Genomic DNA, 55,569 nt, shown 5'->3' with positions numbered 1-55,569 from the left:
CCGCACGGTCTTGAGGTTCTTGGGGGAGTTGGCCTTGACCTGCTCGACCCAGGCGTCGAAGCCGGCGGTGAAGTCCATCACGGGGGCGGGGCGGACGTCGGCCTCGTACGGAGCGAACGTGGGCTGGCCGGCGACCATGTGGTCGAAGTCGAAGACGGTCAGCTTGCAGGCGCGCAGCAGGGCCTTGGCGTCGACGTGTAACCCCTGCTCGGCGATCAGGCCGTGGCAGGTGGTGAGGAAGCCGCCGAGCGGCTTGCCGATGCCGAAGTTGTGCCGCTCGTACGGGAAGAAGCCCACGATGCGGCCACCGTCCTGGATGACCGCCACGCGTACGTAGTCGCGCAGTCTGTCCATCGCGACGGCGAACTCGACCGAGAGGAAGGGGTTGTCCAGGCTGGGATCGGCCTTCTGGAGCTCGCGCCATCGGGCGCGTTCTGAGTCACCGAGGTCCCTCGGGCGAACCACGTTGATGTTCACCTTGCGTTGACCCCCTGTTCGGTCTGCATGTTCTTCCCCCGGTAGAGCACACGAAGCACGTACATGAAGCCTCCGAGCACGGCGATCGTCGCGACGCCGGCACGGGGCGACCACGCGTTGAAGAGCAGCATGGCCTGGGCGAGGAGCACGTTGAGCACCAAACTTGCCGCGGCTCCTACTGATAGTGCGGCAAGGGGATCACGATCGCGCAACAGTCCCACGACCGCGGCTCCCGGCACGACCAACAGGAACAGGGAGATCAGGAACGGCCGCAGCGGTGTCTCGATGTCGAACAAGGCGACCACGGCTCCCGCGATGCAGGCCAGTGCCACCAGCCATGCGAGTGCTCTGCGGTGCTTGAGCATTTCCTGTTTCTCTCCTGCTCCTTGCTGGGTAAGTACGCCATTGATCGCATTCATGGGATCAATCCGCGTCCGGACACGTCAATGCCGACGCTTGGCGACGCGCTCCGGTTTACGCGTAGGCGGAGGTTTTCGTGTGACATAGCTCACACCCAACGGTGGTCACCGACGCCGGCGCGGTCCCCAAGCACACCAGAATGCCCTATCTGGCGGGGCATCTTCGAGTCGGGGCCAGAATTATCCCTGTTAATCCCTGTTATTCGTGTTTAAGATCACTCTTTTGCCGTCGTGACGGCGGGGGACGACCCAGCCCTGCTGAAGACGGGACCGTCCTCGGAGGAAAGCCGCCCGCCAGGAGCGGCCCATTCCCGGGCGGCTCGTCAGGGGCGGGCCATCCCCAGTCCGCTCGCCAGGGGCGGGCTGTCCCCGAGCCGCTCGCCAGGGGCCGGTCATCCCCGGGCCGCGCGCCAGGTGCAGGCCATTCCCCGGTCGGCCGTCAGGCGGGCCACCCCCCGGGCCATTCCCGGGCCATTCCCGGGCCGGTCGCCGGGGCGGCCGGCGAGTCCCCAGGTCGGGGGACGCGCGCCTGGGTGGTCGGCCGCGGTCCGGGGAGCCGATGCCCGCGTCACTCCCGCAGGGACTCGGGGGCGGCGTCGGCGGTGGCGGGGGCGGTCGGGGAGTCCGACGGTCCGGGGGTGGGGGACTGGCGGTCGGGGGGCGGCTCCGACGCCTCGGGCCCGGCGCCGTCCCAGGAGAGCGCGCAGGTCGCGCCGCCGCCGTTCGAGGTGAGGGAGACGCGGCCGGCGCCCGGCGCGTCCGGGTCGTCGATCGTCACCACGAGCGCCGCCGAGGCGCCCGCCTTGACCGTCCCGGAGGCGGGGAACACGGTCAGGCCGCCGGAGGCGGCGGCCGTCCAGGAGACGGGCGCGTTCCGGGCGCGCAGCCCGATCTTCGCGGCGCCGTCGATGGCGTCGGGGCAGGTGACGGCGAGCCGCGCCGCGGGCGCGGGCCCGCGGCGGGTGGCGGCGGGGGAGGCGGCCGGCCTGGCGCGGGGCGTGGTCGCGCGAGGGGACGGCCGCCTGGCGGGCGGCGCCGAGGGCGTGGCGGACGGGACGGTCTCGGCCGCGCTCGGCTCCGGAGCGGGCTCGTCGTCCATGAGCGGCTCGGGGGAGGCGCTCACCGGTTCGCCGCCCGGCGCCGCCTCGCGTGAGACGGAGGGCGCGGACGCGGTCCGCGCGTCCGGCGCCCCGGCGCCGGTGACCGCCACGACGGCCCCGGTCGCCGCCAGCACGGACGCCCCCGCCAGCAGCACCGGCGCGATCCGCCGGGGACGCCGCCGGCCGGAGCGGCGCCCGTCCGCGGTGGGGAGCCGCCGTCGGGGGCGGCGCCCGTCCGCGCTGCGGAGCCGCCGGCGCGAGCGGCGTCCGTCGGTCGTGGGGAACCCGGCCCGGTCGAAGCTGTCGCCGCGCTCGACGATGAGCGTCCTGGCCGGGCCGCGTCCCGGGTCGAGGCAGGTCTCGACCACGCGGCGGCGCAGCGCGGCCGGGGGAAACGCCACGGGCACCCGGGCGAGCAGACGGGCGGCGGAGACGCGGCGGTGGCGGCCCTCGGTGCACACCTCGCACCCGGCGATGTGCGCCGACAGCCGCCGCCGCAGCTCCGGCGGGAGCGGCCCCTCCAGGCAGTCGAGCATGGCCGACAGCGCGGGGCAGTGCGCCCGGCCGGTCCTGGCCAGCACGACGGCCGCCGCCGCGTTCTCCAGCCGGTCGCGTGCCCGGCCGAGCCTGGCCGCCGCCTGCCGGGAGGTCAGCCCCAGCACCGGGCCGACCTCCCCCGGGGTCAGGCCGTGCCGCAGCGACAGCTCCAGGATCTCCCGCTCGTTCCCGCCGAGTTCGGCGAGCAGCGCGGCCGGGTCGGGGCCGTCGGCCTCGTCCCCGGGGTCGGGGAAGGGGCCGGGGAAGGGGCCGGGCAAGGGGACGGTGGCGGCGGCCGGCGTCCGGTGCGCGAGCCTGGCCCGCACCTGGGACCGGGTCAGCGCGTACAGCCAGGGGCGCAGCAGTCCGGGCTCCCGCAGCCGGCCGACGTGCGCGTGCGCGGTGACGAGGGCGTCGTGCACGGCGTCGGCGGCGGAGTCCTGGTCGCCGATCAGCCTGTACGCGTAGTCGTGGAGCCGCTCGGCGTACGCGTCGCACAGCGCGGCGGGCGCGCCGCTCGCGCCGCGCCGCAGCGCGTCCGCCAGATCCTCGTCGTCGCTGCGGTCGACGGTCGGCCATCCGGGCACGGATTCCCCTCCCCGCGTGCTGCACTGGCTCTCGGGCCCCACGCGGGAGAGGACGCCGCCTCAGCGGGACGGGTTCACCGTCCCATGCCGAACCGGCATGGAATGTGACAGAAGGGACGAGAGGGTCAGCCGTCGCACTTCGGCGCGCAGAGACGGCGCTCCATGCCCTGCAGGAAGAAGTCGCGGACCTGCAGGATGTTCTTGGCGATGTACGCCTCGCCGCCCGTGGCCTTCGCGAGCGCGTCCATCCGCTGCTTGCCCGCCGCCGCGTCCGGCCCGAACGCGATCAGCAGGATGCTCACCGGCCGCTTCGGGTTGTAGGTCTTCTTCAGGAACTGCAGGAGCTCCGCGTCGCCCACGCCACCGCTCGGGTCGTCGTTGCCGGCGCCGTCGGTGAGGATCAGCAGCGTGTTGATCTTGTCTTCCTGGTACGTCCTGGTCAGCTCGGTGTAGGCGGCCTTGACCGTGTCGTTCAGCCCGGTGTCGCCGGTGGCGTTCGCCTGGAGCGCGGCGAACGTCTTCACCAGCTCCTGCTTGCGCAGCACCCCGTTGACCGACTCCGTGAGCGGGCCGACCGACACGAGCTCCTTCCAGTCCTTGCCCTGGCCGTCCATGTGGGTGGAGAACGACCACAGGCCCATCTCGGAGTCGGCCGGGAACAGGTCGAGGCCCTCGGTCGCGATCTTGTTGATCGCCTGCATGCGGGTCATGTTCGTGCCGGGCACCGGCAGCGCCATCGTCCCCGAGACGTCGAGCAGGGTGAGCAGGCGGGTGCCGAGGTTCAGCCGCGACCAGGTCTGCACCATCCGCGCGACGCTCTTGGCGTCGGGCGGGGTCAGCGCCGCGGGCGCCTTGACGGTGAAGCCCTTGTCCTTCGACAGCACGCTGCCGGCCCTGCCGTCGGGGCTGCGGAAGCCGTAGCCGCGCAGCACCTTCTTCGCCGACTCCGTGCCGATCTCCCGCGCGAAGTCGTTCGCGGCCTTCTGGACGCCCGCGTCCTTGGTGACGACCATGACCGGGTAGTCGAGGCTGAGCGTGCCCTCGTCGGGGTAGAGCGCGACGACGGGGCTGTCGGGCTTCTTGCTGTTGTGGACGTACACGGCCTGCTCGGAGGCGACGCCGACGGGGATCCTGCGGCCCGACTTCACGGTGAGGCTGGCCAGCAGCGCGGCCGGGTCGGACGCGAGCTGCCCCGACAGCTCCTTCAGCGCGCCGACCAGCTCCTTGTCCTTGCCGGCCTCCTTGGCGGCGCCGGCGGCGGCCAGCAGCGCGGCCAGGCCGGCCGAGTTCTTCTGCGGGTCGAGCGCGAGCACCCGGACCTTCTTGCCTGGGCCGTCCGGGTTCGCCACGTTCGCGGCGGCGATCATCGCGGACCAGCTCGGCTTGAGCGCCTGGGCCAGCTTGTCCGCCTCCGACTTGGCGGCGGCCAGCACGACCGGCGACACGGCGATCGACTCGACCGGCTGCGGCAGCGAAGCGCCCCCGGGGCCGGAGCGCGCGGCCGAGACCAGCAGGCTGGAGTCGGCCACCCACAGGTCGGCGTCCGCCTTGCCGGCGGCCAGGCCGTTCGCGGTCCGCGCCGAGCTCTCCTTGGCCACCGTCACCTCGACGCACTTGCTGTCGATCGAGTGCAGGGCCTTGTTGTAGTTGCCCGCGATCTTGCTGAGCGCGGGCTGGATGTCAGGGGACGCCACCACGCGCAGCGGCAGCTTGCCGCTGGAGCAGTCGTGCTCGCGGTTGAAGATGACGAAGGCGGCCACACCGAGGAGGACGGCCAGCGCGACGGCCCCGGCGAGCGGCACGAGCACCCTGCCGCGCCCGGCGGCGCGGCCGGCGCGCTTGCGGGGAGCCGGTGGTGGTTCTTGGGCCGGGTGGCCGCCGTCGAGATCGTCTGTGCGGTGTCGCCCCACGATGTCCTCTTCGGTGTGTTGAGACCTTCCGGAGACCCTAGCGGGAGAAGCTCCGCAATACCTGGGGAACGATACTCGGTGCGGTCAATGTGGCAAAACCACCCTTTTGGTGCTGATATGACGGAGAGTGATCGTCAGTGGCAGCATGCGTGACCGCGCCACGCGCGCACGCCCTCGCGGGCCGCGACCACGGCCAGCGCCACCGCCATGGCCGGATCGACCCACCACCAGCCCAGCGTGTTCAGCCACAACCCGGCCAGCACGCCCGCCGCCATCGCGCCGCACATGAGGTTCTGGGTGCCCTCGCCCGACGTGGCGGCCGAGGCGAGCCGCGCGCCCAGCCGCCGCTTGGCCAGACCCAGCAGAGGCATGCCCACCAGGCTCAGCGACGTCACCACGATGCCCAGCGCCGTCGGCTCGGGACGGTGCCCCACGTCCAGATCGTGCGCGACGTGCACCACCAGGTACGGCGCGAGCAGCCAGAAGCTCACCGCGACCGCCCGCCGCGCCGTGGTCTCCGCGTTCGGCGAGAGCGTGCGCGACCCGGTGAACCGCCACACCACGATCAGGCTCGCCGCCGCCTCCACCAGCGCCGACAGCGCCCAGCCGATCAGCGCCACCGAGTGCGCCGACACCCCGGCGGCCAGACCGAGCGTGCTCTCCGCCGCCAGCCACACCAGCGTGGCCACCGAGAGCGTACGTGCCGCCCGAGCGTCCCGCAGCCACCCCGCTGACGCGGCCGGATGCTCATGAACCCACTGGTCAGGCACCATGATCCCCCGAATCCCCGGCGTCCGGCCGTGACAGCGCTGTGTACCATACCCGTTACCGATCGTGACCTTAGTGGCTTCGGCAAACAATGCCCAACCTTCACCGGATAATGGGCCATGATCGGTGGGGGGAGGGGTCGTGCCGTTCACGCCCAGTCATATGGCCGCTGTGCTGCCGCTGGTGTCCTCGTCACGGGTGCGCAGGTTCGCCGACCCCTGGGCGCTGGCCCTCGGCGCGATGGTGCCCGACCTGCCGATCTTCATGCCGTTCCTGCCCGACTACACCAACTGGCACTCCTGGACGGGCGTCGTCACCATCGACCTGGTCGCCGTGCTGGTGCTCCTGCCGCTGCTGCACGGAGTGTTCCGCGACCCGCTCATCTCGCTGCTGCCGCCGTCGCTGGCGGGCAGGGCGGCGGCGCTGCGGCCGCAACGGCTCAGGGTGCTCCCCATCGTCGTCGGCGGCGTCGCCGGCGCGGCCAGCCACGTCCTGTGGGACTCCTTCACCCACTCCACCGGGCCCGCCCACTGGGGTGAGTGGCTCGGCGTCTCCGTCTTCGGCGTGATCAGGCTCTTCCGCCTCCTCCAGTACACCTCGTCCGTGGTCGGCCTGGCCGCCGTCGTCTGGTGGGCCTGGCGCGGCCTGTCGAGGATGTCCCCGCTGGAGGTGCCCCACCGGCTCGTGATCTCGGCGAAGGCGCGGTGGGGTGTCCTCGCCGCCGGCGCGCTCGGCATGGTCGCCGGGGCCGTGCTCTGGCCCATGGTGGACGAGCCCGTGCCGCACCTCGGGCTGCCCAGCGTGATCACCAAGACGGGCGCGGGCACCGTCGTCGGCCTGTGCCTCGTCCTCACCTGCTACGCGGCCGTCTGGCAGGTCAGGCGGCTCGTGGCAGTATCGGAACGTGCTTGAACACGTCACCGACGCCGCCGACCCCCGCCTGTCCGACTACACCGGCCTGAGGGACGTCGAGCTCCGCAAGAGCCTGGAGGCCGAGCGGGGCCTGTTCCTCGCCGAGGGCGAGAAGGTCATCAGACGGGCGATCGGCGCGGGCCACCCCGTCCGATCGGTGCTGACCACGCGGCGCTGGCTCGACCCGCTCGCCGACGTCCTCGGCGACGCCACCGTGTACGTCGTGAGCGACGAGATCATGTCCGGCATCGCGGGCTTCCAGGTGCACCGGGGCGCGCTGGCGTCGATGGAGCGCCTGCCGCTGCCGTCCGTCGCGACCCTGCTGTCGGGGCGGGCCGAGCGCATCCTCGTGCTGGAGGACCTCGTCGACCACTCCAACGTCGGGGCGATCTTCCGCTGCGCCGCCGCGCTCGGCGTCGGCGCCGTCGTGCTGTCGCCGCGCTGCGCCGACCCGCTCTACCGGCGCGCGGTCAAGGTGTCGATGGGCGCGGTCTTCGCCATCCCGTACGCCCGCATGGACCACTGGTACGACGGCCTCGAGCAGGTGCGCGCGGCCGGGTACCGGCTGCTCGCGCTGACGCCCGACCAGCACGCCACGCCCCTCGACCGGGCGAAGCTGGGGGAGCGGGTGGCGCTGCTCCTGGGCTCTGAGGGCGACGGGCTGTCCTCCCGCTGGCTGCACGAGGCGGACGAACCGGTGTGCATCCCGATGAGCGCGGCGGCGATGCGGGCGGGCGTCGACTCGCTCAACGTCGTGGCCGCCGCCGCCATCGCCTGCCACAGCCTGATGCGCTCCACCGGCTGAGCCGCGACTTGAGCGCTCAGGGCCACTCGGGGCGCTCAGGGCTGATCGGCGTCGCTCAGGGCTGGTCGGGGGCGCTCAGGGCCGGCCGGGGCCGGTCAGGAGTGCTCGCCGAGGCGGTTGCCGAGGCGGTGGGGCAGGGGGCGCCTGACGATCGGGCCCGCGCCGCCGGCCTCCCTGATGTGCCGTTCGACCGCGGCGGCCTGCGAGCCGGTGGTGACCAGGGTCAGCTCCCAGACCGGCTCGCCGTCGCGGGCTTCCTCGCGGGGCCCGCCGCGGGGCCCGTCGCGGGGGCCGGGCGCGGGAGAGATGTCGATCGAGGCGGCGAGGCCGCCCCCGACGATGCGGCGCGCGAGCGCCGCCGCGTTCCCGTGACCCTCCACCGTGGTGCTGACCTCGATGTACGCCTCCATGGCCGTCCTTCGCGCAGGGGAGGTCCCCTACGTTAGCCGGGCCCGCGCCCCCGGGCCAGGGCCCAACCCGAACCGCACTCGGCCCGCCTGCCCACGTCGTGAGGCGGGGCCGGGAAGACGGGTCAGCCGGCCGCGAGCTGCTCGCCGGCGTAGTCGAGGAGCTGCGCGGCGGTCTTGAAGCGGCGCTCGCTCTGGTCGCCGAGGAGCACGCCGACGACGGTCCTGCCGCCCCGCTCGCCGGCGAACAGCAGGCAGTACCCGGCGGCCCTGGTGTAGCCGGTCTTCACACCCAGCACGCCGTCCGAGCGCTGCAGCAGCTTGTTCGAGTTGCGCCAGGTGTGGGCGCGGTGCACCGCCGTCTTGCCGACCCGGTGCGTGACCGTGCCGACGACGGCCTGGAACGTCGGGTTCCGCAGCGCGGCCTGGGCGAGCCTGGCCTGGTCGACGGCCGTCGAGTAGCCGCCCTTGGCGGGCACGGGGAGGCCGTCGGCGTTGGTGTAGCGGGTGTCGGCCAGCCCGAGCGCGCGGGCGGCCCGGTTCATCTTGGCGACGAACGCCTCCTTGCCCGGCCCGTACCTGCGGGCCAGCGCGTTGGCCGCGTCGGCGCCGGACGGCAGCATCAGCCCGTACAACAGGTCCCTGACGGTCAGGCGTTCGCCCTTTTTCAGCCCGGCCGTGGTGGCGTCGTTGCCGGCGGCGTGCCGCACGTCCGACTCGCTGATCGTGATCGTGTCGGTGAGCCGCGCCTCCCGCAGGACGACGTAGGCCGTCATGACCTTCACCAGGCTCGCGACCGGGACGCGGCGCGTCTCCCGCTTGCCGTAGTGGACCGTTCCCCCCGAGTCGACGACGTAAGCCGACCTGGCTCCGACCGCCGGTGCGCCGGGCGCGGCGGCCGCGGGCGAGGAGACGCCGAGGAGCACGGCGAGCCCGGTGAGCATGGCGAGCACGGCGGAGCCGATGAAACCCCCAATTCGCATGCCAGACATGTTGGCAGGAGATCAACGCCGCGTTTGCCGAACTCGACCTTAAGTCGCCGATTCATCGGGGTAAATGCAAGATAGATCTGACATACCGGGGAGAGCGGCGGCCATGACAGCCAGGTTCATCATCAGCCGGGACGAGCGGGGCGGTTTCAGCTTCGCGCTCGTCGCGGCCAACGGCCAGACCCTCGCGGTGGGCGAGGGCTACCCGAGCAAGGCCGCCTGCGTCAACGGCATCGAGACGGTCCGCAGGGCCGCCCCGGACGCGACACTCGACGACCGCACCGCCCCGGACGCGACGCGGGAACCGGTGGGCGAGGCGTCGGGCGGCTAGGACGTCGCGGCGCGCTTCCTGCGGCGGCGTACGAGGTACCAGGCGAGAGCGGCGGCGGCCAGCACGGCGACGCCGGCCGCCGTGACCGGGGAACGCGCCGCCAGCTGCAGGAAGCTCCACACCGCGGCGGTGAGCCCGAACCACCACATCGGCGCCCACGTCAGGCAGCCCGCGGCGGTGGCGACGAGGTACCAGGGGTACGACACGCGCAGCGCGCCCGCCACCCACGGAAGGGTGTGCCGCAGCATGGGCACCCAGAAGCACCCGAAGACGGCCAGCGCCCCCCACTTCTCCAGGACGCGTTCGATCGAGGCGATGCGCTCACGGCCCAGCCGCACGCCGACCCGCGAGTCGTACAGCTTCTCGCCCAGCCTGCGGCCGACCCAGTAGTACACCTGGAACGCCCCGAACAGCGCCAGGATCAGGATCCCCCCGACCAGCCAGTACGGCAGGCCGAGCCAGAAGGGCCGCGTCGGGTCGGGGATGGCGATCGCCGCGCGTCCCATGTGCACCACCCCCGTGAAAGACATTAGGTCAGCCTTACCTCATGCGCACGCCCACATTACCCGCACCCTGCCTGCGATCCTCCTCCGACGGCTGCAAGCGGGGCACAAGCGAAGATCAAGCACCTCCCCGTACACCTGAGGGTGAACGAGAAGGAGTGCCTGATCCATGACGACGAGAAGCGCGGCGGCCCTGGCCAGCGGAACCCTGAACGCGGCCAAGCTGTTCGTGGGGGCTCTCGCCTTCACCAGCGCCTACGCGGGCCTGTCCGCCTACCACACCGCCGGGTCCGCGCCGCGGCCGGTGCGGACGGTGGAGCTGTCGGCCCGCGAGATGCCCCTCGTCACCCCGGCGCGCACCGCCGCCGAGCCCGCGCCCGGCACGATCGCCGTGACCGCCGCCGCCCACGACGGCCCCGGCTGCCGCACCACGCTGCGCGCCCGCGGCGTGATCGTCAGCCCGGAGCCGGGCGGCAGCGTCCTGTACGGCTGGCGGCTCGCCCGCTGGAGCCCGTCGGCCCGGGAGTGGCGCACCTACCTGGTCAGCTACGACGGCTTCGCCGGGGCGAGGCACGTCGCCGCCTGGGAGGCCGACGTCACCGCCAACCCCGGCTCGTACCGCTTCGAGCTGTCGGGCGAGGGCCTCAGGACCGTCACGAGCGCCCGCGTCACGGTGTCGTGCTGACTGACCGCTGCGCCGCCTCCACCCAGCGTGGTACGCCCACCCGCTGCGCTACCTCCAGCGCCTTCAGGTAGTGCTCGCGGGCCGCGTCGGGCTGGCCGAGGCGGATGGCGAGGTCGCCGAGGGTCAGCGCCACCGGCCACAGCGCGACCACGCCGGTGCCCGCGCCCGCCACCCGGTCGGCGAACGGCTTGAGCTTGTCGTAGCAGTCGACCATCCGCTCGCGGTCGTCGAGCAGCATGCCGGCGAGGGCCCGCCACGTCATGACCAGCTCGTACAGGAAGTCGGGCCGGACCGGCGGGCGGGTGGCGGCGACCGCCTTGGCGTCCTTCAGGTGGCCGGCGGAGGCCAGGGCCAGCGCGTACGCGTCGAGGGTCCACTTGGCGCCCCGCAGGTGCGCCCCGGCCAGCAGGTCTACCGTCTCGGCCGCCCGCCCCGCCACCAGGTGCAGGCAGAACGTGGTGATCAGCGGGAGGTCCTGGCGGCCTTCGAGCATGCCGGCGCGGGCGGTCATCCTGGCCGCCTCGCGGTAGGTGCGCTCGGCCCCCTCGTAGTCGCCGGCGATCATCTGGCGCTGCCCGGCGTACCAGACGCACACCGCGGCGGGCGCCGACAGGTCGTACTGCCTGGCCAGCTGCTCGGCGGCGGCCGCGTGCTCGTCGGCGGCGCGGAAGTCGCCGCGGGCCGCCGCGCACTCCAGCAGCACCAGGTGGGCCAGCGCCTGGGTGGCCATCTGGCCGGACCGCTGCGCGACCTCCAGCAGCTCGCGCCCGATGCTCTCGCGGCTGTCGACCGCCGGGATGTCGTACGACTGGCGCAGCCGGCCGCTCAGCGCCGCCGCGATCAGGGTCGGGTCGCCGCTCTGCCTGGCGAGCTCCAGCGCCTCCAGCGACGCCTGCCGCCCGCGCTCGGGCGACGAGGAGCCCTCCAGCTCCAGCGCCAGGGTGGTGAGCAGGCTGGCGCGCAGCCGCTGCTCGCCCGGCGGCAGCTCCACCAGCGCCCGCTCGGTGACGTCGACGATCTCCCACGCGGTGCGGGTGAAGTCGCGGGCCATGCCCTTGTGCGGCACGGCCAGCGACGCCGCGACCTTGGCGGTGATCTCGAGGTCGCCCAGCGGCAGCGCCATGTCCATGGCCTGGCGGCGCAGCAGCCGCGCGGCGGTCATGTCGCCGCACAGCGCGAGCGCCCTGATCTGCCTCAGCATGAGCCGCAGGCGTTCCTTGGTGTCGCCGCCGGTGCGGTCGAAGGCGGCGATGGCCTGCTCCCACAGGGTGGCCGCCTCGCGGTGCGCGAAGCGCCGCTCGGCCTGCTCGGCGGCGAGCCCCGCGTAGTGGACCGCCTTCTCGGCCGCGTCGGCCAGGAAGTAGTGGTGGGCGAGCGCCGCGACGTCGGACGGGTTGCGCCGCTCGATGACCGCGGCGACGGCGGCGTGCAGCCGGGTGCGGCGCAGCCTGGACGCGTCGGAGTAGATCGTGTCGCGCACCAGGTCGTGGTCGAAGCGCAGCAGCCCGGGGCCGGGCTCGGTGACCAGGCCGGCCAGCAGGGCGGCCTCGACCGCCTCGATCACGGCGTCCTCGTCGACGGCGACCGCGACGAGGACGTCGAGGTCGACGTCGCGCCCGATCACGGCGGCCTGGAGCAGGATCTGCTGCGCGCCCGCGGGCAGCCGCGAGATGCGCCGCCGCAGCACGTCACGCACGCCGGACGGCACCTGCGACAGCACCTCGGCGGCGCTGGCCCGGTCGGCGGCGCCCTCGGAGTCGAGCAGGCGGACGGTCTCCCTGACGAAGAACGGGTTGCCGCCGGTGCGTTCCACGATCGACTCGACGGCGTCCTCGTCGATCTCGCGGACGCAGGTGGCGCGCACCAGTTCGGCGACGGCCTTCGGGTCGAGCCCGGACAGGCCGACGCGTACGGGGCCGAGCCTGGCCAGCGCGGCCAGCACGTCGGACTGGCGGTCGTCGAGCTCGCTCTCCCTGCAGGTGACCACGAGCAGCACCCTGCTGGTGGCGAGCAGGCTGGGCAGCGCGCGCAGCAGGGCGAGGGTCTGGTCGTCGGCCCAGTGGAGGTCTTCGAGCGTGAGCAGCACGGGGGCGCGGCGGGCGACGCCCGCGAGGTAGCCGCCGACGGCCCGGTGCAGGCGGAAGCCGCCCGACACCTCGTCCTCGTCGGGGTCGGGGGCGGCGTCGTCGAGCAGCGGCGCGAGGAGCTGGGCGTACTCGCCGGCCCCGGTCATCGAGGTGAGGGCGCGCAGGATCTCCACCCACGCCCAGCCCGGGGGTGTGGCGCTGGAGTCGGGGCAGGCGCCGGAGGCGGTGATCCAGCCGTCGCCGCCCAGCTTGCCTTCGAGCCGGCGCAGCAGGGTGGTCTTGCCGGCTCCCGCGACGCCGGTGACGATCGCGACCTGGAACCTTCCGGTGCGCGAGGCGGCGGCGGTGAGCCTGCTCAGCTCGGCGTCGCGGCCCACGAACGGCTCGGGCTCCAGCGGCGGCGGCTCGACGGCCGCGGCGGGCCTGGGCGGCCAGGTGTCGGTGGCGGCCGCGGCGCGCGCCTGCCTGGGCGGCGGCGTGAGCTCCAGCTCCGGCGACTGCGCCAGGATGTCGGACTCCAGCTTGCGCAGCGCGGGGCCGGGGTCGATGCCGAGCTCGTCGGCGAGGATCGTCCTGGTCCTGCGCAGGGCCGCCAGCGCGTCGCCCTGCCTGCCGCACCGGTACAGCCCCAGAGCCAGCAGCCGCCAGCCCTCCTCGCGCAGCGGGTGCTCGGTGGTCATCGCCTCCAGGTCGGGCACGGTCTCGGCGTGCAGGCCGAGGCGCAGCCCGCTGTCGGCGTGCCGTTCGCGGGCCACGAGGCGCAGCTCGGTCAGCCTGTTGACCTCGGCCTCCGCCCACGGCTGGTCGGCGAAGTCGGAGTAGGGCGTGCCGCGCCACAGCCCGAGCGCCTTTTCCAGGCGCCCGCGCGCGGACTGCGGGTCGCCCTCCTCCATGTGCTCGCCCGCGGCCTTGACAAGCTGTTCAAAGCGGAGCGCGTCGACCTGCTCGGCGGCGGCGCGCAGCGCGTAGCCGGAGGCGACGGTCACCAGCAGGCGGTTGGGGCCGCCGCGCGGGCGGCCGGGTTCGAGCACGCGCCGCAGCCGCGAGATGTAGACCTGCAGGCCCGACTGCGCCCCCTTGGCCGCGTCGTCGGCCCACAGATCGTAAAGAAGCGTGTCAACAGGAACGACCTGACCTCGGGCCACGAGGAGTCGGGCGAGGACGGCCCGCTGCCGCAAGCCGCCGAGGTCGAGTTCGTCGTCGTGTTCGTACGCCTCGACTGGCCCCAGAACTCGGAACGCCACCATGTCAGCCGCCACGCTATGCGTGCCTAGGAAGCACGCACAAGGTCTTTGTTCTGTTTGGGATCGTCACTGCGGGGCCTTCGAGATCGTGGACGGGGGTTCCGTGGGGGCGTTCCGGCCGTTGCGCCTGCGCAGGAGCGCCCACGCGCCCAGCGCGAGACCGCCGAACGGGATCTCGATAGTGTAAGTCCAGAAGCCGAAAAGCAGTGCGGTGGCGGTGGCCGGCGCCGCCGCCACGCCGAACGCGGTCAGCAGGAGCACCACGCCGCCCTCCATGATCCCGGCCCCGCTCGGCGTGATCAGCGCGCTGGTGAGCACCCGGGAGAGCGCGAAGACGGCGATCGACTGGGCGAGCCCCGGGTAGGCGCCCGTGGCGTGCATGCACACCGCCATGATCGCCCACTGGAGGCCCAGGAAGAACACCATGGCGACCGACAGCTGCGCCCACTTCGTCCTGACCGTCTTGGCGGTGTCGGCGCGCAGGTGGTCGAGCGCCTCGGACGGGCGCACCCTGCGCAGCCGTACCAGCCGGGCGAGCGCGTCGAGGAAGCGGCCGAGCAGCGCCGCCGCGCGGTCCCAGTAGAGCGCCGCGGCGACCACCGCGCACAGGGCCAGGATGGAGATCGCGCCCGTCCAGCCCGCCTTGGCGACGGTGGCGTTGGGCACCTCGCCCGCCATGAGCAGCGCGATGATGCCGACGGCCGGCAGGATGAATCTGAACAAGGTGTTCCAGATGCCGCTGACCAGCGTCATGACGACGATCGCCCGGTTGGCGAAGCCCCAGCCGCGCGTCATGCCGAACGTGAGCGCCACGCCCGCGGCGCCGCCGAACGGCAGCAGGTTGCTGACCGCGCTGCCCGCCGCGTTCAGCGTGAGGGCCTGGAGGTTGTTCAGCCCCGGCAGCGAGCCGGTCAGCACGAACGTGTACGCCAGCAGGCTCAGCAGCCACAGCGCCGTCATCAGCGCGATCGTGCCCGCGCCCAGCGTGCCGAACACCCTGCCGATCTCGTGCCACGAGACCGGCTTGCCGGTGAGCGCGTGCACGATCTGCGGCAGGTAGACGACGAGCGTCACCGCCAGCGCGAGCGACAGCGTGGACAGGACGATCTGGAGCCAGGTGTTCTTCATCGGCACTCAGTCTGCCGGGAGCGGCGGGGTCGGCGGATCATACCCAGGGCTCATTCCGGCCACTGGCCGAAGGGATGAGTCAGGCGGGCGCCGGGCGGCAGGTCGCGGCGCACGTACCACTCGGTGCCGAACACCAGGTGGTACAGCGGGCCGGGGACCTTGAGCATCACGGCGAGCGTGCGGTCGGTGTCGCCGCCGCTGGCCTGCGACGTGTGCGCGGCCATCGAGGCGCGTTTCTGCCTGGTGTACCTGCGCACGTTCACCCGGTGCGTGATCGCCTCACCCGGCGAGTACGCGCTCTCGAACGTCCGCACGTCGAACTCCGGCGGGAACCGGTAGAACCGGCCCGCCAGCTTGAGCAGCCTGACGAGCGGGTCGCGGTTGACCGTCGCCTCCAGGACGATCTCCGTGCCCGCGATCTCGGCCGCCCGCCTGCCGACCCGGTGCACCTGGACGTGGTCGGGGTGCCCGTAGCCGCCGGCCGGGTCGTAGATCGCCAGCAGGTCGGCCCGTTCCTCCTGGAGGATGTCGGCCAGCCGCTTGGCGGCCTCCTCGGTGTCGGCGTCGATGAACGCGTTGTCGGGCCGCTCCTCGGCGACGCCGCCCTTGGGGCTCAGCCCCGAGTCGCCGTAGCCCAGGCACTCGACCCTGGCGCAGCCGAGCACGGCGGCCGACTTGTAGAGCTCCTTGAGCCTGGTCTCGCCGAGCGCCTCTCCGGGCTGGATGTCGGCCAGGCCGCGCTCGCCCGCGGTGGCCACCACGAGCACCACGCGGTGCCCCTCGGCCGCGAGCATCGCCATGGTGCCCGCCGTGAGCAGGGCCTCGTCGTCGGGGTGAGCGTGGAAGAACACAGCGGTACGTGGAGGCACATGCCCAGATTAGTGTGGGAGGGGTGCGGATCTTTCACGTGAGTGACTGTTACCTGCCGCGGCTCGGGGGCATCGAGGTCCAGGTCGCCGACCTCGTACGCACGCAGCGGGAGGCCGGCCACCAGGTCGAGGTGGCCACCGCCACCCGCGGCGAGGCGCTGCGGGGGGTGCACAGGATCGTCGCCAGGATGCCGTTCGACCTGCCGGTCCACCCGTTCGGAGTGGGGCATCTCACGCGGCGCATCGCCGCGTCGCGGCCCGACGTGGTGCACGTCCACACGGGGGCGGTCTCGCCGTTCGCCTGGATGGGGGTGCGCGCCGCCGTGCGGTCAGGGGTGCCGTGCGTGGTGACGGTGCACAGCATGTGGGACCCGGTGACGCGGGCGCTGTACCGGCTGCTGGGGCTGGCGTACCCGTGGCGCTCGTGGGGGCTGGTGGCGACCACGGTGAGCAGCGCCGCCGCCGCGCCCATCCGGGCCGTGGCGGGGCCGGGCGTGCCGGTACGGGTCGTCTCCAACGGTCTCGACCTGTCGGGCTGGACGCCGCCGCCCGGCGCGCCGGGACGGCGCGAGGACGGCGAGGTGCACGTCGTGGCCGTGGGCCGGCTGGCGCCGCGCAAGCAGCCGGTGCGCCTGCTGCGGCTGCTGGCCGCCGCGCGCGCCCGCGTGCCCGCCCGCGTCCCGATGCGGGCCACGATCGTCGGCGACGGGCCGGCCCGCGCCCAGATGGAACGCTTCATCGCCCGCCACGGCATGGCGGGGTGGGTGGAGCTGCCCGGACGCTACAGCCGTGAGGAGATCGCCAAGGTCCTGGAGTCGGCCGACGTGTTCGTCGCGCCGGCGCCGCGCGAGTCGTTCGGCATCGCCGCCCTGGAGGCGCGCGCGGCCGGGCTGCCCGTGGTGGCCAGGGCGCAGAGCGGGGTGGCCGACTTCGTCAGGCACGGCGTCGAGGGGCTGCTCGGCCGGTCGCCGGCCGAGCTCGCCGCGGCGGTGGCGCGGCTCTGCTCCGATGACGACCTGCGCCTGACGATCGCCGCGCACAACCGGGCGACGCCTCCGACCACGGGCTCGTGGCCCGCCGTGCTGGAGGGCTTCGACCGCGCGTACGCGCAGGCGGGCGCGCGCTGAGCCCGGCGGGCGCGCGCTGGGCCAGGCGGGCGCGCGCTGGGCCAGGCGGGCGCGCGCTGGGCCAGGCGGGTGCCAGGCGGGTGCGCGTCACTCGCGGCGGAGCACCACGTAGCCGTCGCGCTCGAAGACCTTGACGTACCCGTCGGCGAGGAGGCGGTCCACCTGGAGACGCTGGTCGTCGAGGGAGCCGAAGGGGAACTCCCAGCGCGCGGTGTCGGCCACCACCCAGGGCGCGCCGTGCGGCGTGCCGCTCCACAGCAGGACGGTGGTCTTGCGGGTCAGCGCGGGCCCGACGGAGTTGACGGCCTCGACGGTGACGCCGGGCGGCACGACGCGCACGGCCGCCGCGGCGGCCGAGACCTTGACCCGGTCGCCCTCGTAGAAGGCCGGATGGTAGAGCTGGTCGAGCGCGAACCTCGGGACGAGCGTCAGCGCCACCACGAACACCCCTGACGCCCAGGCCAGCTTGAGCGAGCGGTCGTCGGCGCGCCTGACGAGGCGCAGCAGCCTGGTCAGGCCGTCCACGCCGGCGCAGAACAGGATCACCACGGTGAAGGCGTTGTACTGGAACTCCGCCTGCCACCACGGGCTCCGGTCGGAGAGCATGCGTTCGAGGACGTGCGGCAGCGCGATGAGCGAGATCGGCGAGAGCAGGCACAGCATCAGCGTCGGCCAGGCCATGAGGAACAGGGTGTCCACCTTGGCCTCCTCGCTGAACGGCAGCAGCAGCGCGGAGAGCGGGTCGCGCAGGATCGCCAGGATCGCGCTCGGCGCGTCGGGGCCGAGGTGGCCGTAGGCCCAGAAGTCCTTGGAGTCGCCGCCCAGGGACGTGATGACCAGGCCGCGGACGACCAGGACGGCCCCCGCTCCCGTCGCCGCGACCAGGACGCCGCGCAGGCGGTCGCCGACGAGCACCAGGCACAGGCCCGCGCCGATCACCATGAGGCCCATGTCCTCCTTGACGAGGAGGAGCCCGAGCATGGCGGCGAGCGCCGCGAGCCTGCGGCCCGCCTGGTAGCGCTCGATCATGGCGGCGGTGAGCACGGGGACGAACATGACCTCGTGCGCGTCGAACCCGGCGGCCTGCGCGACGGGCCACGACAGCGCGTACGCGACGCTGACGAGGTAGGCGGGCGCGACGCCGAGGGCGCGCCTGGTGAACAGCCACAGGAACGGGATCGCGGCGGCGAACAGCAGCGCCTGCGCGACGATGAGCGTCTGGGGCCCGTCGCGGATCCAGTACAGCGGGGCGAGCAGCGCGTACGCGGGCGAGAAATGGTCCGCGAGCTGCGGGTAGTCCATTCCTCGCCCGTGGAACACGCCGAGTACGGGCACGTGGGGCGGGCGGAATCTGGCGTAGTTCCGCACCGCCTGGTCCACGATCACCAGGTCGAACGAGCTGGCCCGGTAGGTCAGCAGCTTGACCACGCCGAGCACGGCGTACGCGGCGGCCGCGAGGACCGCGATGGCGCCGACGCCGGCACGGTGACCGGCCCAGCGGCCGACGCGCCGGCCGACGCTGTGGCCGGCCAGGCGTTCTCTCCAGGTGGGTGTGGCGGCGTCCGCCCCCGGTCGCGTCGCCACGGTGTCGCCCGTCACGGGCAGCAAGACTAGAACGAATCACCACGAATGCGACCACCGCGCCGGCCTGCCCCCCGCAGGCGGTGCGGCGGTCGCGGGACCGTCAGGAGGCGCAGGCGCTGGTGATCTTGGTCGTGAAGCCCTGCATCTTCTGGACGGAGTCCATGGTCGCGGTCGGGTTCTTCGCGTCGATCTTCATGCCTTCGAGCCCGGAGGCGAGGTCGTTGAGCGCGGAGGCGAGCTCGCCGTCGTAGTCGGCCGCGAGCTTCTTGACCTTCTCCGCGGCCTCGGAGCCGGCGGTCTCCAACGCCTTCGGGTCGGTGGCGACGTTGGCGAGCGACTTGTTGAAGTCGGTCATGATGGCCGTCACCTCCTGGCCGACCTTGTTGCAGTCGACCGCGGTGCCGACGGCGCCGCAGGCGGTGGTCAGACCGGCGAGGGTGAGCGCCGCGAACGCGATGGCGAGGCGACGGCGAGGGGGAGTCATGGTTGGTTTGCCCTTCGTTGTTTCAGAGACGAAGCAAGATTATGGATCACTCCTTGACCCTCGCTTGCACGCCGCTAACACCCGGGGCGTCAGACGGGCGTAAGGGCGCCGGATGCCGGTGCTCGGCAGGGCCGGCACGTCCCTCTTGACAGCCTCCTGACCCAGCCGGACGATGACGCAGATAGAGCAACTCGGTGCGTCATACGCAACAAGGGGTGTCGGTTGACCACCACGTCGAGCTTGATCTCCACCCTCCCCGGCCGCTCCTACACCGATCCCGCCGTCTTCGCCGCCGAGCAGGAAAAGATCTTCGAGAGCCTCTGGTTCTGCGCCGTACGCGCCGGAGACCTGCGGGGGCCGGGCGCCTTCAGAACCGTGCAGGTCGGCAGGGAGAGCGTCATCGTGGTCCGCGGACGCGACGGCCTGCTGCGCGCCTTCCTCAACGTGTGCAGGCACCGCGGCGCCCGCCTGTGCTCCGAGGAGAGCGGCGAGGTCAGGAGAACCATCAGGTGCCCCTACCACGCCTGGTCCTACGACCTCGACGGGCGGCTCGCCGCCGCGCCCAACCTCGCCAGGATGCCCGACGTCGACCGCGTCGCGTACGGGCTGGTCCCCGTCCACCTGCGCGAATGGCTCGGGTACGCCTGGGTGTGCCTCGCGGCGGAGCCCCCGTCGTTCGAGGACACCGTGACGTACGCCGCCACCGAGCGCCTGGGCGACCCGGAGGCCGTCGCGCGCTACCGGGTGGACGAACTGGCCCTCGGCCGCCGCGTCGTCTACGACGTCAGGGCCAACTGGAAGCTGATCGTCGAGAACTTCATGGAGTGCTACCACTGCGCCACCATCCACCCGGAGCTGACAGCCGTGCTGCCCGAGTTCGCGGGCGGCTACGCGGCTCAGTACTACGTGGGCCACGGCGCCGAGTTCGCCGACCGGGTGGAGGGCTTCACCGTCGACGGCGGCCCCGGCTTCGGCCGGCTGCCGGACGTGTCGCAGGACCAGGACCGCCGCTACTACGCCATCACCGTCAAGCCGCAGGTGTTCGTCAACCTGGTGCCCGACCACGTCATCCTGCACCGGATGTTCCCGCTCGCCGTGGACCGCACGGTGGTCGAGTGCGACTGGCTCTACCACCCGGACGTGGTCGCGTCGGGCGCGGACGTGTCGCGGTCGGTGGAGCTGTTCCACCGGGTCAACGAGCAGGACTTCGACGCCTGCGAACGCACCCAGCCCGGCATGTCGTCACGCGCGTACCGCGACGGCGGCGTGCTGGTGCCGAGCGAGCACCACATCTCGGCCTTCCACCGGTGGGTGACCGAGCGACTGGCGGTCTAGCGCGTCAGAACGGCAGCAGCCGCCCCGACGGGGTGCGCAGATCGAGGGGGAGCGGGCGGCGCACCGGTCGGGGCCGCTGGACGACCTGGGTTCTCTTCACGCGAAAGAGATACCCAGCTGATTGCCTTGAACTCGTCAATCCGGGGTAGCGTGGCGGGTGATGTCGGCTGATCCCTTCGTGCACCCGGCCCTGTTCTACCGAGGTGACCGGGAGTTCGCCGTTGCCACGGCCGCGTTCGTCCGCGAGGGGCTGGCGGCCGGCGAGCCGGTCGCCGTGGCCGTGCCCCACTGGCACCTGGGGCTGATCGAGTCCGAGCTGGGCGCCGACGCCGGCCGGATCAGCCTGATCGACATGACGCGGGCCGGTCGCAACCCCGGCCGGATCATCCCCGGCGTCCTGCGCGCCTTCGCCGACAGCCACCCGGGCCGGCGCGTCCGCATCGTCGGCGAGCCGATCTGGCCCGCGCGCACGGCCGACGAGTACCCGGCCTGCGCCCAGCACGAAGCCCTGATCAACTACTCGTTCGCCGGCGCCGAGGTCACCATCCTGTGCCCGTACGACGCCGAGGGCCTGGCCCCCGAGGTGCTCGTCGAGGCGGCGCGCACCCACCCGGTGCTGCTCGACGCGTCCGGCGAGCAGGTGAGCGCCGCGTTCGCGCCCGACAAGGTGATCATCGAGCACAACGTGCCGCTCGACGAGCCCGCCGAGTGCCGCTCGCTGCGCTTCGACCGGGCGAACCTCCCCGCCGCCCGCACCCTGGCCGCCGGGCTCGCCGCCGAGCTGGGCTTCGGCCCCGACAGGATCGACGACATCAGGCTCGCCGTGGCCGAGCTGAGCGCCAACAGCCTCGACCACGGCGGCGGCTCCGGCCTGGTCAGGGTCTGGGCGGAGCACGGCCGGCTGGTGTGCGAGGTCAGCGACGCCGGCCACATCGCCGACCCGCTCGCCGGGCGCCGACCCGTCGATCCCCGCGACTCGGGCTCGCGCGGCCTGCTCATCGTCAACCTGCTCAGCGACCTGGTACGCGTCCACACCAGGGAGGGCGCGACCGCCGTCCGCGCCTACTTCGACGTCCCCCGACTCACCTCTCCACCTCCGCCATGCTGAGGTAGCGCTCGCCGCGCACCGCGTCCGCGGGCACGGCCCGCTCCAGCGCGCCGAGCTGCTCGGGCGTGAGCGTGACGTCCGCGGCGGCGACGTTCTCCTCCAGGTACGCGATCCGCTTGGTGCCGGGGATGGGCACGACGTCGTCGCCCTGCGCGAGCAGCCAGGCCAGCGCGAGCTGCGCCGCCGTCAGCCCGGCCGATTCGGCGATCTTCATGACCTCGGCGACGAGCCCGGCGTTGTGCGCGGCGTTCTCACCGACGTTGCGCGGGATGTGCTTGCGGAAGTCGTCGTCGGGCAGCTCCTCCGCGGGCGGCACCGCGCCGGTCAGCAGGCCGCGGCTGATCGGCGAGTACGCGACCAGCGCCGTGCCCGCCTCCCTCGCCGCCGGCAGGATCTCCCTCTCCAGGCCCCGGGTGAACAGGGAGTACTCGCTCTGCAGCGCCGCGATCGGGTGGACGGCGACGGCGCGGCGCAGCGTGTCCGCGCTCACCTCCGACAGGCCGAGGTGCCGGACCTTCCCCTCGCGCACCAGCTCCGCCATGGCGCCCACCGACTCCTCGACCGGCACCTCGGGGTCGCGGCGGTGCATGTAGTAGACGTCGATGTGGTCCACGCCGAGCCGGCGCAGCGAGGCGTCGCAGGCCGCCCTGATGTACTCGGGGCTGTTGTCCACCGAGCGCGTGCCGCCCTCACGCCTGATGCCGAACTTCGTGGCCAGCACCACCTCGTCCCTGCGGCCCCTGATCGCCCGGCCGACCAGCTCCTCGTTGTGGCCCATGCCGTACATGTCGGCGGTATCGAGGAAGGTGACGCCGAGGTCGAGCGCGCGGTGGATCACCGCGATCGACTCCTGCTCGTCACCCCGGCCGTAGAACTCGGACATGCCCATGCAGCCCAGCCCGAGCGCCGACACCACCGGACCGCCGGCACCGAGAACGCGCGTCTTCATTCCATCCCCCTGTAGATGTCGATCTTGTAGTCCAGGACCTTCAGGTCCTGCTGGAGCTCGGCGATCCTGCACCTCACCCGGTCGCGGTGCGCCTCCAGCATCGCGCGGCGCTCCGCGGCCGTGTGGTCGCCCATCCGCCGCAGCTCGGCGTACCTGCACATCTCCGCGATCGGCATGCCGGTCGTGCGCAGCTTGGTGAGGAAGTCCAGCCACTCCAGATCGCGTTCCACGTAGTCGCGGTGCCCGCTGCCGTCGCGTCGCACCGAGTGGATGAGCCCGATACGTTCGTAGTACCGCAGGGTGTGAGCGCTGAGCCCGGAGCGCTCCGCGGCCTCCTGGATCGTCATGCCCCCAGCGTCCCCCTTCGAGCGCACTCCAAGTCAAGTCGGGTCCCGCCCGCCGTAGCGACCCTGAGGGGGCAGGCCCTACCAGGGGGCGTCTCCGCGCAGGTCATCAGGGCTCCCTCAGGGATCGTCCGACCAAGGTCGTAAGGGTCGGTTCAGGGGCGGTTCCGGGCCCGTCTCGGATACTCCGGCCAGGCGCTTTGCACGACCTTTGAGGTCATGAAGGGATTGCTTGTCAGTGGATGCGCGGCCATCGGCGCGGGGGCCGGCACGATGCTCACCCTGCACACCGAGTCCGACCTCGACCCCCTGCACAGCGTCATCAGCGAGTACGCCTTCCAGGCGACCGGGTGGCTGCTGCCCGCCTCGCTGACGCTGTTCGCGGCTGGCGCCGCGCTGGTCGCCGAGGCGGTGCGGCGCGCCGGAGTGAGCCGCTGGGTGGTCGCGCTGCTGCTGGCGTGGGCGGCGAGCATGTTCCTCATCGGGGCCTTCCCCACGGACCGGCCAGGCGTGCCGCTGAGCCTGTCCGGCGGCATCCACAGGTACGCCGCGTTCGCCGCCTTCCTCGTGATGCCCGCCGCCGGGATGCTGCTGGCCAGGGCCCGCATCCGGTACGCCGGAGCCGTGCGGGCGCTCAGCGCCGTCGCGCTCGGCGCGCTGCTGCTCGTCGTGATCCCGTACGTGGTGCGCATGTTCGGCATCCCGCTCACCAACGACGACATCCCGGCCGGCCTGACCCAGCGGATCGTGGTCGTCACCGAGGTGGGCGTGCTCGCCCTGGCCGCGCTGTCGCTGCTGCGCCCCGAGCCGGTGCGCGCCGCGAAGGTCGCCGTCCTGCAGGCGTGAAGGGCCGTACAGGTGGAAAGGAGGAGATGACCTCGATCGTGAAGGAGTGGGCAGGAATGACGATTCTGGTGGCGTACGACGGCTCGGACGACGCGAAGGCCGCGGTCGCGGTGGCGGGCCGGCTGATGAAGGGGCAGCAGGCCGTCGTGCTGACGGTGTGGGAGCGGCTTGCGCTGACGGCCACGAGGGCCTCCGCCGGGCTGATGATGACCATCGACCAGTCGCCGGCCGAGGACCAGGCCATCGGCGACGCGATGAAGGAGCTCGCCGCGCGCGGGGCGGAGCTGGCCAGGGAGGCCGGGCTCGACGCGACGCCCAGGTGCGAGCTGGACTCCGCGGCCGTGTGGTCCACCATCGTGGACGTCGCCGACGAGATCGACGCCGACGTGGTCGTGACCGGCACGCGGGGGCTGGGCGGCGTCCGCTCGCTGCTGCTGGGCAGCACCTCCAACCGGGTGCTCCACCACGCCAAGCGGCCGGTGCTGGTCGTCCCGGCGCCGGAGACGGCCGCGCAGGAACCGCCCGGGGAGTCCTGAGGGCAGGAGCCGCCCGGGGAGTCCTGAGGGCAGGGGGCGGCCGCGGGTCCTGAGGACGGGGCGGGCGTGGGTCCTGAGGACGGGGGCGGGCGGCCGGCGGTTCCCGGGATGCGGCAGAGTGGGGGCCGCCGGGCGCCTGAGAGGCTGTGCCGCGACCGGCCCGCAGCGACGCAGAGGGAGGCCGCGAGTGCCCGGGGAACTGGCGCGCAGGCTCGGCACGGCCGACGCCGTGGTCGTGGGCCTGAGCGCGATGATCGGGGCAGGGGTGTTCGCCGCCTTCGCGCCCGCCGCCGGGGCCGCCGGGCAGTGGCTGCTCGCGGCGCTGGCGATCGCCGCCGTCGTCGCCTACTGCAACGCCACCTCCTCCGCCCGCCTGGCCGCCCTGTACCCCGAGTCGGGCGGCACGTACGTCTACGGCCGGCGACGGCTCGGGCCGCTCTGGGGGTACCTGGCCGGCTGGGGCTTCACCGTCGGCAAGACCGCCTCCTGCGCCGCCATGGCCCTGACCTTCGGCGCGTACGCCGCGCCCTCGCTCGCCCGTCCGCTGGCCGTCGCCGCCGTCGTCGCGCTCACCGCGCTCAACCTGCTCGGCGTGCAGCGCTCGGCCGGGGCCGCGCGCGTCATCGTGGCGTTCGTGCTGGCCGTGCTCGCCGCCGTGATCGTCGCGGGCCTCACCGGCGGGACCGCCGGCCCCTACGGCTGGTTCGCCCACGGGCCGCTGCCCGAGCCGCTCCTGTACGACCCGACGAACGCGTCGGGCGCGGGCGTCTGGGGCGTCCTGCAGGGCGCCGGCCTGCTGTTCTTCGCCTTCGCCGGGTACGCCAGGATCGCCACGCTCGGCGAGGAGGTACGCGACCCGTCCAGGACGATCCCCAGGGCCGTCGGCATCGCGCTGGCGATCACCCTCGTCGTCTACACCCTCGTCGCCGTGGCGGCGCTGCGTGTGCTCGGCCCCGTACGGCTGGCGCTGTCCGAGGCGCCGCTCGCCGACGTCGTCCGAGGGGCGGGGGCCGGGTGGCTGGCGCCCGCCGTCGGGGTGGGGGCGGCCGTCGCCGCGCTCGGCGCGCTGCTGGCGCTGCTGCTCGGCGTCTCCCGCACCGTCCTCGCCATGGCGCGGGAGCGCGACCTGCCGGGCGTGCTCGCCGTCGTGGACCCCGTCCGGCAGGTGCCGCGCCGGGCCGAGCTCGCCGTCGGCGTGGCCGCCGTCGCGCTGCTGCTCGTGGCCGACCTGCGCGGCGCCATCGGGTTCTCCTCCTTCGGCGTGCTCGTCTACTACGCGATCGCCAACGCCTGCGCCCTCACCCTGTCCCGCGAGGAGGGCGCGCCGCCCAGGGCGGTGCCGGCGCTCGGGCTGGCCCTGTGCCTGCTGCTGGCCGCCACGCTGCCGCTGACGTCCGTGCTCTGGGGGCTGGCCGTCTTCGCCGCCGGCCTGGCCCTCTGGACAGTACGCCACCGCCGCCCCCGATGACCGGCGGCCCCGGCCGCCGGCGCGAAGCCATGACGCCGTTTCCCCGGCCGGTCGTTGACGCAGGTCGCCCGAGGGCCTAGGTTGGCCCGGCATACCAGTTGGTACGGAGGCGCGGATGCCCACGGTCAGCACCGTCCTCGGGCCCGTCGACGTCTACGGGCTCGGCCAGACCCTCATGCACGAGCACGTCTTCGTCGTCGCCCCCGAACACCTCGACTACGGCCGGGGCGGCTGGTGGGACGAGGAACACCGGGTCGCCGACGCCATCGCCAAGCTCGGCGCGCTCGCCGCCAAGGGCGTGCGCACCATCGTCGACCCGACCGTGTGGGGCCTCGGCCGCGACATCCCCCGCATCCAGCGCGTCGCCGCCGGCGTGCCCGAGCTCAACATCGTCGTCGCCACCGGCCTGTACGCCTTCGACGAACTGCCCCACCAGTACGAGCACCGCGGCCCCGGCCTGCTGCTCGACATGCCCGACCCGATGGTCGACGACTTCGTGCGCGACCTCACGGAAGGCATCGGCGGCACCGGCGTCAAGGCGGCGTTCCTCAAGTGCGTCGTCGAGGCGAAGGGCCTGACGCCCGGCGTCGAGCGCATCTGCAGGGCCGTCGCCCGCGCGCACGTCCGCACCGGCGCGCCCGTCACCGTCCACACCAACGCCTTCACCCGCAGCGGCACGCTCGCCCTCGACGTGTTCGCCCAGGAGGGCGTGGACCTCACCAAGGTCGTCGTCGGCCACGCCGGAGACAGCAACGACCTCGACCACCTCATGAGCCTGGCCGACACCGGGGCCGTCCTCGGCATGGACCGCTTCGGCCTCGACATCTACAACCCCACCCCGCAGCGGGTCGCCACCATCGCCGCGCTGTGCGAGCGCGGCTACGCCGACCGGATGGTGCTCAGCCACGACACCGCCTGCTTCATGGACTACTTCGGCGGCGCCTGGGACGAGGCCCGCGAACGGATCGCCCCGAACTGGCGTTATGACCACATCCACGACGACGTCCTCGACGCGCTGCGCGAGGCGGGCGTCAGTGACGGGCAGATCGAGCAGATGCTGGTGTTCAACCCGAGACGCTACTTCTCGTAAAGTAAAAGGATTGGGAAAGCCGATGCGGGCAGGTGGAGCTGGGTGACTTCTGAGCAGGCCTTGTCAATCAGTCTCGGACTCCAAGGGCCCTGCGTCATCGTGAGGCTGACCGGCGACTTCGACTACGGGTCGGCCGCGGAGGTGCGCGACCGCGTCACCCAGGCACTCGACCTCACCCAGCCCCCGCTCCTCGTCATCGACATGCAGGCGGTCAGCGTCTGCGACTCCTCCGGCCTGTCGGTGCTCGTCTACCTGCACAAGGCCGTCACCGCCTCGGGCGGCCGGATGCTGCTGTCCGCGCTGAACGGCCGGTGCAAGCACCTGTTCGCCATCACCGCGCTCGACAGGTTCTTCGACATCCGCCCCACGGCCGAGCTCGCCATCGCCGAACTCAGCGAGAACGGGAATCCACCGCCCTTCACGGGGTAGTCGCATGGCATGCCGGCCGAAGAGCCCGACCTGCTCGGCATGTACCTGGAGCAGATCGGAAAGACCCCCTTGCTCTCCGCCGCGGACGAAGTGGACCTCGCGCGGCGGATCGAGGCAGGCCTGTACGCGGCCCACCTCATCGACCACGGAGCGGGCGGGCGCGATCCCGCCGAGCTCCGGGAGCTCGAACGTGACGGGCGCCGGGCCAAGGACCTCCTCATCAGGTCCAACCTCCGGCTCGTCGTGGCCGCCGCCAGGCGGTACGCGTACCGGGGCGTCCCGCTGCTCGACCTCATCCAGGAAGGCAACCTCGGGCTGATCAGGGCCGTGGAGAAGTTCGACTACGCGCGCGGCTACAAGTTCTCCACGTACGGCATGTGGTGGATCCGCCAGGCCGTCGAACGCGGCGTCCACGACACGGGCCGCACGGTGCGGCTGCCCGTCCACGTGGCGGAGGAACTGTCCAGGCTGCTCAGGGTCGAGCGCGCGCTCTCCGCCGACCTGGGCCGCGAGCCCACCGACGCCGAGCTCGCCGAGGCGGCCGAGCGCCCGCCCGCCAAGGTCGCCGACCTGCGGCGGCTCGGGCAGGAGGTCGTGAGCCTCGACCTGCCGGTGGGGGAGCAGGGGGAGGGCAGGATCGGCGACCTGATCGCCGACGAGGACGGCCCCGAGGTGCAGGAGCTCACCGAGCGCCGCGTGCTCTGCGCCGAGGTCCACCAGGTGGTCACGTCGCTGCCGCCGCGCGAGGCGTTCGTCATCAGGCTCAGGTACGGTCTCGCCGGCCAGGAGGCCACGACGTACGGGGAGATCGCCCAGCGTCTCGGCCTGACCAGGGAGCGCATCAGGCAGCTGGAGAAGCAGGCGCTGAAGCGGCTGAGGCAGGGCGGACCGCTGCTGTCGTGGGCGTCGTGACTCTGGATAACCGTTTCGTATCGGATAGAAGCCGACAAATACGGCCCTGTCGGCTTCCTGATATTCGTCGAGGGCAAGGTCGTTTCCCTCAGGGGGAAGCGACGCTCTTCAAGCTGGGGGAACCATGCTCAGAACTCTTGCCGGCGCGCTCTTAGTCGCGGCGACGGCGACCACCCTCGTCGCCGCCCCCGCCTCGGCCGCGACGTCCACGACGTCCACGGCTTCCGCTGCGAGCACCGCCACGACGGCCGGCAAGGCCGCGGTGTCGGCCACCACCGCCGGGCCGCAGCTCATCCGCACCACCATCCGCTTCGGCAGGTGCAAGGACACCTGCCGGATCAACGTGCGGATCAAGAACATCTCGCGGACCACGCTGCGCGACGTCAGCCTCAGCGCCAACCTCAAGGTGAACGGCCGCAAGGTCGGATCGTGCTACAAGTACGTTGGCGGGATGCGCCCCGGGCAGACGCGCTTGGCCGGGTGCACCGTGACCTCCCGCACCCTCGCCCGCATGTGGAGCAACTTCTCCCATCGTCGTATCCGCACCTTCAACACGCACGCGAGTACCGTCGTCCGCTACCGGTACTACCGGTGACCGGCGACCAGGGGCCGACCTCAGGCTCGGCCCCTGGTCTCAGGCGGTGACGAGGAGCGCGAGCCCGATCAGCACCACGACCGGGACGAGCCACATGACGACCTCGGCAGCGAACTCCTTATACATGGTGCAAAACTCCCTAAAACGCCCACCTCGGGGCACGGCCAAACGTCACTGGGCAGCATAGCCGCCCCCAGGAACAAGTCGCTCCACCCGAGTCCCCCGTGTGTCACAGCGGTCACGTGCGAGGGGACAGGGACGGGCCTGCCGCCGGGAACCGGGTCAGGGGTGGTCGGGGGGCTGGTTCCTGGTCATGCGCTTGCGGACGCCGGCCAGTGAGTCGTCCGCCATGAGAGCGGGCAGGAGAGGCGCGTCGGCGTCCACCTGGCGCAGCACCGCCGGATGCCCGCCACGGCAGCGGCTCCAGGCGCGTACGACGTCCGGCATGGCGGCGACCGCCTCGTCCGACAGCACCGCCTCCCTCGGCAGCCACGACGTCAGGAACCGTGAGACGCGCGCCGGGCTCCACCACAGCGGCCGGTCGCCCACGAACTCGGCCAGCCTCCCGAACGCCTCCGCCGCCCCCGGCACGTCCGGAAGGTCGCGGAACGCCGCCACCGCGTCGTCGGCCGCCCCGCGGACCAGCCCGGGAACCGAACGCGCCCGCGCCAGCGCGACCGCGCGCACCGCGTCCAGCGTGCCGGCCGTCACCGCCCCGAGGACCCGCTCGCCCAGCTCGAACGCGTCCAGCACGCGTCCGGCCACCACCCCGGGATCGGCCGGCTCCAGCCCCAGGTCGTCGAGGAACTTCACCTCCTCGACGACGGCGTCGACCGCGAGGCCGCCGTTCGGCTGGTCGACGGCGACGACGAGCAGGTGCGGCTCCTTGCCGTTCTCGTACCGGAAGGACAGGGCCGCGAGGGCCTGCTCGCCGAACGGGTCGGCCGGGCCGTACCAGCCGCCCTCGCACACGACCCGCCCCATGCGCCGCACCCACCCGGGCAGCGTCCCGGCCACCTCTTCGCCGGCCGCGGCGTACGCCTCCTCGGCCCGCCGGGCCAGGCCGGCCTCACCCTCACCTTCGCCCTCTACTCCCTGCCCGGACACCGCGGGGGCGCCAGGCTGGGGGCCCGTCGGCGCGGCCCCCCGCTCGGGGTGGACGGCGGCCAGGGCGGCCAGGGCGAGGCGGGCCTCCGTACCGCCGTTCTCGCGCAGTTCCCGCAGGAACGGCTCCACCTCGTCCGGCTCCAGCCCGGCCGCCAGCCGCGACGCCCACAGTTCGGTACGCAGCGGCGAACACCACCGCAGCAGGTCACGCGCCTGCCGCACCACCGTGCCAACCCCCGATGTGCTCATCCCACGACGGTACCCCGCGCGGGTGGGAGGCGACGGACGCCAGGGTCACCGGCCTACTCGGTGCCGGCGACGCCGACGAGGTTCCCCTCCGGGTCGGTGAACCAGCCGACCACCAGGGCTCCAGGAGTGCCCTCCGGGCCCATCTCGCGTTTGCCGCCCAGGCTCTCGGCCTTCCTGAGCGCGTCCTCCACGTTGGGCACCGCGACGTAGAACAGGACCCTCCCCTCATGGCCCTCGCCTCCGCCGACGCCCCCGTTGATCCCGGCGCCCATCTCGCCGTCGCCCGTGGTGGCGCCGTCGACGAAGCCGTAGTTCCCCGGCTGCGAGACGGCGCGCGTGGCGGCGTCGCCCGTCTGGAACTCCCACCCGAACAGCTCGCCGTAGTAGCCCCTCAGCTTCGCGGGATCCCGTCCGATGACCTCGAAGTGCACGACCGGCTGTCCCATCGCACCCTCCTCCTGAGTGTCGTCCTGCTCCTTTCCCGTACTGACCGGCCCCGCCGCCAGAACTCATCGCCGTAGCGAGCACCATCCGGTCGCCGGTCGCCGGGACGGCCAGGCGTACGGGGCACGGCCGGAGGTACCGGGCGCGGCCGGGCCGCGACCACGCGGCGGCGGGCCCTGCCGCGGCGGGGCGGATTCGCGAGAGCGCCGGCAGAGCGGAAGGCCCGGATCGGATCGTTGACGGGGGATGCGGAAAGCCGAGATCGCTGACGGGGACACGGTGCGCTCCGCGGCCTACAGCACGGCGAGGCCCCCGAGGTGTTCACTTCCTCGGGGGCCGTGGCGACCCCTGCCGGAGCCGGGTCTCGTCCCGTCGCCGGCAGGGGTCGGACCAGGTCGGACTAGTTGTCGCCGGTGAGGCCGGCCTTGCGGAGGGCTTCGGCCATGGCGCCCGTGGGGGCCGGGCGGTCCTGGCGGCGCTGGCCGCCGCGCCCGTCGCCCCGGCTCTCGCCCCGGCTCTCGCCCCGGCCGCCGCGCCCGTCGGCGCCGCTCCGCCCGCCGTTGGAGGCGCCGCGCTGGCCGTTCGCGCCTCCCCGCTGGCCGTTCCCGCCGCCGCGCTGGTCGTCGCCGCGTCCGCCGGTGCGGCCGTCGCCGCGCCCGTCGCCGCGTCCTTCTCCGCGTCCTTCTCCGCGTCCTTCTCCGCGCCCGCCGGTGCGGCCCTCTCCGCGGCGGGCCGCTCCCGGCTGGCCGCCGGCCTCGCCGCGGCCGCCCCTGCGCGGCGGGCGGGAGTCGCCGGAGCCCGCCTCGACGTCGTCGTCGAGGCGCAGGGTCAGGGAGATGCGCTTGCGCGGGATGTCGACGTCGAGCACCTTGACCCGGACGATGTCGCCCGGCTTCACCACGTCGCGAGGGTCCTTGACGAACGTGCGGGACATGGCGGAGACGTGCACCAGGCCGTCCTGGTGGACGCCGACGTCGACGAAGGCGCCGAAGGCGGCGACGTTCGTGACGACGCCCTCCAGGATCATGCCCGCGGCGAGGTCGGAGATCTTCTCCACGCCCTCCTTGAACGCGGCGGTCCTGAAGGCGGGACGCGGGTCGCGGCCCGGCTTCTCCAGCTCGCGCAGGATGTCGGTGACGGTGGGCAGGCCGAACGTGTCGTCGGTGAACTGCTCGGGCCGCAGCGAGCGCAGCACCGCCGTGTTGCCGATCAGCGCCGTGATCTCGCTCTGGACGGAGCCCAGGATGCGGCGCACCACGGGGTACGCCTCGGGGTGCACGCTGGAGGAGTCGAGGGGGTCGTCGCCGTCGGGGATGCGCAGGAAGCCCGCGCACTGCTCGAACGCCTTCGGGCCGAGCCTCGGGACGTCCTTGAGCGCGGCGCGGCTGCGGAACGGGCCGTTGGCGTCGCGGTGCCTGACGATGCTCTCGGCCAGGGTGGAGCCGATGCCGGACACGCGGGTGAGCAGCGGCGCGGACGCGGTGTTGACGTCGACGCCGACGCCGTTGACGCAGTCTTCGACGACGGCGTCGAGGGAGCGGGACAGCTTGGACTCGGCGAGGTCGTGCTGGTACTGGCCGACGCCGATGGACTTCGGGTCGATCTTGACGAGCTCGGCGAGAGGGTCCTGGAGCCTGCGCGCGATGCTGACGGCGCCGCGCAGCGACACGTCGAGGTCGGGCAGCTCCTGCGACGCGTACGGCGAGGCGGAGTAGACCGACGCGCCCGCCTCGGAGACGACGACCTTGGTCAGCGACGGCATGTGCTTGACCAGCTCGCCGGCGAGCTTGTCGGTCTCGCGCGAGGCGGTGCCGTTGCCGATGGCGATCAGCTCGACGCCGTGCTTCTGGGCGAGCGCGCCGAGGACGGCCAGCGACTGGTCCCACTGCCGCTTGGGCTCGTGGGGGTAGATGGTGGCGGTCTCGACGACCTTGCCGGTGCGGTCGACCACGGCGACCTTCACGCCGGTGCGCAGGCCGGGGTCGAGGCCCATGGTGGCGCGGGCGCCCGCGGGGGCGGCCAGCAGCAGGTCGCGCAGGTTGGCGGCGAACACGCGGACGGCTTCGTCCTCGGCGGCCTGCCACAGCCGCATCCGCAGGTCGATGCCGAGGTGGACGAGGATGCGGGTGCGCCAGGCCCACCGGACGGTCTCGCACAGCCACTTGTCGGCGGGGCGGCCCTGGTCGGAGATGCCGAAGCGGGAGGCGACGCGCAGCTCGTACTCGGGGCTGTCGTCGGGCTCCAGCGTGACGCTGAGCACCTCCTCCTTCTCGCCCCGGAAGATCGCCAGGATGCGGTGGGAGGGGAGCTTGGTGAACGGCTCGGTGAACTCGAAGTAGTCGGCGAACTTCGCGCCGGCCTCCTCCTTGCCCTCGCGGACCTTGGAGGCGAGCTGCCCGTGGTTCCACAGCTGCTCGCGCAGCCCGCCGATGAGGTCGGCGTCCTCGGCGAAGCGTTCGACGAGGATGGCGCGCGCGCCTTCGAGCGCCGCGGCGGCGTCGGCCACGCCCTCGGTGACGAAGCCCTCGGCCTCGGCGGCCGGGTCGAGGGCAGGGTCGGCGAGCAGCCGGTCGGCCAGCGGCTCCAGCCCGAGCTCGCGGGCGATCTGCGCCTTGGTGCGCCGCTTCGGCTTGTACGGCAGGTAGATGTCCTCGAGCCTGGCCTTGGTCTCGGCGGCCATGATCTGCGCGCGCAGCTCGTCGTCGAGCTTGCCCTGCGACTCGATCGACTCCAGGATGGCCGCCCTGCGCTCGTCGAGCTCGCGCAGGTAGCGCAGCCGCTCCTCCAGGGTGCGCAGCTGGGCGTCGTCGAGGGTGCCTGTGGCCTCCTTGCGGTATCGCGCGATGAACGGCACGGTGGCGCCGCCGTCGAGCAGCTCGACCGCCGCCCGCACCTGCCCCTCGCGTACGCCGAGCTCTTCCGCGATCCGCTGGTGTATAGAGAGCACTTGCCTGCCTTTCGATGGTCCCGCCGGTCAATTGTGCAGGACGGCGGCGTCGTCCATGACCAGAGTTCGCCCATCGCGGATGCCGCCTGCGCGCAGGCGAGACTAGAGCCCGCCACCGACGTTTCCGTTCCGCCACGCCTGAAGCGAGGCCGCCACCTGGCGTCGGATATAGGCGAAATGTCGGCAATAGGGGCGGATGTCGGACTGGCGGTGCGGCACCGGCATGTGCTTGGTTGAGGCGCCATATGAGGATCGAGGAGAGTGACATCCCCGCCCTCGCCCGGGGATGCGCCGTACTGGGCACCGGAGGCGGGGGAGACGTGCGCACGGGCGCCCTGGCCGCGGCGCGCGCCGTCCGCGAGCACGGCCCCGTCCCGCTGGTCGGCCTGCCCGACCTGGACGACGACACCCTGATCGTCCCGCTGTCGGGCATCGGCGCGCCGACCGTCAGCCACGAGATGATCCACGGCGAGGACGAGCCCCGCCGCATCGCCGCGGAGGTCGAGCGCCTGTTCGGCAGGCCGCCGGGAGCGGTGATGTCGTCGGAGATCGGCGGCTCCAACGGCGTCGCCCCGGTGGCCTGGGCCGCCGCGCTCGGCCTGCCGCTGCTCGACGCCGACGGCATGGGCAGGGCGTTCCCCGAGGTCCAGATGGTCTCGATGTACGTCGCCGGGCTGCCGGCCGACCTCGTCGTCATGTCGGACGTCGCCGGCAACGTCGTGACCATCAGGCCCGTGGACGGGCTGTGGTCCGAGCGTCTGGCGAGGGCGGTGTGCGTGGCGTCGGGGTCGAGCGCGCTCATGGCCGACTACGTCCTGACGGCGGCGTCGGCCCGGGGCGCGGTCGTCGAGGGCACGGTCGGCCGCGCCCTGGCGATCGGCAGGGCCACCGCGGGGGCGTCCGACCCGCTGGAGGCGCTGCGTCAGGAGCTCGGCGCGGTCAGGCTCGTCACCGGCAAGCTGACGGACGTCGAGCGGCGCACCACGGGCGGGTTCGTGCGGGGCACGGCCACGATCGAGGGCACGGGCGCCGACCGGGGCCGCACGCTCACGCTGGAGCTGCAGAACGAGAACCTGGTCGCCACCGAGGACGGCGCGCCGCTCGCCATGGTGCCCGACCTCATCACCGTCGTCGACACGGAGACGGCGGCCGCGATCCAGACCGAGGGCCTGCGGTACGGCCAGCGCGTCACCGTGCTCGCCTGGCCGTGCGACCCGCTCTGGCGCACCGGGAAGGGCCTGGAGACGGCGGGCCCGCGGGCGTTCGGCTACGACCTGGAGTACACGCCCGTCGAGGAACTGGCGGAGGCGCGGCGGCATGGGTGACGTGCGGACCGGCCTGCGGATCGGCATCGACGTCGGCGGCACGAACACCGACGCGGTCGTCCTCGACGCGGAGGGAGGGGTGGCGGCCAAGGCCAAGCGCCCCACCACGGCGGACGTCACGGGCGGCCTGCGCGCCGCGCTGGACGCCGTGCTGGCGGACCTGGAGAACCGGCCGGGCGGGGAGGGCGCGCGCGACCGGGTCTCGCGCGTCATGCTCGGCACCACACACGCGACGAACGCCGTCCTGGAGCGCAGGAACCTCGGCCGCGTCGCCGTGCTGCGGCTCGGCGCGCCGGCGACCACGTCCGTGCCCCCGCTGTCGGACTGGCCCGCCGACCTGCGCGCGGCGGTCTCGGCCGGGGAGGCGGTGGTCGGCGGCGGCCACTACGTGGACGGCCGCGAGATCGCGCGTCCCGACCTCGACGCGGTGCGCCGCCTCCTGGACGCCGCCGGCGCGGACGCCGTGGCGGTCACGGCGGTGTTCAGCCCGGCGACGGCCGAGCACGAGCGGGCGGTGGGCGAGCTGGTGGCGGCCGAGTACGGGCTGCCGGTGTCGCTCAGCCACGAGATCGGCTCGCTCGGCCTGCTGGAGCGGGAGAACGCGACGGTGCTCAACGCGGCGCTCCACGGCGTGGCCGCCCAGGTGACCGGCGCCCTGGTAGCCGCGCTGGCGGAGCGCGGGCTGCGGGCCAGGCCCTACCTGGCGCAGAACGACGGCACGCTGATGACCGTGGAGCAGGCGGCGCGGCTGCCGGTGTCCACGATCGGCTCGGGCCCGGCGAACTCGCTGCGCGGCGCGGCGTACCTGTCGGGCGTGGCCGACGCGATCGTGGCGGACGTGGGCGGCACCTCCACCGACCTCGGGGTGCTGACCGGGGGCTTCCCGAGGGAGTCGGCGGCGGCGGTCGAGATCGGCGGCGTCCTCACCAACTTCCGCATGCCGGACGTCCTGTCGATCGCGCTGGGCGGCGGCACGGTCGTGCGGAGCGCCGGCGCCGGGCCCGACTCGGTGGGGTACCGCATCGCGTCGGAGGCGCTGGTGTTCGGCGGTGGCACGCCGACGATGACCGACGCGGCCGTGCGCGCGGGCCGGGTGCCGCCCGGCGGCGGGGGCTGGCCGCGCCGCCTGGCCGCAGCCCTCGCGAAGGCCGCCGGTACCGATATGACCGACATATCCGACACTCTGCGGGCAGCGCTCCTGGCGGCCGACGAGGCCGTGGCCGACGCCGTGGACAGGATGGCGCTGGGCAGGGCCGACAGGCCCCTGGTCGCCGTGGGAGGCGGGGCGTTCCTCCTGCCGGAGGACGTCCCAGGCGTCAGCGGCGTCGTACGGCCGGGCCACGCCGAGGTGGCCAACGCGGTGGGCGCCGCGATCGCCCTCGCGAGCGGCCGGGTCGATACGATCTTGCCTGCCGGAGAGAGCCGGTCGCGGGCGATCGAGAGGGCCAAGGAGGAGGCGGCGGCGCGCGCCGTGGCGGCGGGGGCCGACCCCTCCCTCGTCGAGATCGTCGATCTTCTTGAGGTGCCGCTGAGCTACCTCTCGGAACCCGCCGTGCGGGTACACGTCAAAGCCGCCGGACCTCTCGCCCGGTGACAACTCGAAAGGATCCCCCCACCATGCGCTGGCCCAAGCGTCTGCTCGTCGCCGGTGTCGCCGGCGCCGTGGCCCTGACCGCATCCGCGTGCGCGGGCGGCCAGGTGCGCGGCGCGTCCAAGACGCCGGAGGCCGCGGCGAGCGGCACCGGGTCGCCGGCGGCGCAGCCCGCCGGCACCCCTTCAGAAGGCGTCGCCAACGACGCCACCTTCGTCTACGCGCCGAACCTGGACGTGGTCACCGACTGGGATCCCGCGACCTCGTACTCCAACGAGATCATCGCGATGTCCAACATCTACGAGGGGCTGACCAGGTACGACGCCGGCGCGCGCAAGGCCGTCCCGCGCCTCGCGACCGAGTGGACCTCGTCCGACGGCGGCAAGCAGTGGACGTTCAAGCTGCGCCAGGGCGTGAAGTTCCACTCGGGCGCCGACCTCGACGCGCAGGCCGCCAAGAAGGCGATCGAGCGCACGATCGAGAAGAAGGGCGGCGCGGCCTACATCTGGGACGCCGTCGACTCCATCGAGGCGCCCGACGCCTCCACGCTGACGTTCAAGCTCAAGTACGCGGCGCCGCTCGACCTGGTCGCCTCCTCCGGCTACGCCGCCTACATCTACGACGTGGACGCCGTGGACGAGAGCGGCAGGACCGACGCCGGCACCGGGCCGTACACGGTCGGCTCCTGGCAGAAGGGCAAGGAGACCGAGCTCACGCTGAAGGCGTTCGACGGCTACTGGGGCGGCTGGAAGCCCGAGCAGTACAGGAAGATCGCCTTCAGGGTCACCCCGGAGATCACCACCGCGTGGCAGCTCCTGCAGCAGGGCGAGGTGACGTTCGTCCCGCGGCTGAACCCGCAGCTGTTCGCGCAGGCCCAGACGACGGCGAAGGTGATGACGGCGCAGTCGCCGTCGTTCCAGAACCTGCTGGTGCTGTTCAACACCGCCTCGGGCCCGGCGAAGGACATCAGGATCAGGCAGGCGCTGCAGGCCGCGATCGACTACGACGGCCTGGTGGCGGCGCTGAAGGGCTCCGGGCAGAAGGCCAGCGGCCTGGTGCCGCAGGGCCTGCTCGGCGGCGCCCCCGGCCTGGAGCCCAAGCAGGACATGCAGAAGGCGCAGGAGCTCCTGCAATCGGCCGGGTACGGCCCCGACAACCCCGAGCTGAAGCTCAGCCTCACCTACGCCCAGGGTGACGAGGACCAGAAGCTCCTCGTCACGCTGCTCAGCTCGGCGCTGAAGAACCTCAACGTGGACCTGCGGGCCAGGCCGATGACGTGGAACGCCCAGTGGGACCTCGGCAAGAAGCAGGGCCAGGACCTCTTCGTCATGTACTGGTACCCGGACTACCCCGACGCCTACTCGTGGTTTCTCAACGTGTTCAAGAGCTCGGACAAGCCGCAGTTCAACCTGTCGTACCTGAAGGACGCCGAGATCGACAAGGCGATCGACGCGCTGCCGCAGCTCACCGCGACCGACCAGTTCAAGGCGGAGCAGGCCTACCGCGACCTGCAGCGCGAGCTGATCGACGACAGGGCGGCGGTGGCCGTGCCGTACGTGCAGACCTACCAGCGCGCGCTGTCCTCCGACGTGCAGGGCTACGCCGACAACCCGGCGTACCCGAACGTCGTCTTCGTGTACGACCTCAAGCGCGCCGGCTGAGCCGTGCCGCGGTATCTGGCCCGCCGGCTCGGCCAGGCGCTCCTGGTCGTGGCCGGCGTGGTCGTGCTCACGTTCGCCGTGATGCGGCTGGTGCCCGGCGACCCCGCGGTCGCGTTCGCCGGGCCGAAGGCCACGCCCGAGCAGCTCGCGCAGGCGCGGGCCAGGTTCGGCCTGGACGAGCCCGTCCCCGTGCAGTTCCTGGCCTACGTGCGCGACCTGTTCACCGGCGACTGGGGCGTGAGCCTGCGCACCAGGCAGCCGGTGCGCGACGACCTGTACCAGGCGTTCCCGGCCTCGCTCGAACTGGTCGGGGCCGCGCTCGTCCTCGCGGTCGCCGCCGGGGTGCCGCTCGGCGTGCTCGCCGCCCGCTTCAGGACCCGCCTGCCCGACTTGGGGGTGCGGGTGGGCAGCATGCTGGCGGTGTCCGTGCCGGTGTTCTGGCTGGCGCTGACCCTGCAGCTGGTCTTCGCGGGGAACCTCGGCTGGTTCCCCGTGGCGGGCGAGTACGACGCCTCACTCGACACGACCAGCCCGCTCACGCTGTGGACCAACATCACGATCGTCGACGCCCTCATCACCGGCAACTGGCCCATCTTCACCAGCACGCTGCGGCATCTCGTGCTGCCCGCGCTGGTCGTGGCCGCGTACCCGGCCGGGGTGATCGCGCAGATGACCCGCGCCGCCCTCATCGAGGAGGCGGGGCAGGACCACGCGCGCATGGAGCGGGCGCTCGGCTTCGGCGAGACGGCCGTCCTGACCAGGTTCGCCCTGCGGCCCGCGCTGAACCCCGTGCTGTCGCTGATCGCCCTGGTGTTCGCGTACTCGATCGTGAACGGCTTCCTCGTCGAGGCCGTCTTCAACTGGCCGGGGCTCGGCAGGTACGCCGCGGAGTCGATCCGCTCGCTCGACACCCCCGCCATCGCCGGCGTCACCCTGCTCGTCGCCCTGGTGTACGTCGTCGCGAACCTGGTCGTGGACGTCCTTCAGGGCTTCGTCGACCCGAGGGCGAGGCGCCGGTGAGGGGACCTGTCCGGTTGCGGCGCACCCTGCCGAGGGTGCCCGACCGCCTGGCCGGGCTCGGCGGCGTCCTCATCGCGCTCGTCGTCCTGGCCGCGGTGTTCGCGCCGCTGCTCGCGCCGTACCCGGCGGACGAGCTGAAGCCGGCCGAGGCGCTGCTGCCGCCGGACGGCGCGCACTGGTTCGGCACCGACCAGGTGGGCCGCGACATCCTGACCAGGGTGCTGTACGGCGGCCGCACCTCGCTGGCGGTCGCCGCGGCGGTGCTGGCCGCGTCCGCGGCGGTGGGCGTCACGCTGGGCGTGGTCGCGGGCTACGCGGGCGGGTGGCTGAGAGACGTCATCCTGCGCGTCACCGACGTGTTCCTCGCCTTCCCCGCGCTGCTTCTGTCGCTGGCGCTGGCCGTCGTGCTGCAGCCCAGCGTGAGCACGGCCGTCGTCGCCATCGCGGTGACCTGGTGGCCCTGGTACACGCGCCTGGCCGCCTCGGTGGCGGCCTCCGTCGCCACCCGCCCGTACGTGGACGCGGCCCGCTGCCTCGGCGTCCCCGCGCCGATGATCGTGCTCAGGCACGTCCTGCCGAACTCGCTGACGCCCGTGCTCGTCCAGATCTCGCTGGACGCGGGCGGGGTGATCCTCACGGCGGCGGCGCTGTCGTACCTGGGGCTGGGCGCGCAGGAGCCGACGGCCGAGTGGGGGCTGATGGTCCAGCAGGGCCAGTCGCTGTTCACCACGAACTGGTGGGTGGTGACGTTCCCCGGGCTGGCGATCCTGGTGACGGCGTTCGCGTTCAACATGCTCGGTGAGGGGCTGCGCAACGCGCTGGACCCGCGGAGGGCGGTCCGATGATCGAGGTGCGCGACCTGCGGGTGCGCTACGGCGGCAGGCTCGCCGCGCACGTCCCCGAACTGGACGTCGCCGCGGGGGAGTGCGTGGCGATCGTGGGGGAGAGCGGCTCGGGCAAGTCCACGACCCTGCTGTCGCTGCTCGGTCTCCTCCCCGACGCCGACGTGTCCGGGAACGTCAGGGTGTGCGGCGTGGACGTGCTGAGCGCGTCGCCGCGCGAACTGCGCGCGGTCAGGGGCGCCAGGGCGGCGCTGGTCATCCAGTCGCCGCAGGCGGCGCTCAGCCCGGCCACCCGGCTCGGCGTGCTCATGCGCAGGGCGCTCAGGCTCCACGGGCGGGACGCGGGCGAGCGGGTCATGGCGGAGGCGGTCGAGTCGGTGCTGCTCGACCCGGCGATCCTGCGCCGCCGTCCGCACGAGGTGTCCGGCGGCCAGGCGCAGCGCTTCGCGATCGCGCTGGCCATCGCGCTGGGCGCCGAGGTGATCCTCGCCGACGAGCCGACGAGCGCGCTGGACGTCACCGTCCAGGCCGAGGTGGTGGGGGTGCTGCGGCGGCTGCGCGAGGAGCGCGGCCTGGCCCTGCTGCTGGTCTCCCACGATCTGGCGCTCGTCTCGACGATCGCCGACCGGGTGCTCGTCATGCGCGACGGCGAGGTCGTCGAGTCGGGACCCGCGGGACGGGTGCTGGCCGAGCCGTCGCACCCGTACACGCGCGAGCTGCTGGAGGCGCTGCCATGACCGCCATGCCACTGCTGAGGGCCGAGCGGGTGACGCTGGGGTACGGCGGGCGGGCCGTGGTGCACGAGGTGAGCCTGGACGTCACCGAGGGCGGCGTCGGGCTGATCGGGGAGAGCGGTTCCGGCAAGACGACGCTGGCGCGGGCGTTCCTGGGCCTTCTCACCCCCATGTCCGGAAATATCTGGTACGGCAACCAGACCCTCAAGAAGGCGGATCTGCGGGCGTTCCGCCGCGATGTGCAGCCCGTCTTCCAGGCCGAGTCGCTCGACCCCAGGATGCGTGTCGGGGCCTCGGTGGCCGAGGCGCTGCCGCGGGCCGAGCGGCACCGCGTGCCCGAGCTGCTCGGTCAGGTCGGGCTCGACCCGGAGCTCGCCGGACGCAGGCCGCACCAGCTCTCCGGCGGCCAGCGCCAGCGGGTGGTGATCGCCCGCGCCCTGGCCGTGTCGCCCCGCCTGCTGATCCTCGACGAGCCGACGAGCGCGCTCGACGTGACCGTCCAGGCCCGCGTCCTCGACCTGCTGGCCGGGCTCGGGACCGAGCGCCTGCTCATCACCCACAACCTCGCCGTGGTCAGGCGGCTCTGCCGCACCTCGCACGTCATGTTCGCGGGCCGGCTGGTCGAGTCGGGCCCCACGGCGGACCTGCTGGCGCGGCCCGCCCACCCGTACACGCGGGCGCTCCGCGACGCCGTGCCGAGGCTGGGCGGCGCGCCGCCGCGGGCGCGGGGGAGGGCCGAGGCGGCCCCGGCCGGCTCGGGGTGCCCGTTCCGTCCGCGCTGCCCGCTCGCCGTCGCGGCCTGCGAGAGCGCGCCCGAGCCGAGGGAGCTGGACGGGCGCCGGGTGGCCTGCCACCGCGCCGAGGACGTCCTCGCGGCGGCCGTCGGGGAGGTCAGCTGAAGCGCTGCTTCAGGTAGGAGCACATGTCGTCGGACAGCCGCCCCATCACCTCGGCCAGCTCCTTGCGCTCGGACGGCGACCACCCGTCGAGCGCCGCCTCGAACCAGTCGGTGGTGACCTTCCTGCACCGCGCGGCGGCGTCCGCCCCCTCCTCGGTGAGGGTGATGCGCCAGGCCCTGCCGTCGTCGGGGTCCCTGACGCGTTCGAGCAGGCCGCGCTGCTCCAGCTTGGCGACGTGCCGCGTGACGTGCGGGCTCTCCACCTGCAGCCCCTCGGCGATGGCGCCGACGCGGCGCGGCTCGCCCGCGTCGTACAGGTAGACGAGGACCTGCACGTCCGGGCGGTCGAGCTGGACGCCCGCGGCCTCGGTCAGCCGTTCGTGCGTCTTGCCGCGGTTGAGTGAGGTCAGCAGCCGCCTGAAGGACCGCACGGTCCTGTCGATGTCTTCGTCCATGCGCCTATTGCTTACCTAACTTAGGTATGTATCATCGCTCTCGATTACTTACCCAAGGTATCCAAAGGAGCCGAGATGGCGACAGTCGTCATGCCCGCGGAACGGCAGGCGCCGGCCAGAAACCCCTGGCCCGGAGTGGTGGCCCTGGCGTTCGCCGCCTCCATCGCCGCGTTGCAGAACACCGCCGTGGTGCCGCTGCTGCCCGTCCTGCAACGGGAACTGCACGCCTCCCTGGCGGCCGTGAGCTGGACGCTCACCATCAGCCTGCTGGTCGCCGCCGTGTCCACCCCCTTGCTGTCGCGCTTCGGCGACATGTACGGCAGACGCCCCATGATCCTCGGCGCGCTGGCGCTCCTCGTGGCGGGCAGCGTCATGGCGGCCCTGGCGACCACGCTGCCCTGGCTGATCGTCGCCAGGGTGCTGCAGGGGTTCGTGTCCGCGCTCGTCCCGTTGTCGATCGGCGTCGTCCGCGACGTGCTGCCGAGACGGCAGCTCGGCACCGGCATCGGCGTGCTCAGCGCCACCATGGGCTTCGGCAGCGGCGGCGGCATGATCCTCGCCGGCCTCGCCGCCGGCGACTACCACCTGGTCTTCTGGATCACCGGCGGCATCACCCTGGTGGCGGGTGTCGCCGTGGCCCTGCTCGTGCGCGACGGCGGCGCCCCCGGCGGCGGGCGCCCCGACCTCCTCGGCGCCGCCCTGCTGACCGCCTGGCTGGTCGCGCTCCTGCTGGGCATCAGCCAGGGCGGCTCGTGGGGCTGGACGTCGCCGCGCGTGCTCGGCCTGTTCGCCGCCACCGTCGTGCTGGCCGCGGCCTGGGTGGCGGTCGAGCGGCGGGTGGCCGAGCCGCTGGTCGAGATGGCGATGCTCACCCACAGGGGGACGATCGGGGCGACCGCGGCCTCGGCGCTGCTCGGCTTCGCCTTCTTCACCAGCATGACCGGCATCTCCGGCTTCGCCCAGGCCCCGGCGAGCACCGGGTACGGCCTGGGCGCCTCCACCCTCCAGGTCGGGCTCTACCTGCTGCCCAGCACCCTGTTCATGCTGGTGATCTCGCTGTTCTCCGGCCGGTTCATGCGCCGCTTCGCCGCCTCGTCCCTGGTGGCCGCGGGCTCGGCCGCGGTCGGCGCAGCGGGCCTGTGGCTGGTCGTCGCGCACGGCTCCGGCGACATGTACGTGGCGGCCTCGCTGCTCGGCATCGGGCTCGGCGTCGGCTACGCCGCGCTCGGCACGATGGCCGTCGAGCACGTCGATCCCGGCAGGACCGCCGTGGCGGCGGGCGTGAACGCGCTCGTGCGCATCGTCGGCGGCAGCACGGCGGGCGCGGCCATCGCCGCGATCCTGGCCGCCCAGCCCGGGGTGCGCGGCTACCAGTGGGTCTTCGCCACCGCCGCGCTGGCGGGCGGGGCGGCCGCGCTCTTCGCCTTCGTGTACGGGCGGATCAACCGCCGGGCCGCTACAGCGCCTTCAGCCCGCTGATCACCTCCAGCAGCACCTTCGCGTCGGGCGCGGGCGGCGGCAGCTCGACCTGCACGAGCTGCTGCGCGTGCAGGTCGCCGACGAGCACCCTGACCACGCCGATGGGCAGGTTCAGCTCGGCCGCGACGTCCACGAGGCGCGTCGGCCTGGTGCACTTCTGCAGGATGATGAGGTGCTCGGGCCCGAGGCCGACGGGCGGGGTCAGCCCGCCCGACGTGATGATCACCGCGATGAGGTCGATGGCCTCGCTCGCGGGCACCGTACGGCCCCTGGTCAGCAGGTAGGCGGGGACGATCGGACCGGCGTCCTCGTCCAGCCAGCGCTCGTCAGTCACGTGGCACCACCCGCATCATGGGGCGGGCGGGCTCCTTCACGTGGGTCTCCGGTTCCGGATCGGCCACGTGGTCAGCCGGGATCAACACGATCGCGGTGGTCCCTCCATATGGTGAACCGCGCAGGGTCACGCGGATGTCATGCCTGGCGGCCAGGCGGGAGACGACGAACAGGCCCAGCTTGTCGCTGTCGGCCAGGTCGAACTCCGGTGGGCTGGCCAGCCGCTCGTTCAGCTCGGCCAGATGTTCGGGGCTCATCCCGAGCCCGCGGTCCTCGACCTCCAGGACGAAGCCGCGGGCGGTCTCCTCGCCGCGCACGATCACGGGCGTGTGCGGCGGCGAGTAGACGGTCGCGTTCTCGATGAGCTCGGCGACCAGGTGGATCACGTCACCGACGATCGGACCCGCCAGGCGCTTGCCCGGCATCGGCTCGACGGTGACCCTGCGGTAGTCCTCCACCTCGGCGGCGGCCCCGCGGGCGACGTCCAGCAGCGGGACGGGCCTGCTCCAGCCGCGGCCGGGCGTGGCGCCCGACAGGATGATCAGTCCTTCCGCGTGGCGGCGCATGCGGGTGGTGAGGTGGTCCAGGCGGAACAGGTCGTCCAGGTCCTCCGGGTCGGTCGCCCGGTGCTGCATGTCCTCCAGCTGGATGCGCTGGCGGTGCAGCAGGGTCTGGCTGCGCCTGGCGAGGTTGCGGAACACCAGCCCGACGCCGTCGCGCAGCTGCGCCTGGCCCACCGCCGCCTCGACGGCCGTGTGCTGGACCGTGGAGAACGCCTGGCCCACGTCGTCGATCTCGACGGTGGTGCTCGCCACGGAGAGCTCCGGCATCTCCACCGTCTCTCCCTTGCGCAGCTTGGCCACCACCTCGGGCAGGCGCTCCTGCGCCACCTCCAGCGCGGCCAGCCGCAGCGCGCCCAGCTCCTTCGACAGCCGGTTGCCCATCCGCAGCGAGAAGCCGATCGACACGATCATGAGCGCGAAGCACGTGCCGGCCAGCAGCAGCGCCCGCTGCATCACCGCGTCGGACACCGGCTCGGCCCGCTCCGACAGCATCTGGCTGGCCTTGAGCTGGGCGTCGTCGAACGCCTTGGCCAGCTCGTCGGTGGTGCCCAGCCAGCCCTGCGGCGCGGCGCCCGCGATGATCTGGTCCTCCATCCTGCGCATGCGCTGGTAGGAGGGGGAGGCGATGAGGGAGACCTGCGTGTCGCGCAGCGACGGGTCGAGCTCGCCGAGCGCCTGGTCGATGAGGAAACGGCGGTTGCCGACGAGCTGGGTGAACAGCCTGCGCTCCGCCGTCGTGGTCGGGCCGAGCGCGATGGCCTCCTCCCGGGTGAGCAGCTCCTTGGCGTACGCCATGTCGATCACCACGCGGGACTGCTCGTAGATCGGGATGTCGTCGATGAGCGCGACCCGCTTGTGCAGGCTGAACAGCGCATCGATGATCGAATTGTACGCCTCGACGGCGCGCAGCCGGTCCGACAGCCCGGCGTCGATCTCGCCCCTGATGCCGTCCAGCCGGTTGAGGTGGGTGTAGACGGCCTCGACCTGGGTGCGGATCTCATCGGATCGGTCCTTGGAGCGCGCGGAGAGCCGGCGGAACTCGCCGGTGGCCGTGTCGGTGCGGGCGCGGTGGGTGGCGAGGTCGGTCCTGCCGCCGGTGCCGCGCAGGAGCTTGGCGGAGGCGAGGCGTTCGCGCTGGATCTCGGTGATGAGCTCGTAGGCGGGGTGGCGGAGGTTCTTCCAGAGGGTCTTGTACTGCCGCAGCTCCAGGCTCTCGCTCGCGGTGACAGCGGTGATCACTCCCCACAACACCACCATCGAGGCCAGCGGGACCAGCAGCAAACCGATGATCTTCATGCGGATCGTGCGGCTACGACCCATGGCACCTCACTCCGGTCGGTCCCCTGCTGGCAACCCCGGACGGGACAAGGCACGAGAATAGCAATTCGATCACCCAATTGCCCAATTTTTCGGGACTTTTGGACCGGTGTGGTGATCATGGAGTAGGTTTCGGCGTACATCGGTTACAGAGGGAGATCGGGTGCGCCGTCGTCTGGCAGCGGCCGTCGCGCTGGCGCTCGCCGCCGCCTGCTCGACCCCCTCGCGGACCCCGGTGGCGCCCCGCCAGTCGCCGCCCCGCGACTCCACGTTCGTCTACGTCCACACCACGAACGTCGTCTCCGAGTGGGACCCCGGCCGCTCGTACTCCAACGAGATCATCGCCTTCCAGAACGTCTACGAGACGCTCACCCTCTGGAACCCCGTCACCAGGAAGACCGCGCCCAGGCTCGCCACCTCCTGGCGCGCCTCCGCCGACGGCAGGACCTGGTCGTTCACCCTGCGTCCCGGCGTCACGTTCCACACCGGCAGGCCGCTCGACGCCGCCGCCGTCAAGGCGTCGATCGAGCGCACCATGCGCATCGGCACCGGCGCCTCCTACGTCTGGGACGCCGTCTCCGCCATCAGGGCCGAGAACCCCTCGACCGTCACGTTCACGCTGAAGTACCCGGTGCCGCTCGACCTCGTCGCCTCCTCCGCGTACGCGGCCTACATCTACGACACGCAGGCCGCGTCCGACCTCGGCGCCTGGTTCCGCGCCGGCAGGGACGCCGGGTCCGGCCCGTACACCGTCGCGTCCTGGAAGCAGGGCGCCGAGGACGAGCTCACCCTCAAGGCGTACGACCGGTACTGGGGCGGCTGGGACAAACCCCACTACAGCAGCGTGAAGTACCTCGTCGTCCCCGACGAGGACAGGGCGTGGCGGCTGCTGCTGCGCGGCGAGGCCGCCTTCATGAACCGGCTCAGCCCCCGCCTGTTCGCGCGCGCGGCGGTCACGCCCGGCGTCCGCACCTCGGAACGCCCCTCGTTCCAGACCGCCATGATGCTCTTCAACACCGTCAAAGGCCCCATGCGGGACGTACGGGTGCGGCGCGCCGTCCAGAAGGCCGTGGACTACAAGGGGCTGGTCAAGGCGCTGCGCGGCGGCGTGTCACCCCTCAGCGGCGTCGTCCCCGAAGGGCTGCTCGGCCACGTCCCCGGACGGGAACCCCGCCAGGACCTCGCCGGCGCCGCCCGGCTGCTGCGCCGCTCCGGCCACGGCCCGCAGGGCAGGCCGCTCACGCTGCGCATGACCTACACCGAGGGCGACAGCGACCAGCGGCTCCTCGCCGCCTCCCTCGCCAGGACGCTGCGACCGCTCAACGTCCGGGTCGAGGCGCGGGCGATGCAGTGGAACCAGCAGTGGGACCTCGGCAAGAAGCACGGCCAGGACATCTTCGTCATGTACTGGTGGCCCGACTACGCCGACGGCTACTCGTGGTTCGGCAACGTGTTCACCAGCGGCGAGCCGCCCGTCTTCAACCTGTCGTACCTGCGCGACCGCGCCCTCGACGGGCTGCTGGAGACCGTCCCCGAGCTGACAGTGACCGACAGGACGGCGGCGCAGCGCGCGTACGAGCAGGCCACCAGCACCGTGCTCGACCAGCGGGCCGCCGCCGCGCTGCCCTGGGTGGTCAACTACCGGCGGGCCTACCTGGGCGGGGTGCAGGGCTACGACGACAACCCCGCCTACCCCGACGTCGTCTTCGTCTACGACGTACGGCCCTCCGGCTGACCCGTCCCGTCGCCTGCCTGGGGCGCGGGCTCGACGCGTTCCCTGAGCCGGGCCCTGATCTCCTCCGGCGTGTACGCGCGACGGCGGCGCTCCGCCCGCGCCATCGCCACACCCGTGGCCGCGACCCCCGCGATCCCCGCAAGTCCGAGCATTTTCCACCAGCGCATGTGCCTAGGCTAGCCACGTGCTGACTCTCGACGAGGCCGTCAACCTGACCAGGACCGGCGACCTGTGGATCTTCCGCGGCCGGTCGGTGCCCGACCGGGCCATCCAGACGATGACCAACAGCCCCGTGAACCACGTCGGCATGGCCGTCGTCATCGAGGACCTCCCGCCCATGATGTGGCACGCCGAGCTCGGCAGGTCGCTGCCCGACCTCTGGTCCGGCGTCCACCAGCGCGGCGTGCAGCTCCACGACCTGCGCGACGCCGTCACCGTCTGGGCCGACAGGTACGGCCAGCGCGCCTGGCTGCGCCAGCTCGAACCCGAGGCCACCCCCGAGATGGAGGACGCCGCCCTGCGCACCGTCGCCCGCCTCGACGGCACCCCGTTCCCCTCCACCGCCCGCTTGGCCGGCCGCTGGGCCAGGGGCCGCCTGCCCCGCCTGTGGAAGGACCGCCGGCGCCGCGAACGGGCCCTGGAGAGCGCGTACTGCGCCGAGGTCGTCGCCGTGACGTACGAGGCGATGGGACTGCTGCCGGCCGGACGCCGCCCCCACTGGTACGACCCCGGCCGGTTCTGGAGCGGCGACGAGCTGGAACTGCTGCAGGGCCGCGCCCTCGGAGGCGAGATCACCGTCGGTGTCGAACGCGCCGGGAAGGCCTGAACCGTCCGCGCGGTGGCAGGGTAGGAGCATGCGCCTGGCCACGTGGAACGTGAACTCGATCAAGGCACGGCTGCCCCGGCTCCTCGACTGGCTCGACGGCGTGCGGCCCGACGTCGTGTGCCTCCAGGAGACCAAGTGCCCCGCGGAGTCCTTCCCCGAGGCCGAGGTGGCGGAGCTGGGATACGCCGCCGCGGCCCACGGCGACGGCCGCTGGAACGGCGTCGCGCTGCTCTCACGCGTCGGGCTGGACGACGTCACGCTCGGCTTCCCCGGCGAACCCGGCTTCGGCGAGACCGACACCGTCGGACCCGCCCGCCCCGAGGCCCGCGCCATCGGCGCCCTCTGCGGCGACCTGCGTGTCTGGTCCCTGTACGCCCCCAACGGGCGCGAGGTCGGCTCGCCCCACTTCGCGTACAAGCTGGACTGGTTCGCGGCGCTGCGCGACGCGCTGGAGGAGGAGCTGGGGGAGGGGCGGCCGCTCGTCGCCTGCGGCGACCTCAACGTCGCCCCCACCGACGCCGACGTGTGGGACCCCGCCCTGTTCGTCGGCTCCACCCACGTCACGCCGGCCGAGCGCGAGGCGCTCGCCGCGCTGCGCGGGCTCGGCCTGCGCGACGTCGTGCCGCGGCCGCTGAAAGGGCCCAACCCGTTCACGTACTGGGACTACCGGGCCGGCATGTTCCACCAGGACAAGGGCATGCGCATCGACCTCGTCTACGCCACGGCCGACATCGCGGGCCGCGTGCGGTCGGCTTACATCGACCGCGAGGCGCGCAAGGGGAAAGGACCGTCCGACCACGCGCCGATCGTCGTGGATCTCGACTCCCTCAATTAAATGGCGCTCGGCGGATTCCTGAGTATGCTGCTTTCTCAACAATGCTCGGGGGCATTGCGCTGTCACATTCGCAGGAGGCTCCCGTGGAATCCGCCGACGGCCGCGTCATCCTTTTCATCCTCATCGGCATCGCGCTGTTCGCGCTGGGCCGCCGCTTCCAGGAGATGGTGACGTCCCGCCAGAACTGGAAGCACACGGCCAAGCAGGTCACGGCCCGCAGGGACACCGCCTTCCAGGCGGTCAGGTCTCTCATCGGCTTCGGGCTGATCGCGGTCTTCGTGGTCTGGCTGGTGCTGGCGCTCAATCGACAAATGTGAAAAATCGGCTTTTGTCAGAAAATCCCCTTCTGCCCAATTAGCCGGAATTGCCGTTCCCGGCTTTCCCGCTGCCGTCGGGGTGCGACGGGACGTTTCGTAGGCGTCCGACCGGAACGTCGCACCCGCGCCCTTGCTCCGAAACCAGAAGGCCCACAACAACCGCCCAGGACGACCATCGACCCACCCCTCACGATCGCCCACCCCTCCATCACGGGCTCCACCCAGACGTCCTGCACCCCTGCCCCGTGGGTCTACCCGGGGCCTGCACCTCAGGCCAGTACCCCGAGCGTCCTCCTCAGCCGTCCATCACGACATCCGGCCCCCGCCCTCTACTCCGGGCCTCCACTCCGGGGATCCGCTCTCGGCCTCCGGCCCAGCGCTCCGCGGTGGCCGCGCCGGGATGCCCGCCGTCGCGGCCTCCCACAAGGGTCGGGCGGGTTGGGCGGGAAGGCGCCGTCAGAAGAGCGGTGGCCTTCCTTCAGGCGATCGCCCTTCAGACGATCGCCCTGCGGCAGCGGCGGCCGCGGGCGAGGCGGAGGGCGGCGTTGGCGGCCGCGGTGGTCGCCCGGGTGGTTGCCAGGCCGGTCGCCACGGTGGCTGCCAGGGCGGCGCCCGCCGCTGCCAGGCCGACCAGGCGCGTCAGCCGCACCGCGCGCCTGATGTCGCCGACGTCCGGCTTCGGCCCGACGCCCATCGTCGGCCGGTGCTCCGTCCTGCCGCCGTAGACGTTCGTCCCGCCCAGCGTCACCCCGAGCGCGCCCGCGAACGACGCCTCGCACCGGCCCGCGTTCGGGCTGGGATGCCGGTGGCCGTCCCTGCGCCACATGGCCAGCGCGCCCCGCCTGTCGGGGCCCGCGAGCACCGTGAACGCCGCCGTCAGCCTGGCCGGGACGTAGTTCGCCACGTCGTCCAGCCGCGCCGCCGCCCAGCCGAACCGCTCGTACCGCGGCGAGCGGTGACCCACCATCGCGTCCAGCGTGTTGACCGCCCGGTACGCCAGCAGCCCAGGCACCCCCGCTACCGCGCCCCAGAACAGCGGCGCCACCACCGCGTCCGAGGTGTTCTCCGCCAGCGACTCCACCGTGGCCCTCGCCAGCTCCTGCGGCCCCAGCGCCGACGGGTCGCGCCCGCACAGGTGCGGCAGCCGCGCGCGGGCCGCCGCCACGTCGCCGCGCTCCAGCGCGTCGGCCATGAACGCGCCCTCCCGCGCCAGCGTCGTCCCGCCCAGCACCGCCCACGTCGCGGCAGCCGTCAGCGCCGTACGCGCCACCGGGTTGCGCGGCCGCGACGCGAGCACGCCGAGCGCGGCCGCGCCGCCGACGCAGAGCGCGACGTGCGCGACCCCGTTCGGCCGGGCGTCGGCGTACAGGACGGACTCCAGGCGGGCGGCGCCGCCGCCGAACAGCGCGACCGGGTGCGCGGTACGGGGATCGCCGATCAGCCGGTCGAGAGCCACGCCGAGGGCGAGGCCCAGAGGATCACACCAAAGGGGCATGAAGCTCATCTTCGTGCACATCCAGCCACGCCGCGGCCCGCCGGATGCGCTCACCCGCGCCGCCCGCCCACATCGCGGCCCACCCGGTGCCGTCGCTCCGCTGCGCGGCAGTGAGGTCGCCGCCCTGGTTCCGCTGAGCGGCAGTGAGGTCGGCGCCCTGGTTCCGCTGAGCGGCAGTGAGGTCGCCGCCCTGGTTCCGCTGAGCGGCGGCGCGGTCGGCGCCCTGGTTCCGCTGAGCGGCGGCGCGGTCGGCGCCCTGGGGCAGCTGAGCGGAGACGCGGCCGGTGCCGTAGTCCCGCTGAGCCGCGGTGCGGTCGGCGCCGCCATGACGCTGGGCCGCGGTGCGGTCACCGCCCTGGCTCCGCCGAGCGGCGGCGGCGCGGTCGCGCATCACCGCGTACGAGCGGTGGAAACGCAGCCGCGCCAGGTCGAGCAGCCGCCGCCGATCCCGCGCAGGGACGCCGTACGCGTCGCAGAACAGCCGCAGCCGCGCTCCCACGTCCAGGCCCCTCTGCAGCGGATGGCGGTCGACCGGGTCGGCGATGGGAGCCCAGTGGCGAAGGGTCGTGACGACGTCGAACAGCCGCGTCGTGGGACGGGCCAGGTCGAAGTCGATGAACGCGACGGGCACGCCGTCGCGGAAGATCACATTCTGGGGGGTGACGTCGCAGTGGCCGACCACCTCCGGCGGCCTGTCGTCGTTCGACCCGGCCGCCCAGCCGTCCTGCGCCAGCGGGAACCCCGCCGTCGCGTCGTGGTAGCGCCGCAGCAGCACCGCCAGCGCCGCCAGGAACTCGTCCGTGACCGTCGCGGGACACACCCCGCTCGACCCCGGCACGTACGTGAGGATTTCGCGGCCCAGCTCGTCCACGCCCACCACCCGCGGGGCGCCCTCGAACCCGGCAGCCTCCAGATGGCGCAGCAGGGCGTGCACGGCGGGCGTGGCAGGACCGGCCGGTCTTCGCACGGTGTCGCCGACCCGCACCACCCCGGCAGTCACGTCCCCGCCCTGCAGGGGAATCTCAAGCAGGGGCGTCGCGACCATGCCCCCGCAGCTTAGCCCCATCCACCCCCATTCCGCCCCCCGTTTCCCACTTCCCCAACAGCACCCACCTTCCCCTGCCGCACCCGTCCCCATCCGCCCTCACTGCGCCCGGCCAACGCCGACCCGCCACCACTCCCCGCCCACCATTCCCCAGCCTGTGCTGCTCACGCGACGGACCGTGACCCCCGCCCGCCTGCCTGCCTTCAGCATCCACCCACCTCCCAGCCGGCAGCGCAGCGATCGCCCGCGCTCTCTGGGCAGTGCCCACGCTGCCCGCGCGCTCGGGGGTAGTGCCCCACGCTGCCCGGTGTCGTGTCGTAGCGGGGCGGCGCGTGGAGGGGCCCCTAGCCTGGACTCCCATGCCGATCCTGCTCTCCTTGGCGGCCTTCGTCATGACGCTGCTAGGCGGGCTGGTCGCCGACCGCGTCGGCGTCCGCCGCCACCTCGTCCTCGGCGTCGCCGGAGGCGTGATGCTCGGCGTGGTCGCCTTCGACCTGCTCCCCGAGGCGCTGTCCGCCAGCCCGCTGTCGCTGAACGGCGTGCCGCTGCCGATGCTCGCGTTCGCGCTGGCGTTCCTCGCCATCCACGCGGTGGAGCGCTCCACCGGCATTCACGACGTCCACGAGGCCGACTACGCCGCCCACCGCCACGCGCGCGCCGGGGTCGGCATCACCGCCGGCTCCGCGCTGGTCTTCCACAGCCTCCTGGACGGCATCGCCATCGGCGCCGCCTACCAGGCCGGCGCAGGCCTCGCCGTCGCCGTGGCGATCGCCGTCATCGCCCACGACTTCACCGACGGCTTCAACACGTACACGGTGACGTCCCTCTACGGCAACGTCCGTCGTCGCGCCCTCACCCTCCTGCTCCTGGACGCCCTCGCCCCGGTGGCCGGCGCCACGTTGACGTCCCTCGTCCGCATCCCCGGCGGCGCCGTCAGCGTCTACCTCGGCCTCTTCGCCGGTTTCCTCCTCTACCTGGCCACCTCCGACATCCTCCCGGAGGCCCACACCAGCACCCCCGCCCCCGTCCTGACCCTGACCGCGACCGCCGCCGGCACCCTCTTCATGTGGTTCGTGATAGGACTGACCGACTGACATGCCCATAACCTGTGCATGACAAGTCGCCGGATCATGCACAATAAGGCGGGAGCGCCCTTAGCTCAGCTGGATAGAGCACCGGACTTCTAATCCGACGGTCGCAGGTTCGAATCCTGCAGGGCGCGCAAACAAGACCAGCTCAAACACCGTCTGAGCTGGTCTTTTGCATGATCGGCGTAGCGGTGCGGTGGGCAGCGGGAGGTCGCCGTGAGCAGCCCCGTGCCAGTGGTCGCGGAACATGCGCGGAATGCTCGCAGGCACGTTTCCCCAGGTCGGCGCGGCGGTTTCGAGTCCCTGAACGGAGAAGGGACCCCGAGGTGTCCCGGCGTTCTGCTGGGCGCTGTGGGTCACGCCGCGAGTGCTTCCAAGATGCGCCGGTTGGCGACGTCTCGTTGGCCGTCGATGCACTTGGCGTAGACACGGAGCATCACGTCCACGCTGTGTCCCGCCCGTTCGGCCGTTTCCGGAGCGTGCACGCCCGCGTTGAGCCCGAGCGAGACGGCCGCGTGCGGAGATCGTACGGTCTGCCTGCCAGGGGAGAGGCGACCTGGTCAGGTGTGAGGGCATAGGTGCGAGCCTCCTGCCAGACCTTCGCGTACGCCGATCCAGAGATCACGCCGCCTGTACGCGTGCGGAACAGCCGGCCATCGCCGCCGACCCCGAACCTCGCGATGTGGTCGCGGAGCATGACCACCAGTTCGGGCGGGATGGGGACGGTGCGGGTCTGCTTCACGTCCCGGTGCTTCAGCCCGCGCTCGTCATGGGTCTGCCCCGAGTCGGTGAACCGCTTGTTGCTCTGGGGCCTGGTCTTCTCCAGCGTCAGCAGTCCCCAGCCCTGCTCTGGGAGGTGGCAGTCCTTCTGCCGCAGGCCCGCCGCCTCGGCCGGGCGGAGACCGCCGAAGTACATGCACGCGAACATCGCGGCCAGCACCGGCCCCCGTGACCGCCCGACATAGGTCACGACCTCGGGCGGCCCGCCGAAGCTGCCGAACTCCTGCACCACGTCCGCCACACCTACGACAGCAGGGTGCCGGGCCACCTCCGTACCTGGCTCGCCGCAGCCGAGGCCGAAGCCGCGGCCATCCTGGGGGACGAAACGACCGCCCGCAGGCCCTCGACCAGGCCAGCGCGTTCCTACCCGAAAGCGACACCGACCCGAGCCTGCCCTACCTGGCGCTCAACACCCATCACCTGGCCCGCTGGCGGGGGAGCTGCCTGATCCACTTCGGCGACTCCGAGACCATCGAAGACCTGCGTTCAGCCCTCGCCGGTATGGATGGCACGTTCAACCGCGCCGAAGCCCGCCTCCGATGCGACCTCGCACACGCCCTGCTCGCGATGGGCGAGGCGGACGCCGCCCTCCCGCACATCCACCGGGCTGACCAGTTGGCGACGATGATCAAGTCACGCCGCCACGGACGCCGCATCGCCGAACTGAAACGAGCTGCTACCCGCGCGCTCCACTGAGGCGTTCCCGGGCGTACAGCAGCCCGACCAGAACGCCGGAGTTCCAGAGGTCACCCCGCGCGATCATCTCGGGGATCTGCGACAGCGGAATCCACTCGATCAAGTCCGCCTCGACCTCCCCCACGGGTTCGCCGACCTGCTCGGCGCCGCGTCCGAGGAAGACGACGTGCTCGGAGTCCACCATGCCGACCATCGGCTGGAACGTGATCAGATGCTCGATCTCCTTCGGCCGGTAACCGGTCTCCTCCTCCACCTCACGAACAGCGGTGTCCTTCGGATCCTCACCGACCTCCACCAGCCCGCCCGGCAACTCCCACCCCCACCGGTCGAACAGGAAGCGATGCCGCCACAACATCAACACCCGATCCTGCTCGTCCACGAGGACCGTCATGGCCGCCCGGTCCAGACGCACCGCGTGATGCTCGAACCGCTCCCCATCAGGGATCTCGACATCCACCAGGCCCAGCCGGATCCACCGGTTGTCATAGATCAGCCGCTCACCATGAACGACCCACCGCGACCGCTCTTCATTGGTAGCCACACCGCGACGCCGCCGGCCCACATCGCCGCCGTACACGCACTTCCCGGTGACAGCCGAGATCGTTGCCGAATAGTCCTTACGAAGATCAAGGGCGGCGCTGCGCGCCGCCACGCGGCCCGCGCACGCCAGCACGCTGCGCGTGCGGCCTGGGGGCCGTTCTCGCGCGCGACGCGCGCGTCCCGCGTTCAGCTGAGCACTGCTCTATGCCTCAAGCACTCGCCAGTCCTCTGCCCACCAGCCATCACCGCTGGTGTCCTGCACTACCGACACGATCACGTCATCGACAATCTCAATGACAACCATCTCCCATAGGCTGCCGCCGAAGTCGTACGTGCCGCAGTGCCTACACCCCTCCAGCACGCCCTGAGCAAGCACACGGTGATGGCCGGGTTCACCCGCCACGGCCCATCTGTACTCCCAGTTCAGATGCTGCCCCACCTCCTAGTCGATGAGGTCTGTCGCCCCGAACCAGAACTGCGCGGTCCAGGTACCAGTCACTCCGCAGTTCGGGCAAGTGAGCGGCTTGGGAAACTTCACCCTGTTGAACAGCCCCATAGCTCATGCTCCATGCGAGCTCCCTGGCACGCCAACTTCTTTTCGCCTCCGGCGGGGGCACTCCGGCTCCGGGATGATCGTCGCGCGGGCCTGAGGCTCGTGATTAGTTGAGGTGGAAGCCTGATC

The 55,569-nt window shown here is 72.7% G+C and carries 54 protein-coding genes and 1 tRNA gene (1 of these 55 only partly in view); 28 read left to right on the top strand and 27 right to left on the bottom strand.

The window, feature by feature from the left end:
• The 5 genes from BMX74_RS39660 to BMX74_RS39640 form a co-directional block, all read right to left on the bottom strand.
• Positions 1-465, bottom strand: partial view of a GNAT family N-acetyltransferase gene (locus BMX74_RS39660; RefSeq protein ID WP_256257575.1) — the beginning only. The gene continues 657 nt to the left of window position 1, outside the view; the window shows 465 of its 1,122 coding nt (coding positions 1-465); the start codon lies at positions 463-465; its stop codon lies beyond the left edge, outside the window.
• Between the two features lie 8 nt (positions 466-473).
• Positions 474-896 carry a hypothetical protein gene (locus tag BMX74_RS39655; RefSeq protein ID WP_256257574.1) on the bottom strand — a complete coding sequence of 141 codons (423 nt, stop codon included), beginning with the start codon at positions 894-896 and terminating at the stop codon, positions 474-476.
• A gap of 568 nt (positions 897-1,464) precedes the next feature.
• Entirely contained in the window at positions 1,465-3,120 is a 1,656-nt protein-coding gene (locus BMX74_RS39650) for a sigma factor (RefSeq protein ID WP_177227690.1), read from the bottom strand.
• A 125-nt stretch (positions 3,121-3,245) separates the two neighbouring features.
• On the bottom strand, positions 3,246-5,030 hold the full coding sequence (locus BMX74_RS39645) for a substrate-binding and VWA domain-containing protein (RefSeq protein ID WP_256257573.1): 1,785 nt from the start codon (positions 5,028-5,030) through the stop codon (positions 3,246-3,248).
• Between the two features lie 134 nt (positions 5,031-5,164).
• Positions 5,165-5,719 (bottom strand): cation efflux transmembrane domain-containing protein, encoded by a 555-nt coding sequence (locus tag BMX74_RS39640; protein WP_236715158.1) that lies wholly within the window; start codon positions 5,717-5,719, stop codon positions 5,165-5,167.
• Positions 5,720-5,924: 205 nt separating this feature from the next.
• Here BMX74_RS39640 and BMX74_RS39635 point away from each other — a divergent pair, with 205 nt between their 5' ends.
• Positions 5,925-6,710 (top strand): DUF4184 family protein, encoded by a 786-nt coding sequence (locus BMX74_RS39635; RefSeq protein WP_337959886.1) that lies wholly within the window; start codon positions 5,925-5,927, stop codon positions 6,708-6,710.
• Positions 6,703-7,515 carry a TrmH family RNA methyltransferase gene (locus BMX74_RS39630; RefSeq protein ID WP_063792358.1) on the top strand — a complete coding sequence of 271 codons (813 nt, stop codon included), beginning with the start codon at positions 6,703-6,705 and terminating at the stop codon, positions 7,513-7,515. The genes BMX74_RS39635 and BMX74_RS39630 overlap by 8 nt, the downstream gene beginning before the upstream one ends.
• A gap of 95 nt (positions 7,516-7,610) precedes the next feature.
• Here the strand turns inward: BMX74_RS39630 and cutA are convergent, their stop codons facing one another.
• Together cutA and BMX74_RS39620 are read right to left on the bottom strand one after the other, a co-directional pair.
• On the bottom strand, positions 7,611-7,925 hold the full coding sequence (cutA, locus tag BMX74_RS39625; RefSeq protein WP_063792359.1) for a divalent-cation tolerance protein CutA: 315 nt from the start codon (positions 7,923-7,925) through the stop codon (positions 7,611-7,613).
• A 122-nt stretch (positions 7,926-8,047) separates the two neighbouring features.
• A complete protein-coding gene (locus tag BMX74_RS39620) occupies positions 8,048-8,905 on the bottom strand; it encodes a D-alanyl-D-alanine carboxypeptidase family protein (protein WP_256257571.1) in 858 nt (285 codons plus the stop codon).
• Between the two features lie 112 nt (positions 8,906-9,017).
• On the opposite strand from BMX74_RS39620, the gene BMX74_RS39615 reads away from it, so the two are divergent.
• Positions 9,018-9,242: a YegP family protein gene (locus BMX74_RS39615; protein ID WP_091105558.1), complete on the top strand. Its 225-nt coding sequence runs from the start codon at positions 9,018-9,020 to the stop codon at positions 9,240-9,242.
• Here the strand turns inward: BMX74_RS39615 and BMX74_RS39610 are convergent.
• A complete protein-coding gene (locus BMX74_RS39610) occupies positions 9,239-9,772 on the bottom strand; it encodes a DedA family protein (protein WP_236715161.1) in 534 nt (177 codons plus the stop codon). The two genes, BMX74_RS39615 and BMX74_RS39610, sit on opposite strands and share 4 nt — an antisense overlap.
• Before the next feature lie 142 nt (positions 9,773-9,914).
• Here BMX74_RS39610 and BMX74_RS39605 point away from each other — a divergent pair, with 142 nt between their 5' ends.
• A complete protein-coding gene (locus BMX74_RS39605) occupies positions 9,915-10,430 on the top strand; it encodes a hypothetical protein (protein ID WP_055509889.1) in 516 nt (171 codons plus the stop codon).
• Here BMX74_RS39605 and BMX74_RS39600 read toward each other — a convergent pair.
• The 3 genes from BMX74_RS39600 to BMX74_RS39590 are packed head-to-tail and all read right to left on the bottom strand — an operon-like array spanning position 10,414 to position 15,758.
• Entirely contained in the window at positions 10,414-13,776 is a 3,363-nt protein-coding gene (locus BMX74_RS39600) for an ATP-binding protein (RefSeq protein ID WP_256257569.1), read from the bottom strand. The genes BMX74_RS39605 and BMX74_RS39600 overlap by 17 nt on opposite strands.
• A 51-nt stretch (positions 13,777-13,827) precedes the next feature.
• Positions 13,828-14,889, bottom strand: coding sequence for a lysylphosphatidylglycerol synthase domain-containing protein (locus BMX74_RS39595; protein ID WP_055509893.1), 1,062 nt, complete (start codon positions 14,887-14,889; stop codon positions 13,828-13,830).
• A 50-nt stretch (positions 14,890-14,939) separates the two neighbouring features.
• The gene (locus tag BMX74_RS39590) at positions 14,940-15,758 is read right to left on the bottom strand and encodes a PIG-L deacetylase family protein (protein ID WP_256257568.1); all 819 of its coding nucleotides are present in this window, start codon (positions 15,756-15,758) and stop codon (positions 14,940-14,942) included.
• A gap of 38 nt (positions 15,759-15,796) precedes the next feature.
• On the opposite strand from BMX74_RS39590, the gene BMX74_RS39585 reads away from it, so the two are divergent.
• Positions 15,797-16,885 carry a glycosyltransferase gene (locus BMX74_RS39585; protein WP_082535665.1) on the top strand — a complete coding sequence of 363 codons (1,089 nt, stop codon included), beginning with the start codon at positions 15,797-15,799 and terminating at the stop codon, positions 16,883-16,885.
• 87 nt (positions 16,886-16,972) lie between these two features.
• Here the strand turns inward: BMX74_RS39585 and BMX74_RS39580 are convergent, their stop codons facing one another.
• Both BMX74_RS39580 and BMX74_RS39575 read right to left on the bottom strand, forming a co-directional pair.
• A complete protein-coding gene (locus tag BMX74_RS39580; protein ID WP_256257567.1) occupies positions 16,973-18,484 on the bottom strand; it encodes a DUF2079 domain-containing protein in 1,512 nt (503 codons plus the stop codon).
• Positions 18,485-18,569: 85 nt separating this feature from the next.
• Positions 18,570-18,953, bottom strand: a complete 384-nt coding sequence (locus tag BMX74_RS39575) for a hypothetical protein (protein ID WP_055509898.1) — start codon at positions 18,951-18,953, stop codon at positions 18,570-18,572.
• Positions 18,954-19,175: 222 nt separating this feature from the next.
• Between BMX74_RS39575 and BMX74_RS39570 the strand changes: the two genes are divergently transcribed.
• Both BMX74_RS39570 and BMX74_RS39565 read left to right on the top strand, forming a co-directional pair.
• Positions 19,176-20,288: an aromatic ring-hydroxylating oxygenase subunit alpha gene (locus tag BMX74_RS39570; protein WP_055509900.1), complete on the top strand. Its 1,113-nt coding sequence runs from the start codon at positions 19,176-19,178 to the stop codon at positions 20,286-20,288.
• Between the two features lie 160 nt (positions 20,289-20,448).
• Positions 20,449-21,396, top strand: coding sequence for a sensor histidine kinase (locus BMX74_RS39565; protein WP_091105553.1), 948 nt, complete (start codon positions 20,449-20,451; stop codon positions 21,394-21,396).
• On the opposite strand, the gene BMX74_RS39560 is transcribed toward BMX74_RS39565, so the two are convergent.
• Together BMX74_RS39560 and BMX74_RS39555 are read right to left on the bottom strand one after the other, a co-directional pair.
• Positions 21,371-22,345, bottom strand: a complete 975-nt coding sequence (locus BMX74_RS39560; RefSeq protein ID WP_055509904.1) for an aldo/keto reductase — start codon at positions 22,343-22,345, stop codon at positions 21,371-21,373. The genes BMX74_RS39565 and BMX74_RS39560 overlap by 26 nt on opposite strands.
• Positions 22,342-22,692 (bottom strand): MerR family transcriptional regulator, encoded by a 351-nt coding sequence (locus BMX74_RS39555; RefSeq protein WP_055509907.1) that lies wholly within the window; start codon positions 22,690-22,692, stop codon positions 22,342-22,344. Before BMX74_RS39555 ends, BMX74_RS39560 begins: the two co-directional genes overlap by 4 nt.
• Positions 22,693-22,908: 216 nt before the next feature.
• Here BMX74_RS39555 and BMX74_RS39550 point away from each other — a divergent pair, with 216 nt between their 5' ends.
• The 7 genes from BMX74_RS39550 (at position 22,909) to BMX74_RS39520 (ending at position 28,565) form a co-directional block, all read left to right on the top strand.
• On the top strand, positions 22,909-23,535 hold the full coding sequence (locus BMX74_RS39550) for a DUF998 domain-containing protein (RefSeq protein WP_082535666.1): 627 nt from the start codon (positions 22,909-22,911) through the stop codon (positions 23,533-23,535).
• 26 nt (positions 23,536-23,561) lie between these two features.
• On the top strand, positions 23,562-24,071 hold the full coding sequence (locus BMX74_RS39545) for a universal stress protein (protein ID WP_256257566.1): 510 nt from the start codon (positions 23,562-23,564) through the stop codon (positions 24,069-24,071).
• Between the two features lie 187 nt (positions 24,072-24,258).
• Complete coding sequence (locus BMX74_RS39540) at positions 24,259-25,539, top strand: APC family permease (protein ID WP_256257565.1); 1,281 nt, start codon at positions 24,259-24,261, stop codon at positions 25,537-25,539.
• A 115-nt stretch (positions 25,540-25,654) separates the two neighbouring features.
• Positions 25,655-26,629, top strand: coding sequence for a phosphotriesterase family protein (locus BMX74_RS39535; protein WP_091105551.1), 975 nt, complete (start codon positions 25,655-25,657; stop codon positions 26,627-26,629).
• A 42-nt stretch (positions 26,630-26,671) separates the two neighbouring features.
• Positions 26,672-27,058: an STAS domain-containing protein gene (locus BMX74_RS39530; RefSeq protein ID WP_256257564.1), complete on the top strand. Its 387-nt coding sequence runs from the start codon at positions 26,672-26,674 to the stop codon at positions 27,056-27,058.
• Between the two features lie 9 nt (positions 27,059-27,067).
• Entirely contained in the window at positions 27,068-27,970 is a 903-nt protein-coding gene (locus BMX74_RS39525) for a sigma-70 family RNA polymerase sigma factor (RefSeq protein ID WP_091105548.1), read from the top strand.
• Between the two features lie 124 nt (positions 27,971-28,094).
• Positions 28,095-28,565 carry a hypothetical protein gene (locus tag BMX74_RS39520; protein ID WP_091105547.1) on the top strand — a complete coding sequence of 157 codons (471 nt, stop codon included), beginning with the start codon at positions 28,095-28,097 and terminating at the stop codon, positions 28,563-28,565.
• Positions 28,566-28,847: 282 nt separating this feature from the next.
• Here the strand turns inward: BMX74_RS39520 and BMX74_RS39515 are convergent, their stop codons facing one another.
• The 3 genes from BMX74_RS39515 to BMX74_RS39505 form a co-directional block, all read right to left on the bottom strand.
• Complete coding sequence (locus tag BMX74_RS39515; protein ID WP_143078927.1) at positions 28,848-29,921, bottom strand: hypothetical protein; 1,074 nt, start codon at positions 29,919-29,921, stop codon at positions 28,848-28,850.
• Between the two features lie 53 nt (positions 29,922-29,974).
• Positions 29,975-30,367: a VOC family protein gene (locus BMX74_RS39510; RefSeq protein WP_091105545.1), complete on the bottom strand. Its 393-nt coding sequence runs from the start codon at positions 30,365-30,367 to the stop codon at positions 29,975-29,977.
• A 398-nt stretch (positions 30,368-30,765) separates the two neighbouring features.
• Positions 30,766-33,312, bottom strand: coding sequence for a Tex family protein (locus tag BMX74_RS39505; RefSeq protein WP_091105544.1), 2,547 nt, complete (start codon positions 33,310-33,312; stop codon positions 30,766-30,768).
• Positions 33,313-33,557: 245 nt separating this feature from the next.
• Between BMX74_RS39505 and BMX74_RS39500 the strand changes: the two genes are divergently transcribed.
• The 7 genes from BMX74_RS39500 to BMX74_RS39470 are packed head-to-tail and all read left to right on the top strand — an operon-like array spanning position 33,558 to position 41,384.
• Positions 33,558-34,637 (top strand): DUF917 domain-containing protein, encoded by a 1,080-nt coding sequence (locus BMX74_RS39500; RefSeq protein WP_091105543.1) that lies wholly within the window; start codon positions 33,558-33,560, stop codon positions 34,635-34,637.
• Entirely contained in the window at positions 34,630-36,231 is a 1,602-nt protein-coding gene (locus tag BMX74_RS39495) for a hydantoinase/oxoprolinase N-terminal domain-containing protein (protein ID WP_091105542.1), read from the top strand. The genes BMX74_RS39500 and BMX74_RS39495 overlap by 8 nt, the downstream gene beginning before the upstream one ends.
• A gap of 23 nt (positions 36,232-36,254) precedes the next feature.
• The gene (locus BMX74_RS39490; protein WP_055509934.1) at positions 36,255-37,889 is read left to right on the top strand and encodes an ABC transporter substrate-binding protein; all 1,635 of its coding nucleotides are present in this window, start codon (positions 36,255-36,257) and stop codon (positions 37,887-37,889) included.
• Positions 37,890-37,892: 3 nt separating this feature from the next.
• On the top strand, positions 37,893-38,909 hold the full coding sequence (locus BMX74_RS39485) for an ABC transporter permease (protein ID WP_055509936.1): 1,017 nt from the start codon (positions 37,893-37,895) through the stop codon (positions 38,907-38,909).
• 35 nt (positions 38,910-38,944) lie between these two features.
• On the top strand, positions 38,945-39,754 hold the full coding sequence (locus BMX74_RS39480; RefSeq protein ID WP_236715165.1) for an ABC transporter permease: 810 nt from the start codon (positions 38,945-38,947) through the stop codon (positions 39,752-39,754).
• The gene (locus BMX74_RS39475; protein ID WP_055509940.1) at positions 39,751-40,488 is read left to right on the top strand and encodes an ATP-binding cassette domain-containing protein; all 738 of its coding nucleotides are present in this window, start codon (positions 39,751-39,753) and stop codon (positions 40,486-40,488) included. Before BMX74_RS39480 ends, BMX74_RS39475 begins: the two co-directional genes overlap by 4 nt.
• A complete protein-coding gene (locus BMX74_RS39470) occupies positions 40,485-41,384 on the top strand; it encodes an ABC transporter ATP-binding protein (protein WP_236715166.1) in 900 nt (299 codons plus the stop codon). Before BMX74_RS39475 ends, BMX74_RS39470 begins: the two co-directional genes overlap by 4 nt.
• Here BMX74_RS39470 and BMX74_RS39465 read toward each other — a convergent pair.
• The gene (locus BMX74_RS39465; RefSeq protein ID WP_055509942.1) at positions 41,377-41,838 is read right to left on the bottom strand and encodes a MarR family winged helix-turn-helix transcriptional regulator; all 462 of its coding nucleotides are present in this window, start codon (positions 41,836-41,838) and stop codon (positions 41,377-41,379) included. The two genes, BMX74_RS39470 and BMX74_RS39465, sit on opposite strands and share 8 nt — an antisense overlap.
• Before the next feature lie 75 nt (positions 41,839-41,913).
• Here BMX74_RS39465 and BMX74_RS39460 point away from each other — a divergent pair, with 75 nt between their 5' ends.
• Positions 41,914-43,317 carry an MFS transporter gene (locus BMX74_RS39460; protein WP_236715167.1) on the top strand — a complete coding sequence of 468 codons (1,404 nt, stop codon included), beginning with the start codon at positions 41,914-41,916 and terminating at the stop codon, positions 43,315-43,317.
• Here the strand turns inward: BMX74_RS39460 and BMX74_RS39455 are convergent.
• Together BMX74_RS39455 and BMX74_RS39450 are read right to left on the bottom strand one after the other, a co-directional pair.
• The gene (locus BMX74_RS39455; protein WP_055509944.1) at positions 43,295-43,651 is read right to left on the bottom strand and encodes a DUF742 domain-containing protein; all 357 of its coding nucleotides are present in this window, start codon (positions 43,649-43,651) and stop codon (positions 43,295-43,297) included. The two genes, BMX74_RS39460 and BMX74_RS39455, sit on opposite strands and share 23 nt — an antisense overlap.
• The gene (locus BMX74_RS39450; protein WP_055509946.1) at positions 43,644-45,509 is read right to left on the bottom strand and encodes a sensor histidine kinase; all 1,866 of its coding nucleotides are present in this window, start codon (positions 45,507-45,509) and stop codon (positions 43,644-43,646) included. Before BMX74_RS39450 ends, BMX74_RS39455 begins: the two co-directional genes overlap by 8 nt.
• A 184-nt stretch (positions 45,510-45,693) precedes the next feature.
• Between BMX74_RS39450 and BMX74_RS39445 the strand changes: the two genes are divergently transcribed.
• Entirely contained in the window at positions 45,694-47,265 is a 1,572-nt protein-coding gene (locus BMX74_RS39445) for an ABC transporter substrate-binding protein (protein ID WP_055509948.1), read from the top strand.
• Here the strand turns inward: BMX74_RS39445 and BMX74_RS39440 are convergent.
• Positions 47,241-47,432, bottom strand: a complete 192-nt coding sequence (locus BMX74_RS39440) for a hypothetical protein (protein WP_055509950.1) — start codon at positions 47,430-47,432, stop codon at positions 47,241-47,243. The two genes, BMX74_RS39445 and BMX74_RS39440, sit on opposite strands and share 25 nt — an antisense overlap.
• 20 nt (positions 47,433-47,452) lie before the next feature.
• On the opposite strand from BMX74_RS39440, the gene BMX74_RS39435 reads away from it, so the two are divergent.
• The 3 genes from BMX74_RS39435 (at position 47,453) to BMX74_RS39425 (ending at position 49,243) form a co-directional block, all read left to right on the top strand.
• Entirely contained in the window at positions 47,453-48,091 is a 639-nt protein-coding gene (locus tag BMX74_RS39435) for a hypothetical protein (protein WP_201784819.1), read from the top strand.
• Between the two features lie 28 nt (positions 48,092-48,119).
• Entirely contained in the window at positions 48,120-48,926 is an 807-nt protein-coding gene (locus tag BMX74_RS39430) for an exodeoxyribonuclease III (protein WP_055509954.1), read from the top strand.
• Between the two features lie 83 nt (positions 48,927-49,009).
• Positions 49,010-49,243, top strand: a complete 234-nt coding sequence (locus tag BMX74_RS39425) for a hypothetical protein (protein ID WP_055509956.1) — start codon at positions 49,010-49,012, stop codon at positions 49,241-49,243.
• A gap of 493 nt (positions 49,244-49,736) precedes the next feature.
• Here BMX74_RS39425 and BMX74_RS39420 read toward each other — a convergent pair whose 3' ends face one another.
• Positions 49,737-50,738 (bottom strand): cobalamin biosynthesis protein, encoded by a 1,002-nt coding sequence (locus BMX74_RS39420; protein ID WP_082535668.1) that lies wholly within the window; start codon positions 50,736-50,738, stop codon positions 49,737-49,739.
• On the bottom strand, positions 50,722-51,783 hold the full coding sequence (locus BMX74_RS46140) for an aminoglycoside phosphotransferase family protein (RefSeq protein WP_256257560.1): 1,062 nt from the start codon (positions 51,781-51,783) through the stop codon (positions 50,722-50,724). Before BMX74_RS46140 ends, BMX74_RS39420 begins: the two co-directional genes overlap by 17 nt.
• A 359-nt stretch (positions 51,784-52,142) precedes the next feature.
• Between BMX74_RS46140 and BMX74_RS39410 the strand changes: the two genes are divergently transcribed.
• Together BMX74_RS39410 and BMX74_RS39405 are read left to right on the top strand one after the other, a co-directional pair.
• Entirely contained in the window at positions 52,143-52,877 is a 735-nt protein-coding gene (locus BMX74_RS39410) for a ZIP family metal transporter (RefSeq protein WP_055509960.1), read from the top strand.
• Positions 52,878-52,931: 54 nt separating this feature from the next.
• Positions 52,932-53,005: transfer RNA gene (locus BMX74_RS39405), tRNA-Arg, on the top strand.
• A gap of 302 nt (positions 53,006-53,307) precedes the next feature.
• On the opposite strand, the gene BMX74_RS39400 is transcribed toward BMX74_RS39405, so the two are convergent.
• From BMX74_RS39400 to BMX74_RS44620, 3 genes are all read right to left on the bottom strand, one after another.
• On the bottom strand, positions 53,308-53,892 hold the full coding sequence (locus tag BMX74_RS39400; RefSeq protein WP_305728687.1) for a site-specific integrase: 585 nt from the start codon (positions 53,890-53,892) through the stop codon (positions 53,308-53,310).
• Between the two features lie 435 nt (positions 53,893-54,327).
• On the bottom strand, positions 54,328-54,888 hold the full coding sequence (locus BMX74_RS39390) for an NUDIX hydrolase (RefSeq protein ID WP_091105584.1): 561 nt from the start codon (positions 54,886-54,888) through the stop codon (positions 54,328-54,330).
• Positions 54,889-55,089: 201 nt separating this feature from the next.
• Entirely contained in the window at positions 55,090-55,290 is a 201-nt protein-coding gene (locus BMX74_RS44620; protein ID WP_177227688.1) for a hypothetical protein, read from the bottom strand.
• Positions 55,291-55,569: the final 279 nt, after the last annotated feature.

Origin of the sequence: Nonomuraea pusilla, from assembly GCF_900109355.1 — a bacterium.
Classification (GTDB): domain Bacteria; phylum Actinomycetota; class Actinomycetes; order Streptosporangiales; family Streptosporangiaceae; genus Nonomuraea; species Nonomuraea pusilla.
This window is presented reverse-complemented; position numbering and strand designations above follow the sequence as displayed.

Excerpts from the sequence above, each read along its gene's own strand:
- BMX74_RS39655 (WP_256257574.1), bottom strand. The coding sequence starts at position 896 with ATGAATGCGATCAATGGCGTACTTACCCAGCAAGGAGCAGGAGAGAAA.
- cutA (WP_063792359.1), bottom strand. The coding sequence starts at position 7,925 with ATGGAGGCGTACATCGAGGTCAGCACCACGGTGGAGGGTCACGGGAAC.
- BMX74_RS39620 (WP_256257571.1), bottom strand. The coding sequence starts at position 8,905 with ATGCGAATTGGGGGTTTCATCGGCTCCGCCGTGCTCGCCATGCTCACC.
- BMX74_RS39615 (WP_091105558.1), top strand. The coding sequence starts at position 9,018 with ATGACAGCCAGGTTCATCATCAGCCGGGACGAGCGGGGCGGTTTCAGC.
- BMX74_RS39610 (WP_236715161.1), bottom strand. The coding sequence starts at position 9,772 with ATGTCTTTCACGGGGGTGGTGCACATGGGACGCGCGGCGATCGCCATC.
- BMX74_RS39605 (WP_055509889.1), top strand. The coding sequence starts at position 9,915 with ATGACGACGAGAAGCGCGGCGGCCCTGGCCAGCGGAACCCTGAACGCG.
- BMX74_RS39595 (WP_055509893.1), bottom strand. The coding sequence starts at position 14,889 with ATGAAGAACACCTGGCTCCAGATCGTCCTGTCCACGCTGTCGCTCGCG.
- BMX74_RS39575 (WP_055509898.1), bottom strand. The coding sequence starts at position 18,953 with ATGACTCCCCCTCGCCGTCGCCTCGCCATCGCGTTCGCGGCGCTCACC.
- BMX74_RS39565 (WP_091105553.1), top strand. The coding sequence starts at position 20,449 with ATGTCGGCTGATCCCTTCGTGCACCCGGCCCTGTTCTACCGAGGTGAC.
- BMX74_RS39560 (WP_055509904.1), bottom strand. The coding sequence starts at position 22,345 with ATGAAGACGCGCGTTCTCGGTGCCGGCGGTCCGGTGGTGTCGGCGCTC.
- BMX74_RS39555 (WP_055509907.1), bottom strand. The coding sequence starts at position 22,692 with ATGACGATCCAGGAGGCCGCGGAGCGCTCCGGGCTCAGCGCTCACACC.
- BMX74_RS39550 (WP_082535666.1), top strand. The coding sequence starts at position 22,909 with ATGAAGGGATTGCTTGTCAGTGGATGCGCGGCCATCGGCGCGGGGGCC.
- BMX74_RS39545 (WP_256257566.1), top strand. The coding sequence starts at position 23,562 with ATGACCTCGATCGTGAAGGAGTGGGCAGGAATGACGATTCTGGTGGCG.
- BMX74_RS39535 (WP_091105551.1), top strand. The coding sequence starts at position 25,655 with ATGCCCACGGTCAGCACCGTCCTCGGGCCCGTCGACGTCTACGGGCTC.
- BMX74_RS39525 (WP_091105548.1), top strand. The coding sequence starts at position 27,068 with ATGCCGGCCGAAGAGCCCGACCTGCTCGGCATGTACCTGGAGCAGATC.
- BMX74_RS39520 (WP_091105547.1), top strand. The coding sequence starts at position 28,095 with ATGCTCAGAACTCTTGCCGGCGCGCTCTTAGTCGCGGCGACGGCGACC.
- BMX74_RS39515 (WP_143078927.1), bottom strand. The coding sequence starts at position 29,921 with ATGAGCACATCGGGGGTTGGCACGGTGGTGCGGCAGGCGCGTGACCTG.
- BMX74_RS39510 (WP_091105545.1), bottom strand. The coding sequence starts at position 30,367 with ATGGGACAGCCGGTCGTGCACTTCGAGGTCATCGGACGGGATCCCGCG.
- BMX74_RS39500 (WP_091105543.1), top strand. The coding sequence starts at position 33,558 with ATGAGGATCGAGGAGAGTGACATCCCCGCCCTCGCCCGGGGATGCGCC.
- BMX74_RS39495 (WP_091105542.1), top strand. The coding sequence starts at position 34,630 with ATGGGTGACGTGCGGACCGGCCTGCGGATCGGCATCGACGTCGGCGGC.
- BMX74_RS39490 (WP_055509934.1), top strand. The coding sequence starts at position 36,255 with ATGCGCTGGCCCAAGCGTCTGCTCGTCGCCGGTGTCGCCGGCGCCGTG.
- BMX74_RS39475 (WP_055509940.1), top strand. The coding sequence starts at position 39,751 with ATGATCGAGGTGCGCGACCTGCGGGTGCGCTACGGCGGCAGGCTCGCC.
- BMX74_RS39470 (WP_236715166.1), top strand. The coding sequence starts at position 40,485 with ATGACCGCCATGCCACTGCTGAGGGCCGAGCGGGTGACGCTGGGGTAC.
- BMX74_RS39465 (WP_055509942.1), bottom strand. The coding sequence starts at position 41,838 with ATGGACGAAGACATCGACAGGACCGTGCGGTCCTTCAGGCGGCTGCTG.
- BMX74_RS39460 (WP_236715167.1), top strand. The coding sequence starts at position 41,914 with ATGGCGACAGTCGTCATGCCCGCGGAACGGCAGGCGCCGGCCAGAAAC.
- BMX74_RS39450 (WP_055509946.1), bottom strand. The coding sequence starts at position 45,509 with ATGAAGATCATCGGTTTGCTGCTGGTCCCGCTGGCCTCGATGGTGGTG.
- BMX74_RS39440 (WP_055509950.1), bottom strand. The coding sequence starts at position 47,432 with ATGCGCTGGTGGAAAATGCTCGGACTTGCGGGGATCGCGGGGGTCGCG.
- BMX74_RS39430 (WP_055509954.1), top strand. The coding sequence starts at position 48,120 with ATGCGCCTGGCCACGTGGAACGTGAACTCGATCAAGGCACGGCTGCCC.
- BMX74_RS39420 (WP_082535668.1), bottom strand. The coding sequence starts at position 50,738 with ATGCCCCTTTGGTGTGATCCTCTGGGCCTCGCCCTCGGCGTGGCTCTC.
- BMX74_RS46140 (WP_256257560.1), bottom strand. The coding sequence starts at position 51,783 with ATGGTCGCGACGCCCCTGCTTGAGATTCCCCTGCAGGGCGGGGACGTG.
- BMX74_RS39410 (WP_055509960.1), top strand. The coding sequence starts at position 52,143 with ATGCCGATCCTGCTCTCCTTGGCGGCCTTCGTCATGACGCTGCTAGGC.